The 57,671-nt window shown below is 55.1% G+C and carries 54 protein-coding genes and 1 pseudogene (2 of these 55 cut by a window edge); 29 read left to right on the top strand and 26 right to left on the bottom strand.

What is annotated here, in order from left to right; translation table 11 throughout:
- From tcyL to LLF79_RS03110, 12 genes are all read right to left on the bottom strand, one after another.
- Positions 1–639, bottom strand: the 5' portion of a protein-coding gene (gene tcyL, locus LLF79_RS03165; RefSeq protein WP_227879089.1) for a cystine ABC transporter permease. It extends 30 nt beyond the left edge of the window; only the first 639 of its 669 coding nucleotides appear in the window; it begins with the start codon at positions 637–639; its stop codon lies beyond the left edge, outside the window.
- 21 nt (positions 640–660) lie between these two features.
- Complete coding sequence (dcyD, locus tag LLF79_RS03160; RefSeq protein ID WP_227879088.1) at positions 661–1,647, bottom strand: D-cysteine desulfhydrase; 987 nt, start codon at positions 1,645–1,647, stop codon at positions 661–663.
- 106 nt (positions 1,648–1,753) lie between these two features.
- Complete coding sequence (gene tcyJ, locus LLF79_RS03155; protein WP_021240470.1) at positions 1,754–2,554, bottom strand: cystine ABC transporter substrate-binding protein; 801 nt, start codon at positions 2,552–2,554, stop codon at positions 1,754–1,756.
- An 86-nt stretch (positions 2,555–2,640) separates the two neighbouring features.
- Positions 2,641–3,192, bottom strand: a complete 552-nt coding sequence (fliZ, locus tag LLF79_RS03150; RefSeq protein WP_008500339.1) for a flagella biosynthesis regulatory protein FliZ — start codon at positions 3,190–3,192, stop codon at positions 2,641–2,643.
- Between the two features lie 54 nt (positions 3,193–3,246).
- Entirely contained in the window at positions 3,247–3,966 is a 720-nt protein-coding gene (locus LLF79_RS03145; RefSeq protein ID WP_008500338.1) for an RNA polymerase sigma factor FliA, read from the bottom strand.
- A gap of 101 nt (positions 3,967–4,067) precedes the next feature.
- Positions 4,068–5,192, bottom strand: coding sequence for an FkbM family methyltransferase (locus LLF79_RS03140; RefSeq protein ID WP_047074070.1), 1,125 nt, complete (start codon positions 5,190–5,192; stop codon positions 4,068–4,070).
- A gap of 22 nt (positions 5,193–5,214) precedes the next feature.
- Positions 5,215–6,330 carry a Gfo/Idh/MocA family protein gene (locus tag LLF79_RS03135; protein ID WP_032652538.1) on the bottom strand — a complete coding sequence of 372 codons (1,116 nt, stop codon included), beginning with the start codon at positions 6,328–6,330 and terminating at the stop codon, positions 5,215–5,217.
- 10 nt (positions 6,331–6,340) lie between these two features.
- On the bottom strand, positions 6,341–7,507 hold the full coding sequence (locus tag LLF79_RS03130; protein ID WP_046092827.1) for an acetyl-CoA carboxylase biotin carboxylase subunit family protein: 1,167 nt from the start codon (positions 7,505–7,507) through the stop codon (positions 6,341–6,343).
- Entirely contained in the window at positions 7,504–8,664 is a 1,161-nt protein-coding gene (locus LLF79_RS03125; RefSeq protein WP_046092828.1) for a DegT/DnrJ/EryC1/StrS aminotransferase family protein, read from the bottom strand. Before LLF79_RS03125 ends, LLF79_RS03130 begins: the two co-directional genes overlap by 4 nt.
- A gap of 65 nt (positions 8,665–8,729) precedes the next feature.
- Entirely contained in the window at positions 8,730–12,071 is a 3,342-nt protein-coding gene (locus LLF79_RS03120) for a bifunctional class I SAM-dependent methyltransferase/glycosyltransferase (RefSeq protein ID WP_227879267.1), read from the bottom strand.
- A gap of 45 nt (positions 12,072–12,116) precedes the next feature.
- Positions 12,117–13,511 (bottom strand): hypothetical protein, encoded by a 1,395-nt coding sequence (locus tag LLF79_RS03115; RefSeq protein ID WP_227879087.1) that lies wholly within the window; start codon positions 13,509–13,511, stop codon positions 12,117–12,119.
- Between the two features lie 203 nt (positions 13,512–13,714).
- Positions 13,715–14,551: a flagellin gene (locus tag LLF79_RS03110; protein WP_023618406.1), complete on the bottom strand. Its 837-nt coding sequence runs from the start codon at positions 14,549–14,551 to the stop codon at positions 13,715–13,717.
- Positions 14,552–14,903: 352 nt separating this feature from the next.
- On the opposite strand from LLF79_RS03110, the gene fliD reads away from it, so the two are divergent.
- From fliD to amyA, 4 genes are all read left to right on the top strand, one after another.
- On the top strand, positions 14,904–16,322 hold the full coding sequence (fliD, locus tag LLF79_RS03105) for a flagellar filament capping protein FliD (protein ID WP_023325564.1): 1,419 nt from the start codon (positions 14,904–14,906) through the stop codon (positions 16,320–16,322).
- 13 nt (positions 16,323–16,335) lie between these two features.
- Positions 16,336–16,740: a flagellar export chaperone FliS gene (gene fliS, locus LLF79_RS03100; protein ID WP_023325565.1), complete on the top strand. Its 405-nt coding sequence runs from the start codon at positions 16,336–16,338 to the stop codon at positions 16,738–16,740.
- Positions 16,741–16,745: 5 nt separating this feature from the next.
- A complete protein-coding gene (gene fliT / locus LLF79_RS03095; protein WP_023325566.1) occupies positions 16,746–17,108 on the top strand; it encodes a flagella biosynthesis regulatory protein FliT in 363 nt (120 codons plus the stop codon).
- Between the two features lie 63 nt (positions 17,109–17,171).
- A complete protein-coding gene (gene amyA / locus LLF79_RS03090; RefSeq protein ID WP_227879266.1) occupies positions 17,172–18,659 on the top strand; it encodes an alpha-amylase in 1,488 nt (495 codons plus the stop codon).
- 93 nt (positions 18,660–18,752) lie between these two features.
- Here amyA and yedD read toward each other — a convergent pair whose 3' ends face one another.
- Together yedD and fliE are read right to left on the bottom strand one after the other, a co-directional pair.
- A complete protein-coding gene (yedD, locus tag LLF79_RS03085) occupies positions 18,753–19,166 on the bottom strand; it encodes a lipoprotein YedD (RefSeq protein ID WP_023293875.1) in 414 nt (137 codons plus the stop codon).
- Between the two features lie 74 nt (positions 19,167–19,240).
- Positions 19,241–19,555, bottom strand: coding sequence for a flagellar hook-basal body complex protein FliE (fliE, locus tag LLF79_RS03080; protein ID WP_008500329.1), 315 nt, complete (start codon positions 19,553–19,555; stop codon positions 19,241–19,243).
- Between the two features lie 228 nt (positions 19,556–19,783).
- Here fliE and fliF point away from each other — a divergent pair, with 228 nt between their 5' ends.
- The 14 genes and pseudogenes from fliF to rcsA all read left to right on the top strand — a co-directional run bounded on the left by fliF (position 19,784) and on the right by rcsA (position 31,318).
- A complete protein-coding gene (fliF, locus tag LLF79_RS03075; protein WP_227879086.1) occupies positions 19,784–21,463 on the top strand; it encodes a flagellar basal-body MS-ring/collar protein FliF in 1,680 nt (559 codons plus the stop codon).
- Positions 21,456–22,454 (top strand): flagellar motor switch protein FliG, encoded by a 999-nt coding sequence (gene fliG, locus LLF79_RS03070; protein WP_008500327.1) that lies wholly within the window; start codon positions 21,456–21,458, stop codon positions 22,452–22,454. The genes fliF and fliG overlap by 8 nt, the downstream gene beginning before the upstream one ends.
- A complete protein-coding gene (fliH, locus tag LLF79_RS03065) occupies positions 22,447–23,154 on the top strand; it encodes a flagellar assembly protein FliH (RefSeq protein WP_008500326.1) in 708 nt (235 codons plus the stop codon). Before fliG ends, fliH begins: the two co-directional genes overlap by 8 nt.
- Positions 23,154–24,524: a flagellar protein export ATPase FliI gene (gene fliI, locus LLF79_RS03060; protein ID WP_008500325.1), complete on the top strand. Its 1,371-nt coding sequence runs from the start codon at positions 23,154–23,156 to the stop codon at positions 24,522–24,524. The genes fliH and fliI overlap by 1 nt, the downstream gene beginning before the upstream one ends.
- A 21-nt stretch (positions 24,525–24,545) precedes the next feature.
- Positions 24,546–24,989 carry a flagellar export protein FliJ gene (gene fliJ / locus LLF79_RS03055; protein ID WP_021241386.1) on the top strand — a complete coding sequence of 148 codons (444 nt, stop codon included), beginning with the start codon at positions 24,546–24,548 and terminating at the stop codon, positions 24,987–24,989.
- Positions 24,986–26,218 carry a flagellar hook length control protein FliK gene (gene fliK / locus LLF79_RS03050; protein WP_227879085.1) on the top strand — a complete coding sequence of 411 codons (1,233 nt, stop codon included), beginning with the start codon at positions 24,986–24,988 and terminating at the stop codon, positions 26,216–26,218. The genes fliJ and fliK overlap by 4 nt, the downstream gene beginning before the upstream one ends.
- 106 nt (positions 26,219–26,324) lie before the next feature.
- A complete protein-coding gene (gene fliL / locus LLF79_RS03045) occupies positions 26,325–26,795 on the top strand; it encodes a flagellar basal body-associated protein FliL (protein ID WP_021241388.1) in 471 nt (156 codons plus the stop codon).
- 4 nt (positions 26,796–26,799) lie between these two features.
- Positions 26,800–27,804 carry a flagellar motor switch protein FliM gene (gene fliM, locus LLF79_RS03040; protein ID WP_008500320.1) on the top strand — a complete coding sequence of 335 codons (1,005 nt, stop codon included), beginning with the start codon at positions 26,800–26,802 and terminating at the stop codon, positions 27,802–27,804.
- On the top strand, positions 27,801–28,214 hold the full coding sequence (gene fliN / locus LLF79_RS03035) for a flagellar motor switch protein FliN (RefSeq protein ID WP_008500318.1): 414 nt from the start codon (positions 27,801–27,803) through the stop codon (positions 28,212–28,214). The genes fliM and fliN overlap by 4 nt, the downstream gene beginning before the upstream one ends.
- Positions 28,215–28,216: 2 nt before the next feature.
- The gene (fliO, locus tag LLF79_RS03030; protein WP_227879084.1) at positions 28,217–28,591 is read left to right on the top strand and encodes a flagellar biosynthetic protein FliO; all 375 of its coding nucleotides are present in this window, start codon (positions 28,217–28,219) and stop codon (positions 28,589–28,591) included.
- Entirely contained in the window at positions 28,591–29,328 is a 738-nt protein-coding gene (fliP, locus tag LLF79_RS03025) for a flagellar type III secretion system pore protein FliP (RefSeq protein ID WP_008500316.1), read from the top strand. The genes fliO and fliP overlap by 1 nt, the downstream gene beginning before the upstream one ends.
- Before the next feature lie 9 nt (positions 29,329–29,337).
- Positions 29,338–29,607: a flagellar biosynthesis protein FliQ gene (gene fliQ, locus LLF79_RS03020; protein WP_008500315.1), complete on the top strand. Its 270-nt coding sequence runs from the start codon at positions 29,338–29,340 to the stop codon at positions 29,605–29,607.
- A gap of 7 nt (positions 29,608–29,614) precedes the next feature.
- Positions 29,615–30,407: pseudogene (gene fliR, locus LLF79_RS03015) on the top strand (flagellar biosynthetic protein FliR); the annotation flags it as partial.
- Positions 30,408–30,694: 287 nt separating this feature from the next.
- The gene (rcsA, locus tag LLF79_RS03010) at positions 30,695–31,318 is read left to right on the top strand and encodes a transcriptional regulator RcsA (protein ID WP_227879083.1); all 624 of its coding nucleotides are present in this window, start codon (positions 30,695–30,697) and stop codon (positions 31,316–31,318) included.
- Between the two features lie 107 nt (positions 31,319–31,425).
- Here rcsA and dsrB read toward each other — a convergent pair whose 3' ends face one another.
- On the bottom strand, positions 31,426–31,614 hold the full coding sequence (dsrB, locus tag LLF79_RS03005) for a protein DsrB (RefSeq protein ID WP_008500312.1): 189 nt from the start codon (positions 31,612–31,614) through the stop codon (positions 31,426–31,428).
- Between the two features lie 136 nt (positions 31,615–31,750).
- Here dsrB and yodD point away from each other — a divergent pair, with 136 nt between their 5' ends.
- Together yodD and LLF79_RS02995 are read left to right on the top strand one after the other, a co-directional pair.
- Positions 31,751–31,978 (top strand): YodD family peroxide/acid resistance protein, encoded by a 228-nt coding sequence (yodD, locus tag LLF79_RS03000; protein ID WP_008500310.1) that lies wholly within the window; start codon positions 31,751–31,753, stop codon positions 31,976–31,978.
- Between the two features lie 301 nt (positions 31,979–32,279).
- Positions 32,280–33,080, top strand: coding sequence for a mannosyl-3-phosphoglycerate phosphatase-related protein (locus LLF79_RS02995; protein WP_032652560.1), 801 nt, complete (start codon positions 32,280–32,282; stop codon positions 33,078–33,080).
- Here the strand turns inward: LLF79_RS02995 and dgcQ are convergent.
- The 3 genes from dgcQ to LLF79_RS02980 all read right to left on the bottom strand — a co-directional run bounded on the left by dgcQ (position 33,065) and on the right by LLF79_RS02980 (position 36,011).
- Positions 33,065–34,765: a cellulose biosynthesis regulator diguanylate cyclase DgcQ gene (gene dgcQ, locus LLF79_RS02990; protein WP_021241391.1), complete on the bottom strand. Its 1,701-nt coding sequence runs from the start codon at positions 34,763–34,765 to the stop codon at positions 33,065–33,067. The genes LLF79_RS02995 and dgcQ overlap by 16 nt on opposite strands.
- 73 nt (positions 34,766–34,838) lie before the next feature.
- Positions 34,839–35,021: a YodC family protein gene (locus LLF79_RS02985; protein ID WP_008500307.1), complete on the bottom strand. Its 183-nt coding sequence runs from the start codon at positions 35,019–35,021 to the stop codon at positions 34,839–34,841.
- A gap of 78 nt (positions 35,022–35,099) precedes the next feature.
- Positions 35,100–36,011, bottom strand: coding sequence for a DUF808 domain-containing protein (locus tag LLF79_RS02980; protein WP_008500306.1), 912 nt, complete (start codon positions 36,009–36,011; stop codon positions 35,100–35,102).
- Between the two features lie 178 nt (positions 36,012–36,189).
- On the opposite strand from LLF79_RS02980, the gene yedA reads away from it, so the two are divergent.
- Positions 36,190–37,104, top strand: a complete 915-nt coding sequence (gene yedA, locus LLF79_RS02975) for a drug/metabolite exporter YedA (RefSeq protein WP_021241392.1) — start codon at positions 36,190–36,192, stop codon at positions 37,102–37,104.
- Here the strand turns inward: yedA and LLF79_RS02970 are convergent.
- From LLF79_RS02970 to LLF79_RS02960, 3 genes are all read right to left on the bottom strand, one after another.
- Positions 37,076–37,567, bottom strand: coding sequence for a very short patch repair endonuclease (locus LLF79_RS02970; RefSeq protein WP_008500303.1), 492 nt, complete (start codon positions 37,565–37,567; stop codon positions 37,076–37,078). The genes yedA and LLF79_RS02970 overlap by 29 nt on opposite strands.
- On the bottom strand, positions 37,548–38,963 hold the full coding sequence (locus LLF79_RS02965) for a DNA cytosine methyltransferase (RefSeq protein ID WP_039266684.1): 1,416 nt from the start codon (positions 38,961–38,963) through the stop codon (positions 37,548–37,550). Before LLF79_RS02965 ends, LLF79_RS02970 begins: the two co-directional genes overlap by 20 nt.
- 61 nt (positions 38,964–39,024) lie before the next feature.
- The gene (locus LLF79_RS02960) at positions 39,025–39,726 is read right to left on the bottom strand and encodes a phosphohydrolase (RefSeq protein ID WP_059360966.1); all 702 of its coding nucleotides are present in this window, start codon (positions 39,724–39,726) and stop codon (positions 39,025–39,027) included.
- Between the two features lie 284 nt (positions 39,727–40,010).
- On the opposite strand from LLF79_RS02960, the gene ompC reads away from it, so the two are divergent.
- Positions 40,011–41,174 (top strand): porin OmpC, encoded by a 1,164-nt coding sequence (gene ompC, locus LLF79_RS02955; RefSeq protein ID WP_227879082.1) that lies wholly within the window; start codon positions 40,011–40,013, stop codon positions 41,172–41,174.
- A gap of 56 nt (positions 41,175–41,230) precedes the next feature.
- Here the strand turns inward: ompC and LLF79_RS02950 are convergent, their stop codons facing one another.
- On the bottom strand, positions 41,231–42,094 hold the full coding sequence (locus LLF79_RS02950) for an N-acetylmuramic acid 6-phosphate etherase (RefSeq protein WP_023293868.1): 864 nt from the start codon (positions 42,092–42,094) through the stop codon (positions 41,231–41,233).
- Between the two features lie 165 nt (positions 42,095–42,259).
- On the opposite strand from LLF79_RS02950, the gene LLF79_RS02945 reads away from it, so the two are divergent.
- Together LLF79_RS02945 and dcuR are read left to right on the top strand one after the other, a co-directional pair.
- Positions 42,260–43,876 (top strand): sensor histidine kinase, encoded by a 1,617-nt coding sequence (locus LLF79_RS02945; RefSeq protein WP_227879081.1) that lies wholly within the window; start codon positions 42,260–42,262, stop codon positions 43,874–43,876.
- The gene (dcuR, locus tag LLF79_RS02940) at positions 43,873–44,592 is read left to right on the top strand and encodes a two-component system response regulator DcuR (protein ID WP_008500296.1); all 720 of its coding nucleotides are present in this window, start codon (positions 43,873–43,875) and stop codon (positions 44,590–44,592) included. The genes LLF79_RS02945 and dcuR overlap by 4 nt, the downstream gene beginning before the upstream one ends.
- Here the strand turns inward: dcuR and LLF79_RS02935 are convergent.
- Positions 44,573–45,535 (bottom strand): FAD:protein FMN transferase, encoded by a 963-nt coding sequence (locus tag LLF79_RS02935; RefSeq protein WP_227879080.1) that lies wholly within the window; start codon positions 45,533–45,535, stop codon positions 44,573–44,575. The two genes, dcuR and LLF79_RS02935, sit on opposite strands and share 20 nt — an antisense overlap.
- 94 nt (positions 45,536–45,629) lie before the next feature.
- Positions 45,630–48,410: a flavocytochrome c gene (locus tag LLF79_RS02930; RefSeq protein ID WP_227879079.1), complete on the bottom strand. Its 2,781-nt coding sequence runs from the start codon at positions 48,408–48,410 to the stop codon at positions 45,630–45,632.
- Between the two features lie 609 nt (positions 48,411–49,019).
- Between LLF79_RS02930 and LLF79_RS02925 the strand changes: the two genes are divergently transcribed.
- Both LLF79_RS02925 and fumA read left to right on the top strand, forming a co-directional pair.
- Positions 49,020–50,528, top strand: a complete 1,509-nt coding sequence (locus LLF79_RS02925) for an anion permease (RefSeq protein WP_008500292.1) — start codon at positions 49,020–49,022, stop codon at positions 50,526–50,528.
- A gap of 52 nt (positions 50,529–50,580) precedes the next feature.
- Positions 50,581–52,230, top strand: coding sequence for a class I fumarate hydratase FumA (fumA, locus tag LLF79_RS02920; RefSeq protein ID WP_227879078.1), 1,650 nt, complete (start codon positions 50,581–50,583; stop codon positions 52,228–52,230).
- Here the strand turns inward: fumA and LLF79_RS02915 are convergent.
- Positions 52,219–53,112 carry a LysR family transcriptional regulator gene (locus tag LLF79_RS02915; protein ID WP_045418745.1) on the bottom strand — a complete coding sequence of 298 codons (894 nt, stop codon included), beginning with the start codon at positions 53,110–53,112 and terminating at the stop codon, positions 52,219–52,221. The two genes, fumA and LLF79_RS02915, sit on opposite strands and share 12 nt — an antisense overlap.
- Positions 53,113–53,218: 106 nt before the next feature.
- Here LLF79_RS02915 and LLF79_RS02910 point away from each other — a divergent pair, with 106 nt between their 5' ends.
- The 3 genes from LLF79_RS02910 to LLF79_RS02900 all read left to right on the top strand — a co-directional run bounded on the left by LLF79_RS02910 (position 53,219) and on the right by LLF79_RS02900 (position 56,896).
- Complete coding sequence (locus LLF79_RS02910; protein ID WP_227879077.1) at positions 53,219–54,517, top strand: serine hydrolase; 1,299 nt, start codon at positions 53,219–53,221, stop codon at positions 54,515–54,517.
- Between the two features lie 280 nt (positions 54,518–54,797).
- On the top strand, positions 54,798–56,111 hold the full coding sequence (locus LLF79_RS02905; RefSeq protein ID WP_023293862.1) for an MFS transporter: 1,314 nt from the start codon (positions 54,798–54,800) through the stop codon (positions 56,109–56,111).
- Positions 56,108–56,896, top strand: a complete 789-nt coding sequence (locus tag LLF79_RS02900; protein WP_023344462.1) for a substrate-binding domain-containing protein — start codon at positions 56,108–56,110, stop codon at positions 56,894–56,896. Before LLF79_RS02905 ends, LLF79_RS02900 begins: the two co-directional genes overlap by 4 nt.
- On the opposite strand, the gene LLF79_RS02895 is transcribed toward LLF79_RS02900, so the two are convergent.
- Positions 56,871–57,671 carry the 3' portion of a LysR family transcriptional regulator gene (locus LLF79_RS02895; protein WP_023293860.1) on the bottom strand. The gene runs 99 nt beyond the window's last position, so 801 of the gene's 900 nt are visible here — the last part of the coding sequence; the start codon falls outside the window, past its right edge; it ends in the stop codon at positions 56,871–56,873. The two genes, LLF79_RS02900 and LLF79_RS02895, sit on opposite strands and share 26 nt — an antisense overlap.

Raw genomic sequence — 57,671 nt, 5'->3', positions numbered from 1 at the left:
CTGGTTTTCGGAGTAGTTTTGCAGAGCAGACAGCACCGTCGCCATCACCCAGTAAATCAGCGAGGCGGCCAGATACATGGTAAAGACCTCAAGCGTACGGGAGGTAATGAGCTGTGCCTGACGGAAAAGCTCCGGAACCTGAATCGTTGCCGCCAGGGAGGTATCTTTCACCAGGCTGATAAAGCTGTTGCTGAGCGGCGGAAGCGCCACGCGTGCCGCCTGAGGCAGGATGGCCCGGCGCAGCGTCTGCCAGGGCGTCATCCCGATACTGGCCGCCGCTTCCCACTGCCCTTTGTCAATGGAGGAGATGGCCGCACGCAGGGTTTCGGAGGTGTACGCCGCGGTATTGAGCGACAGGCCAATCATCGCCGCCGGGATCGGATCCAGCTCGATTCCGAACTGCGGTAAGCCGTAGTAGATCATAAAGAGCTGGGCGATAAGCGGCGTACCGCGAAACACGGAGATATAAAAGCGCGCCAGCCAGCGCACCGGCAGGACAGGCGACAAGCGCATTAAGGCCAGTATAAATCCCAGTACCAGCCCAAAGAACATCCCGCCGATACTGAGCTGCAACGTAAATACCGCACCTTTCAGCAGGTACGGCAGAGAATCAATAACCAGTTGAATACTTTCTTGCATTATTATTTTTCGACCTGATTTTTAGACATGAGGATGATAGGCAAACAGCGCAGGCGCTCCGCCGGTATGGACAAATAAAATCGGCCCTTCATCCTTAAAGCGTTTTTGCGCAATGCCGTCGATCAGTCCGGCCATCGCTTTGCCGGTATAGACCGGATCGAGCAGTATGCCCTCGAGGCGCGCCAGCAGTTTCACCGCTTCCATTCCCTCTTCGTTCGGCGTGCCGTAACCCGGCGCAAAATAGTCATCCCAGAGCAGAATATCGGCCTTCGCCTTCAGCTCCAGCTGCTCTGCAACCGCCTGCTGTAGCGTAACCACTTTCGGCTTCTGATCCGCCACGCTGCGGGACACCGTCACGCCAATCAGTTCGACCTCCGGAAGCAGTTGCTCCAGCCCCACCGCCAGCCCGGCATGGGTGCCCGCACTGCCGGACGCGACCACGACGGAGGAGAGACTCACCGCACCCTCGCACTGCTGCGCGATTTCCAGCGCACTTTCCACGTACCCCAGCGCGCCCAGCGCATTCGAACCGCCGACGGGAATAACGTAGGGGCGAAAACCCTGCGCTTCCAGACGCGTCGCCAGCTTATCGAGCTGGGCGGTCGGGTCGGTCAGCGCGTCAACCATCTCAACCTGCACGTTAAACAGGTCTAACAGCAGGCGGTTACCGTTGGTGAGATAGTTTTCAGCCCGCGTGCCAATCGGGTTTTCCAGCAACGCCACGCAGTGGAGCCCAAGCTTCGCCGCCACGGCCGCCGTCTGGCGAACGTGGTTGGACTGGATGGCCCCGGCAGTGATGAGCGTATCCGCACCTTCGCGCAGGGCGTCCGCCGCCAGAAACTCCAGCTTGCGCAGCTTGTTGCCCCCCATCGCCATGGGCGTCACGTCATCACGCTTAATAAAAATATCGCGCCCTAAATAATCAGAAAATCGCGGGAGATACTCCAGCGGCGTCGGTGCGCCGATGAACTCCAGGCGGGGAAAGCGCGTTAAATTCTGTAGTGACATGGATGCTCCGGTAACTCAGACAAAATGTGATATTTTTCATTATGCACGCAGACGCGTAAGAAATAAAAAAGGCGCTTTTAAAAGCGCCTTTTTTTACGTCAGAAACTTATTTCGTGACGTCTGCCCCGAACCACTTCTCGGAAAGCGCCTTCAGGCTACCGTCTTTTTGCATGTCAGCAATCGCGGAATCAATCGCTTTCACCAGGTCTTCGTTACCTTTACGAACGGCCACGCCGGATTCCTGACGAGAGAACGCATCACCCGCTACCGCCAGGGTGTTGTTGGTTTTCTTCACCAGATCCAGTGCTGCCAGGCGATCAACCAGAATGGCGTCGGTACGGCCCACGCGCAGATCCTGGTATTTCGTCGGGTCATCATCGTAGGTGCGGATATCCACGCCCTGAACGTTCTGGCGCAGCCACTCTTCGTAGTTGGTTCCCAGACCGACACCGACTTTCTTCCCTTTCAGGTCCGCAGCCGTTTTGATGGTGCCTTCGTTGCCTTTCTTCACCAGTGCCTGAATACCGGACACGGTATACGGGGTGGAGAAGTCATACTTCTTCTTACGCTCGTCAGAGATGGTGACCTGGTTGATGACCACGTCAATGCGTTTCGAATCCAGCGACGCCAGCATACCGTCCCATTTGGTCGGTTTCAGGGACGCTTTCACGCCGAGGTGTTTTGCCAGCTCTTCAGCAAACTCCACTTCAAAACCGGTCAGCTTGCCGTCATCGCCCTGGAAGCTGAACGGAGGATAGGTTCCTTCCAGCCCGACCAGCAGCGTACCGCGCTCTTTTACTTTATTCAGCAGGTTTTCTGCGGCGAACGTTTTCACGCTCATGCCCGCAACCAGCGCAACGGCCATAACACCCATCAGCGCCTGACGACCCAGAAGTGCAAATTTCATAAATACCCCGATATAGTGGAATTTTTACGTAGTGTAGAGAAATCGCCTGCAACGTCAAAGGCGACTGCGCTACATCTTATTCTTTTTTAATATATATCAGAAGTTGTTCCGGCGTGGGCTTTCTGCTTTATGGCACCCGGCATTTGTACCTTATATTGTGCGTACTTGCGCAGCGCAATCCGGTAGTTGTTGGTGCTGGTCGCAGGCAGCCACGGCTCCAGGTTCTCGTCGAGATAACCGGTTTTGAGCAGATCGCGGGAAATGTTGTTCACGGTCAGATGTTGCCCGAGGCGGCGCAGGCGAACCACGTATTCGCGAACGGTGCCGTGGCTCATCTCCGTTTGTTCAAACAGGAACTGCTTGAAGCCGATAATGTCGAAGAAGTCGCTTTGCTCTTTGCAATGGAGATCGCCACAGAAACGGCAAAGCGCCACCCACTCTTTTTGCTCTTCGAGCCATGCTGCTTCGTCCATCAACGTGTCGAGGCGAGAAATCGCGATCTTATTGACGATTTCGCCGCGGCGAACCAGCGTGATACGATCGAGTAGCTTGTTACAGTGGGCGCAATGCGTCTGGCTGTGTTTAAAGTCTTTCAGGTAGCGGCTTAAAGGCCGTCTTTTAGATTGCTGCACCGTCATGATAACTCCTGGTTGTCAATACGTTGTGCGGCATTTTTAAGGTGAATCAATCACCTATAACTTACCCAGCTTGGTTCGTAAGCGTTTAATGGCCTGGCTGTGCAGCTGGCTCACCCGCGACTCTCCCACCTCCAGAACAGCGCCAATCTCTTTGAGGTTAAGCTCTTCCTGGTAATAAAGGGTCAATACCAGCTGTTCGCGTTCAGGCAGAGCTTCAATAGCTTCCATGACGCGCTGGCGTAAATTCCCTTCCATTAAATGGTGTAACGGGTTTTCTTGCTGGTGCTCATCCGTCACCAGCTCGATGCTATCGCCATGCTCTTCTCGCCACTCGTCATAAGAGAAGAGTTGGCTATTATTGGTATCGAGCAACATCTGACGATACTCTTCAACAGCAATGCCAAGACGATCCGCCACTTCGGTTTCCGTTGCGTTGCGTCCCAGTTCCTGTTCCAGCTGCCCCATCGCATGCGCCACTTCGCGTGCGTTGCGGCGAACACTGCGCGGTACCCAGTCACGGCTGCGCAGCTCGTCCAGCATCGCACCACGAATACGCTGAACTGCGTAAGTCGTAAATGCCGTTCCTTGCAGAGCGTCGTATCGGTCAACTGCATTCAATAACCCGATACCGCCCGCCTGTAGCAGATCGTCAAGTTCCACGCTCGCCGGCAAGCGCACCTGGAGGCGCAATGCTTCGTGACGCACCAGCGGGACATAACGCTGCCACAGCGAGTGTTTATCCATTACACCTTCAGCGGTATAGAGTGAATTCACGATAAACAGCCCTGCGTTAGTTGAGTTATCGGCATGATTATCCGATTCTGGAGGGCAATCAATTGGATGAATAATGGGTAAAATGGGCGGTTATTTGCCTATTACTGTAATAACCTCGATTTCGGCACAGCATATAGAACGAGCTCAAAAGCCAGTTCCGGATGGTGGCCACGAAGATAAAAATGGTAATCAGCGCTGAGTGATTGAATATATTGTGGAATAGTCAGAAGATCTTCCGGCTTATGATAAAGACTAATCGCTAATAGTGGATGCCAGGCGCGAATGGTGCCAGCGGCGCCCTGGAGTGCTTTGAGCTCTGCACCTTCAACATCCATTTTTATGAAAGTGGCTTTACCGCCCTGCAAGATATTATCAATGCTATCGAGCTCAATTGTAACCGTATCGCTGCTTTGCTCCACAAGCCGAGAAGAGAGCGCATTTCCAGATTGAAAAGAGAGTACGGTTTTATTCTCCCATACCCCTTTTTGCACTGGCTGGCAGAATGGCCATTGTCGGGTATTGTCACAAAGCTGAGAAAAATTACCGGCATCTGGTTCGAAACCGACAATTTTCTCCGGCATCTCAACGCCTTGATTGACAACTTCCTGCATAAACGCGCCGATGCTATCACCATTGTAGGCACCGCAATCAATAAACACTTCGTTATTTTGAAGGCGGAGAATATCGGCAGGAAAATAGTGGGCTGGCTCGTATACTGCCTGATAGTAGCCGCGGGTTGCGCTGAGACGCTGTTTAAGGAACGCGACCAGCGTTTCTCTTGAACGTTCGTCCGCGAGGCCGGCATAGACAGCTTCAAGGGTATCGCTATGCTCGTCACAAAACGACTGCGTATACCACAGCGTGGTGCTGACTCCGATAAAGGCAGGATCGTAAACCAGCACGTTTGCGCCGCCGCGGCGTAATTCCTGTTGCAATGCATCATGGACGTATTGCAGCGCAACGATACAGTTAAATTTACCGGGTTGTTCGATAAGGTCTTCAATTGCCACCACCGGCAGACCATGGAAGGTCATGCCTTCAGTGATGTAATGTCGGTTTAACGCTATCTTATCGAGAGGCAAATTTTCCCGAAACATAAATTCCGCGGTCATCTGCCCAAGGCAACCGGCTCCATAGAGAACCAGCGGAAGTCCGTTGGCATGCATGTCGCGGATGCCCTTGAAGAAATGATTATCGTAGCCCTGTATCTGTTCCAGTAATGTCATGTAGTCCTCAGCTCAACCTTTATTAACGATGTAAATCGACTTTGGCAGACGTCACGGCGCTCTGCTGCGCTTTTTCGAGAAACTCGAGACCGCGAACGGCCGTATCACAACTGAAGCTATATCCCGTGGCATCACCGCGTAAACTGGCAGCGATGTCGGCGTAATAGTTAGCGAATGCCTCTATGAATCCGGCAGGATGCCCTGCTTTAAAACGACAATAGCGAGGCTGATTAGCCACAGTGTTATCTCCTGCCGTTCGATCAAGCAGACGCACGTTGCCATGCCGATCGGCGAGTCGGAGATATTCTGGCTCCATTTGCAGCCACTCTGCGCTGCCTTCTGACCCATATATACGGATTCGCAAACCATTGCGGTAACCGAGCGCCGCCTTGCCGTACCAGTAGTTACAGACCATGTCGTCGCTATAGCGGGAGATTAGGTTAACCGTATCGATAACGTCCGAAACACGGGCAAAGGTGCTGTTGATCGCATAGACATCTTCTGCTTGCTTATCCGTCAGAAACTCCACCAACTGGTGCACATGGACACCCAGGTCGAGCGAAACAGTAGGAATATCCCCATCAACTCGTCGCCATTCCTGAGGCTGAGGAACGCTGCCATCCTCGCGGCTGCGAATAAACCCTTCCTGGGGCATTTCAACCATAACATGCTGAATTTTCCCCAACTCGCCGCTAAGCAGACGCTTACGCAATTCGCGAACCATGGGATAACCGGTGTAGTTATAGGTGACGTACAGTTGTCCTTTCATCTCGAAGACTCGCCGGGCGATATCCCTCGCGTCGCCTACACTTGCAACCATCGCTTTTTCACTGATCACCGGCAGGCCATACTCCAGACAGGCCAGGATAATTTCACGGTGGGAGGGTGTTGGCGTCAGTATGACGACAGCATCCATCTGCGCATGTTGTTCTTCAAGTAACGTGACTGCGCTGGAGTAAATAGCCTCGTCTTTAACCCCCCAAGCTCGACCCGTCTGCTGGTTCAGCGACGTATCGCGGCTAAAGCAGCCCGTCGTAAGCTGAAAATGCCCGTCCATTTGACTAGCGATGTTGTGAGTAAGACCGATGGCAGAATTGATCCCACCGCCGATAAACCCGAGAGACAGAGGCCTGTGCATAATCCGGTCCTTACAATGAATTAAATGAGAAATAGTTTTTTAGCTGCGGCGTGTGGCGTGCCATGGCATTGAGTTCGGTAAACTCAGCAAAAACCAGTCCGGCGCGATCTTCAGGTGCTGGTGCGAGTTCATCGCCCGGCTGTTTCAGCGGGATAGTCTGAATGATCGTGGCTGGTAGCGGAGCGTAGCTGAAGCCAAAAAATCGGCTCTGACGTTCGCAAGAGACCGTATGGCGCGCAACGTATCGCTGGCGCGCCGGTCGCCGATTCGGGAACGCACTCTCCCCACCAATAAAGGGCAACACAAATTCACGGCAATAATCTACGCCCGTTGAGAGTTCAATTAATTTCGAGTAGAGATCGCCAGGGCATCGGCGGGTGACTTCAATCAACCAAAAATCCTGTTCGTCAGCGATGAGTTGCGTGTGCAACAAACCATCCACCAGAGCTAAGTCGCTGACAATGGCCTGCATACACTCGCTGATGCGGTCGCGCATCGGCTCGCTGAGATTGACGCTCAAGCAACTGCTATTTACCTGCCACGGATAGACCGTGCAAAACTCATCAACAAAAAATTCGCAGACAATTTGCCCATTGCGAATAAAAGCGGAATGGCTATATAGGGCCCCCTGGCAGAATGTTTCAATGACACACTGCCCTCCCGGCGATGCAGAGCAGGCGATATTTACCGCCTCATCCAGCTCTGACGGCTGATGAATAAGTGAAATCCCCATACCACTGTAAGCATCAACGGGTTTAACCAGCAGCGGGAAGGTTAGCGCGTGCGCGTCCTGTGGACTTCTCACAGCCCGCGGTATAGGGTAGCCTTGGCCGCTGGCCCATTTTCTGAAGCGATCTTTCAAAAAGAGAAGATCGCTGACCTCGGGTGAGTCGAAGCCTGGAAGGCCAAGCTCATCCGCCACACGGCAACCTGAGAGATAGGACACATCGGTTACGCCGGGGGATAGCGCAGTAATTTTTTCATTACGGGCAATCGCCAGTACGGCTTTGCTATCGGCATAATTTTGCACGCAGGTCGCGTCGGCATATTTCATACCTGCATCCTGAGCTTTGCCGCTACAGGCGAGCGTACGAAAACCCGCCGCTTTTATGGCCTGTTGTAACGGCAGTGAGGCAAAACCCGCATCCAGGATCATTGCAGTGCGCATCACGGTCATACTACGAGCCCCGAGTATATTGCCGACTCGTCAGACGGTACCTCACCAGACAGAGATGCGCGTCTAAGAGCATTCACTACGCGGTCTTGATCTTCTGGCGTTAATCCGGGATAAATTGGAAGGCACAGCACCTTGTCGGCGATATCATTGGCAACAGGCAGATGCTCTTCAGCAGAAGAAGGGAACCCCCTGTACATCGCAAAAGAACTGATTAACGGATAGAAATAGCGGCGAGTCAGAATGCCGTCAGCTTTAAATAATGTATAAACATCATCGCGACTCATGCCAAATTTCGGTTCAATGAGCACCGGGAAATACGCATGGTTCCAGCTCACATCGTCTGGCACGTCGACAAACGTTAATCCTTCAAGCCCTTTTAACAGCTCGCGATAGCGATGATGAATCGCTTTGCGTTCTTCTAGAGCTTTATCAATATGCTTAAGTTGCAGAAGACCAAATGCCGCTTCCACTTCATTCATTTTGGCGTTTATGCCTGGTGCCACGATGCGGGTCTCACCGGCAAAACCAAAGTTCTTGAGATAGTCGATGCGCTGTTTAGTTTTAAGATCCTGGGAAATGATCGCCCCGCCTTCAAAGGTATTAAAAACTTTAGTGGCATGGAAGCTGAGTACCGACAAATCACCATGATTTAGAATACTGATATTATTTTTTCGAACGTTAAACGCATGTGCGGCATCATATATTACCCGTAAGCCATAGACGTCAGCAATTTTCTGTATTTTGTCGATATCGCAAGGGATGCCATAACAATGCACAGGTAAAATTGCCGTAGTATTTGGCGTAATTAATTCTTCGATGCAATCCGGATTAATATTATAGGTTCGTGGATCAATATCAGCGAAGACAGGCGTTAAGCCATTCCACAGCAAACTGTGTGAGGTCGCCACAAAGGAATACGGCGTAGTGATTACCTCTCCGCTCAGACGCAACGCCTGAAATGCTGTCAGCAGCGCCAACGTACCGTTAGCGAATAGAGACAGGTGCTTAACGCCAAGGTATTGCGCCAGAGCCTCTTCCAGCTGTTGGTGGAAAGGCCCGCCATTTGTCAGCGTCTTGTTTTGCCAGATTTTCTCCAGATAAGGAATAAATTCCTCCAAAGGGGGCAAAAATGGACTGGTTACGTAAATTTCATTCATAGCGTACCTCGGTATTGATACCGTTAAATTTTGCCCAAACTGCCAGCCTGATTATCGATTGCCATTCACGAACGCTCCTCGGCAATAAGAAACGGACGCGGCTTTTCTCCCCGACAATAGATTTTCCATGCTTCACGCAGCGCCCGCTCAAAATTCTCGGCAATATTAAAATCTGGCAAGGGATTAACCGGGATCCTATCACGCATCCCCAGACGTATTTCAGCTAACTCTGGAATATGTTGACGCCAGTCTATTGCCTTATAAATATAATCATCCTCATCATCAGCGATAAACTGTTCCAGCCCGTAAGAACGCATAATATCTACGCCCTGCTGGCAGGGTATGGTCGGGCCATTCATGGTAATTGTCGGAACGCCCATCCAGGCTCCATGATGCGTCGTCGTTCCGCCGCTGTAGGGGAAGGCATCCAGTAAAATATCGATTTCATGGTGCAGAGCAAGGTATTCGTCCAGTTCAACCAGTCCACGGAAAAGTAATCTGTTTTGCGAAACTCCGCGCTGTTTAAAGCGCTTCGTCATGGCAGAGATCATTTCAGCATCGGTCATATTACCGATTAAGAGACGACTCTCAGGGTAGCCCTGCAAAATTGCAGCCCAAGTATCCAGAACCTGGTCATTTATTTTTTTTGACCGGTTGAAGCTACCAAACGTGATAAAGCCATTGTGCAGGGCAGGTAAGGAGTTAATATCCGGGCTTCGCGGGTGAGGTTCGAAACTCTTACGCGTCGCCACGAACATCGCATTTTCCACCAGCTGTTTTTCAAGGGCCGGAGACTGTGCCAGGCTCGCCGAAAGCAAAATATAATCCATCTCTTTCATCCCGGTGGTGCCTGGGTAGCCTATCCATGTGATCTGGATCGGTGCCGGGCGCAGAGCGAAGACCGGTAGCCGGTTGTAAGCGGTATGGCCCGATAAATCGAACAGAATATCAATCCCATCTTCTGCGATCAGTTTCGCCAGCTCAATATCGCTGATAGCATCAACCTGGCGCCAAAGGGTAGCGCTCTGACGCAGGTGGCGATAAACGTCATCCTCTTCCAGGAAAAGCGTGTTATAGGCAACTAAATCATATTTTTCGCGATTGATGGCGTCCCAGTATGGCAGCAGGAAATTTGCCACCGGATGCTTACGCAAATCTCCGGAAACAAAACCGAGCCGAAGTTTGCGCTGAGGTTCCAGGGAATTAGTTAGCGCCAGCGTTACCCCGCTCTCTTCAGCCCAGGATGCCGTACGGCGGCCAAACTCGATATGCTTTTCCAGCAGCTCTTCAGCCTTCACGCTAGCGTCATGACTCATCACGAAAAGTAAATTGCTGAAGTAACCAAAATTGTAATTACTGAGCTCAACAGCTTTTTCCATAAAATAGCGCGCTTCTGCCATTTTATGGTTGTCACTCAGGACGATGCCGGTGAGTCCAAGCGAACTGGGACCAGGATGCTGAAAACGCATAATTTCCCTACAGCATTTTTCAGCCAACGACATATCGCCGTAAGCATGGTGCAGCGATGCCATACTGAGCCAGTAATCAATATTTTTTTTATTCAGGCGCAGTAAAGTACGGACAATGAGCCGCGAACCGTAAAACTCACGCTTGCGCTGAAGTACCGTGGCGAGATCATAGTAGATATCAAGGCTGGAAAAATAATATCCCATTAGCGTGCAAAGCGATGCCAGAGCATCATCCCAGGCAGAGGTTAAGACGCACGTTTTTGAGTAGCAGCGAAGCACATGAATATTGTCGGGTTTTTTCTCCATCAATGCGCGGGCGTACTCCCGGGCTTCTTTAGAGCGCCCTTGTTGAATGAGACTGTTCGCTCGTGCATAAATGGCATCGACATCAGGATCGGCTAATTCGGATTCGGCGTTGCCCTTCAGCAACAATCCACCCTGTACCCTGTCGACGCTCAATAATAACAGCAGCGAAAGCTGCGATTTGAGTACGTCGAGCCTGCCCGCACGCAGAAAACACTGCAGATGTTTTTTCCACGCCTCCGGAGAGCCCGTCAGCAACCCTTTAATTTTCAGCGACGAGTAGTGTTGCCAGTTTGCCTGTCCTGCTTTGTTCATGTCGTACTGAAGATAACGCCACTCGTCGGGCGTTAAGGAGACCCACTCTCCCCACAAATTCATGACCCGCATGGCATCCACCGGACGTTCGGAAGGCAGCCCCCCCACCGGTGCCAGCTCATCGTTTTGCGCAGCGTTATACGGGCCAGGAGCCGCACTCCAAAAGAGACCGTCCGCGCCTGTCATAAACAGCGTTGTGAGGGCATCCAGGACCGTATCCTGATAATCCTCCTGCGTTTCAGGGGCGCGACAGTTGAGCAGTAGCTGCTCGAAACTTAAGGACATCGGCCAGACATTACCTAGCAATTCCATGATGCGGATAATGACGGCATTGTCGGTGCGAATGATTCGACCGTTGCTGTTCCTGAATTCATGCGGTGCTTTTGCGGGATCCATTTCGACCGGCACAAAGCTTCCGGCCCAGTGCAGGTTTCTAAGCTGATTAAGATCCGGCTTATTGGGAGGCTGGTGACTGTTCAGGTGACAAAGCAAAGTAAAGCGTTCTGAGCGCTGCACGGCATAGTCAAGATACTGCTGTGCCATTGTTCTGCTGGCTCCGGCACTGACGGCCTCGAGCAGTTCTTCAATTGTCGGATTATAATAGCTTCCTAGCTCTGACTGCGGAAGGATATCGCCTAGATACTGCAGACCCACCTGTTCCGCCTGTGAACAGAAGGCAGCCAAAGTACATGCCCCGTCAGTCGGGGTTAAGAAGGCGAGAATCAGTGTGTTGTCGTCCATTTTTTCTGCACGTAGGACTTCGTTCTTGAGCGCACCTTCTTCCAGAGTTAATAGCATAAAACTCAACATGGCACGGGCAGAAGCCAGCAGATCGCTGCCCGCTTCTGCCCGTTCAAGATGAAAGCGTAGCGCTTCACCCAACGCGAGACGCGCTGAACTTCCCGGCAGTACAGACCACTTTATGGCGATAACACCATTGACGGATAAATGCGCGTGACACCACTGCAAGAGTGCTTCCCGCTCGCTTTTGCCCAGAAAAGCAAAACTCTGGTGGATAATGATGTAATCAAACTCACCGGGATCGACCGCAAGCAAATCCCCTAACCCTGCCTCAAACAGTTCAACGTTCTGGCATCCCAACCCTGCAACCAACTGTTTCCCCTTCAGGATCGCCTGTCCATCAATATCCACACCAATAGCTATACTCTCCGGGTTAGCCCAGGCGCGCATAATGAGGCTCGTTGCCGATCCACAGCCAATCTCCATGACACGAGCAAATGCAGGAACCGGCGTGGCCAGGAGATTAAGTGCCGCAGCAGCATAAAGGGCCTCAGTGCTGACCCGTTGGTTGGGATACATTGTCGTCACGTTTATTCCAGATTCTCGTTATTGCAGGGCCAATGTTTAGCGTTGGTATTTACCGATAAGCGTCGATTTAAACTCCTGACAGGGGCCCTCTGCTTTCATTGCTACCCAGCAAAACGCCTCATCCGCAGCGTGGCTATCCACTACTGTGGAACGCTCAGCACGGGTAATCGAATGCTGGTCTTGTGGCGAAAGGCTATCCAGGCACGCAAAGAGTGCGACCTGTTCAAGGCCCGGCGCACAGTTGCCGCTGGTGAGGTTAACGTCGATAAAGTGTGCGACCCGATCGAGATAGCGTTGTGCGATGCCGCAAGGCCTGGCGTAGATAAAACCGGCAAAGACTTCTTCCCAGAACGGCGAGTTTTCGGTTTGTAACAACATCAGCGACGCGTCGGGCTCGGCCCAGGGTTTACGCGCAAGAACATTTGAATTAATAGCAATAATAGGTGTATTAAAAGTGCTCAGAGCATGGCGGAGGAAAACAATGCGACGCGCAGCGCTGATCACTGCGGTGTCAGTATTGCTGGCGATCGTCTCATGGCTGGCAGAGAGATTGAGCTCGGGAAACTGTTCCCGAAGCGCCAGCAGACTTTCTTTTATCTCATTGCTGCCATTGAACACGTGAACGTGAACATCCAGGACGTCGCGATTGGTTTCATAGAGGGAGTAAAGCGTCGGTACGGCGTGTTCGAAATATTCCTCGCGAGTACAGGTTAGCAACACCGTCGTTTTGGTACCTGAGGTTTTTACAATCCAGTTTTCCCAGGCACTCTTCGCCGCGATGTACTCGCTCGCGTTAAGCGATCTAAAATCAATGTAAGAATCCGGAATGCCTCCAAGCCGGTAGATCCCACAGGTAATCATTAGCAGGGCCATAGGATCTTCACCAATAAGTAACGCATCGGCGGTCAATACCTGAATCACGACCATCGCCTGATTAAAGTCGTTTTCCATTAAACAGATCAGCAGCAGAATTTTCAGAACCGGAGCCAAGCTGCTTACCTGCGAAAGATTGTTGTTTATTAGGAATAGCGCTGAGCTGATTTCATTTACGCGAAACAGTAGCTGAATGGCGGCGACAAGATAATGAATATTACTGTCGGCGTTTAATGCCGAGACAACATATTCGGTCAGCTGCGCACATTGGGATGAAGATAATATCTGTTTATCGCCAGTACGGGACTCATCAAGCGCACTGTTGGCCAGCACGATTGCGCACAACATGTTTTTTAAGGCAGAATCTTTGTTCGCCTCCAGCCCCGTTTCTGCCGCACGTATCATGGGTTCGAGGGTGGTAATATTGGCGCTCTTAAAGCTGAAGATTTCCGCCACGATGTTAGCGGGCATAACATCTGCTTCGGGGAGATCAATGAATCGGGTAAAGACATTCCGATAAAACTGACGCATGGCCCGGCTACGTGCGAATTCACTCATCTTATAACTCATCGATAAACCGTCGTCAGACGACCGGAAAAGGACATTTTAGGCAGAATAGCACTGCGTTACGGCGGGTGATGGCAGGAAAACGCTGCTAAATGCAGCCTTATTTTGAAGATTAAAGGTGGGTTTATTTCAGGATAAAAAGTGAAAAAAAAGGCTGCTGTTTCCAGCAACCTTTTTTAAATATTTGGCGTCTATTAACGCAGCAGGGACAGCATAGCCTGTGGAACCTGGTTTGCCTGAGACAGCACAGAAGTACCAGCCTGCTGCAGGATCTGCGCGCGAGACATGTTAGAAACTTCAGTTGCGTAGTCAGCGTCCTGGATACGGGACTGAGCAGCAGACAGGTTAGTGATAGAGTTGTTCAGGTTGTTGATGGTAGATTCGAAACGGTTCTGAATCGCACCCATGTTAGAACGCGCGGTATCAATTTTGGAGATAGCGTTGTCTGCAGCAGTGATGAACGCTTTTGCAGTGCTGTTATCAGTGATAGTACCGGTCAGTCCAGAGTCGAGGCTGGTTGCTTTTGCGTTGATCAGTGCGCCAGTGGTGATAGCGATGCTATCAGTTGCGCCAGTACCTGCGCCAACCTGGATGTTCAGGGAAGCTGTCTGGCTACCGTCCAGCAGTTTTTTGCCGTTGAAGTTAGCAGCGCCAGCGATACGATCGATTTCACCCAAGCGCTGAGTGATTTCAGTGCTGATTGAGGTGTAGTCAGTAGTACCGTTAGTGTCGTTCGCAGCCTGAACAGCCAGCTCACGGATACGCTGTAAGTTGGAGTTGATCTCGTTCAGGTTACCTTCAGCGGTCTGAACCAGAGAGATACCGTCGTTAGCGTTACGTGCAGCCTGAGTCATCCCTTTGATCTGAGAGTTCATGCGGTTTGCAATTGCCTGACCAGCAGCGTCATCTTTAGAGCTGTTGATACGCAGACCGGAAGACAGACGCTCGATAGCGGTGCCCAGAGAAGACTGAGATTTGTTCAGGTTGTTCTGAGTGGTCAGGGACAACAGGTTAGTATTGATAACTGCCATAATTTTAATTCCTTCAAAAATGGTTTCTAGGGTCGGTGCCTAACACTCACGGCGTCTCTCACCGTCAACAAGGTTATCGACGCCCTTGCAGCAGACTTTAGAAAATATCGAAGAAAAAAATTAACCATTTGTTTTATATATATTTATTTAGCGAAATGGCACAAGGAATACCCAAGAGTTGTAAAATTATAAGGCTAATTGCTTCTTTTTTACCCTCCTCAATAACGTCATGTCAGACGTTAAAAGCGAGAAAATGAACGCTTATTACGCGATTATTTTTTAAAACTCGCCGTAAACTTTTTGCAAGATGGGCCGATAAACGACTGAAACATCCATTGAAAAGGAACATTACATGGCGACTATCAGTAATCTCGGGGTGGGCGTGCCCGGCCTGTCGGATCTGTACGATAAGCTGCAGGCAGCAGAAGAGACTAAATTAACAGCGATTGCCAAACAAAAGACCACTTACGACGCGCAAATCACCGGTTACGGAAAATTACAAAGCGCCCTGACTACCCTGCAAACCGCAGCAGCAAAGCTGGCAAAGACGGATACCTGGAACTCTACGTCCGTTTCAAGCACCAACACAGCATTCTCCGCTATCAGTACCTCCAGCGCTAACGTTGGCGACGTTACTATTAATGTCAGTAAGATCGCGAAAGGCCAGGTTCTGACGACAGCTCCCGGTACAATTGACAGCAATACAAAGCAGTTAGGCGGGACAACGGGCTCCAATAGCCGAACCATTACCATCACCCAGGCAGGAGCCGACAGCAAACCGCTGACGGTAACGCTCGCCGATGGCGATACTTCACTGAACGGGATTGCTAAAGCTATCAATGCGGCCAACGGCAACGTATCAGCAAGCGTGGTGAAAGCCGATAACGGCGACTACCGTCTGATGCTGACCTCAAAAACCACGGGTACCGATTCCGATATGACGGTGACGGTGGCGGGAGACGATACGCTAAACGCCGTTATCGGAAGCGCCGCGCTAAATGTGCAGGTTAAGTCGCAAAATGCCGTCATTAACGTGAACGGTATTCAAATAGTTCGTCAGAGCAATACCATCACTGACGCGCTGCCTGGCGTAACATTAACCCTGAAAGCCCCGAGCACAGCAGATGAAACGCTGACGATAGCCCGCTCAACCGACGATAACAAAAAAGCCATTACGGAATGGGTCAATGCCTATAACTCTCTGCAGTCTACCATTGCTGCGCTGACCAAATACGAGCCGCCAGCAGTGGGTGCAACCGCCCAGTCCTCGAACAACGGCGTGTTAATGGGTGACAGTACTATCCGTGGAGTACAATCCGATCTTCGTGCTTTATTGACCAATGTACAGAGTGGCTCCTATGCCATTATGGCTCAACTTGGCATCACCCAGGACCCGGTCAAAGGCGCAGACGGCGCGATTGGCAACCTAAAAATTGATGATAAAAAATTAACCAAGATTCTCACCGACGATCCGGCTGGCGTTCAGGCCTATTTTGTGGGTGACGGAAAAAAAACCGGTTTCGCCACACAGATGAATAACACCTTGACCGATATGCTGAGCACCTCTATCGGTAAAGAAGGTGTGATTCAGAATGCGAAGGACGGTATTAACGCCACGCTCAAATCCATCGGCAAACGTTACGACGCGATGGAGTTGACCATTGAAGCCACGATGGCGCGTTATAAAAAGCAATTTAACGATTTGGATAAGCTGGTCACTAAATTCAATGGTACGGCCACTTATTTGACCCAACAGTTCAGCAGTAAGTAAGAAAGGAACCGATATGTATAGCAAATCTGGTGTACAAGCCTATCAGCAGGTAGGTCTTGAATCTGCTGTCTTGAGTGCCAGCCCGCACCAGTTGGTTGTCATGTTGTTCGACGGTATCCATAGCGCGCTTATTAGGGCGCGCCTTTTCCTTGAGCAAGGGGACATCCCGGCAAAAGGAGAGGCCCTGTCTAAGGCCATTAATATTATCGAAAATGGCCTTAAGGCTGGTTTAAATATGGATGTGGGAGGAGAACTCCCCCGCAATCTTTCTGCACTTTACGACTATATGGTACGCCGTTTGTTACATGCCAACCTGCGCAATGACATCGAGGCCATTACCGAAGTCGAGGCTCTGCTGCTCAATATTTCCGACGCCTGGAAGCAAATCGGCCCGGGTTATTCTCCCAAGCAGGATTAACTGTAATGAACGACTTCAGCTTATCCCTAAAAAAGTGGCATGCCCTTAATGCGCTTAGCAATACCATGCTAGGCCTTGCTCAATCCGGGAAATGGGATGAGCTAATTGACCAGGAGGTGGCATACGTTTCGCTGGTAGAAGAGATCAGCACGACGCCTTTTCCGCCCAACAGTAAGTCTGTTCAGGACCAGGCAATGGTGATACTGAATCAGGTGCTTCAGAATGAAATCATTCTTAAAGAGTTGCTACAGGAAAGGATGAGTGAGCTGAGCGGCCTTATTGCGCAAACCAACAAGCAAAAAAACGTAAACGTCACCTACGGTAGGCTTTCTGGCAACATTTTATTTCCCGGAGAGATGAATCAATAATACACATTAGCGATTCATCAACCATACTCCAGAAGTCTGCCAATGGCTTCTGGAGCACGGATGATGAAAAACCCCACCCTGTTACAATGTTTTCACTGGTACTACCCTGCTGGCGGTGAATTGTGGCGAGAGGTCACGGCGTTAGCCCCCAATCTTAACGAAATCGGCATTAACATGATCTGGCTCCCGCCCGCCTATAAAGGTGCATCCGGCGGGTATTCTGTCGGCTATGACTCTTATGACCTGTTCGATCTGGGCGAGTTTGACCAGAAAGGCAGTATCGCCACGAAATACGGTGACAAAGCGCAGCTGCTGGAAGCCATCGACGCCCTCAAGCGCAACGACATTGCCGTACTGCTGGACGTGGTGGTGAACCACAAAATGGGTGCCGATGAAAAAGAGCCCGTCCGCGTTCAGCGCGTGAACGAGCAGGATCGCACGCAGATCGACGATGAGGTCATCGAGTGTGAAGCCTGGACCCGCTATACCTTCCCTGCCCGCGCCGGCCAATATTCGCAGTTTATCTGGGACTACAAATGCTTCAGCGGCGTCGACCACATTGAAAACCCCGATGAAGACGGCATTTTTAAAATCGTCAACGACTACACCGGCGAAGGCTGGAACGATCAGGTTGATGATGAGATGGGTAACTTCGATTATCTGATGGGCGAAAATATCGACTTTCGCAATCACGCCGTCACCGAGGAGATCAAATACTGGGCCCGCTGGGTCATGGAACAGACGCGCTGCGACGGTTTTCGTCTGGACGCCGTCAAGCATATTCCCGCCTGGTTTTACAAAGAGTGGATTGAGCACGTCCAGGAGGTCGCCGACCAGCCGCTTTTTATCGTGGCGGAATACTGGTCCCATGAGGTGGATAAACTTCAGGCCTATATCGACCAGGTCGAAGGCAAAACCATGCTGTTTGATGCCCCCCTGCAGATGAAATTCCACGAGGCGTCACGTCAGGGACGGGATTACGACATGAGCCAAATCTTTACCGGCACGCTGGTGGAAGCCGATCCGTTTCATGCGGTCACCCTCGTCGCAAACCATGACACCCAGCCTTTGCAGGCGCTGGAAGCCCCGGTCGAAGCCTGGTTTAAACCGCTGGCGTATGCGCTGATCCTGCTGCGGGAAAATGGCGTGCCGAGCGTCTTTTATCCGGACCTCTTTGGCGCCAGCTATGACGATACGGGTGGAGACGGTGAAACGTACCATATTGATATGCCTGTGATTGAGCAGCTCCACGAGCTGATCCTCGCACGCCAGCGTTTTGCCCACGGCGTGCAGACGCTCTTTTTTGACCATCCTAACTGCATCGCCTTCAGCCGCAGCGGCACGGAAGACGATCCCGGCTGCGTGGTGGTGATGTCAAACGGGGACGACGGCGAGAAGGTAATTTGTCTTGGGGAAAACTACGGCAACAAAACGTGGCGGGATTTTCTCGGCAATCGCGAAGAAACGGTCACCACGGCGGCGGATGGCGAAGGGACTTTTACCTGCAAAGGCGGAAGCGTGAGCGTGTGGGTAATTGAGGATGGGCTGTAGAAACAATGCCGGGTGGCGGCTTCGCCTTACCCGGCCTACGCGAAGGCACTTTTGTAGGCCGGGTAAGCGTCAGCGCCACCCGGCAACAAACGGCTAAGGTAGTTTACTCTCCAGCGGATGCTTGCTCAGGTAATCGGCACACTCAACCGTTGGGCGATCGACCTTCTGCAGCTCCAGCCCGTCGTACTCAAGCGTCGAGCCATCGCGCTCCAGCGGATAGATATCCAGCTTGCGCGTCACGTTGTAATAACTGTCTGAACGCAGCATGATTTTACCCGGCACGGCAATCACGCGCTGCCACTGACGGCAGTCCAGCGTATCGCCCTCTTCCGTCACCACCAGCGTGGCAATCGCTTCAGGGCTGACCATTTTGCTCTGCGGCCCTTTTGACTGCCAGTATCCCGCCAGATGCGCCGGGACAGGATGCTTGATCACCTCTTTATAATTATCGACCTGAACGCACCCGGTCAGTGCCAGCAGCGCGCCAGCAATTGCTATTTTTTTCATCATCTTTCCTGCATTCGAAGAAAAAAATATTGTGGCATTAAAGCGCTGTGGCTGCCAGCGAAGATCGACAGGTCTTAGACCTGCATCCCCATCACTTCCTGATAAGCCGACACCAGCTTGTTACGCACCTGGATCCCCATCTGCAGGGAAACCGAGGCTTTTTGCAAATCGGTCATCACATCATTCAGCGCCACGCCCGGCTCGCCGAGGGTGAACTTCTCTGCCTGCGTGCGCGCTGCGGTCTGGGTATCACTGATACGGTCAAGAGCGGCATGCAGTTGCCCTGCAAAGCTGATGCTCGGCTGCTGATCTGCCACATTCTGATTACGGGCCGTCATCGCCGTTGCCTGCAGCTGACTGATTACCCCTTCAATGCCCTGTATAGCCATGACTCTCCCCTGGATGGTTTTTTACGCGGTCAAGACTAACAGCTTGTCAATAAGATAATGGCGGTAAATAGCATGAAAAAACCAGGTTATTTGACGCATAGAAAATCACGAATCATCAAATAATGGCAGGGCCATCAATATGGAACTTTTGTCGTGTTTGCCGACCCGGGAGTCAGTTTTGTTTCTCTACACGAATAACGTAAACCACCAGGATTTAAGAGGTGCGCAATGAGTGCAACAGCATCGACAGCGCCGCAGAATAAATCACTCGAGTGGATGAACCGCCTTCGCGCGAATCCTAAAATCCCGTTGATCGTGGCAGGCGCTGCCGCAATTGCGATCCTTGTAGCGATGGTCCTGTGGGCGAAAAGCCCTGATTACCGGACGCTCTACAGTAACCTTTCCGATCAGGATGGCGGCGCCATCGTCACCCAGCTGACCCAGATGAACATCCCTTATCGCTTTGCCGATAATGGCGGTGCGCTGGAGGTCCCGGCAGATAAGGTGCACGAACTGCGTCTGCGCCTGGCCCAGCAGGGGCTGCCGAAGGGCGGCGCGGTAGGCTTTGAGCTGCTGGATCAGGAAAAATTCGGTATCAGCCAGTTCAGCGAGCAGGTGAACTACCAGCGTGCGCTGGAAGGTGAGCTGGCCCGCACCATTGAAACATTAGGCCCGGTGAAGAGCGCCCGCGTGCACCTGGCGATGCCTAAACCTTCCTTATTTGTCCGCGAACAGAAATCACCTTCGGCTTCCGTGACCGTGAACCTCGAGCCTGGCCGCGCGCTGGACGAAGGACAAATCAGCACGGTGACGCATCTCGTCTCCAGCGCCGTGGCCGGTCTGCCGCCGGGTAACGTGACGCTGGTTGACCAGAGCGGTCACCTGCTGACGCAATCCAATACCGCCGGTCGCGATCTGAATGACGCGCAGCTGAAATATGCCGCTGATGTGGAAAGCCGTCTCCAGCGCCGTATCGAAGCGATCCTGGGTCCGGTGGTGGGCAACAGCAACGTGCACGCGCAGGTCACCGCGCAGATCGACTTCTCGAATAAAGAACAAACCGAAGAGCAGTACAGCCCGAACGGCGATGCGGCGCAGGCGGTTATGCGTTCGCGCCAGATCAACACCAGCGAGCAGATTGGCGGCGCAAACCCAGGCGGCGTGCCGGGCGCGCTGTCTAACCAGCCTGCCCCGGCTAACGCGGCGCCGATCTCTACGCCACCGGCCAATCAGCAGAACGGCCAGCAGAATAACCAGCAGACCACCTCAACGGCGACGAACAGCGGTCCACGAAACAGCAGCCGTAACGAAACCACGAACTACGAAGTGGATAGGACGATTCGCCACACTAAACTGAACGTGGGCGATATTCAGCGTCTCTCCGTTGCGGTAGTGGTGAACTACAAAACGCTGGCGGATGGCAAACCGTTGCCGTTGACCGCCGAGCAGATGAAGCAGATTGAAAACCTGACCCGTGAAGCGATGGGTTACTCCGAGAAGCGCGGCGATACCCTCAACGTGGTGAACTCACCGTTCAACTCGGTGGAAGAGACCGGCGGTGAACTGCCGTTCTGGCAACAGCAGGCGTTTATCGACCAGCTGATGTCCGCAGGACGCTGGCTGCTGGTGCTGATTGTCGCGTGGCTGCTGTGGCGCAAGGGCGTTCGTCCTCAGCTCCAGCGCCGTGCTGAAGCCGAAAAAGCGGCTCGCGAGCAGATGAATGCGCGTCAGGAAACGGAAGAAGCGGTTGAAGTGCGCCTCAGCAAAGATGAACAGATGCAGCAGCGCCGCGCTAACCAGCGCATGGGTGCCGAGGTGATGAGCCAGCGCATTCGCGAAATGTCAGATAACGATCCGCGCGTCGTGGCGCTGGTCATCCGTCAGTGGATGGGTAACGAACATGAGTAATACGCTTACGGGCACCGATAAAAGCGTCATCCTGCTGATGACCATTGGCGAAGATCGCGCGGCAGAGGTGTTTAAACACCTCTCCCAGCGGGAAGTGCAAATTCTCAGTGCGGCGATGGCCAACGTGCGTCAAATCTCCAACAAGCAGCTGACCGAAGTGCTGTCGGAGTTTGAGCAGGAAGCCGAACAGTTTGCCGCGCTGAACGTCAACGCCAACGACTACCTGCGTTCCGTGCTGGTCAAGGCGCTGGGCGAAGAGCGTGCCGCCAGCCTGCTGGAAGACATTCTGGAAACGCGCGATACCGCCAGCGGTATCGAAACGCTTAACTTTATGGAACCGCAGAGTGCCGCCGACCTTATTCGCGACGAGCACCCGCAGATTATCGCCACCATCCTTGTCCACCTCAAACGCGGTCAGGCGGCCGATATTCTGGCGCTGTTCGAAGAGCGTCTGCGTCACGATGTGATGCTGCGTATCGCCACCTTCGGCGGCGTTCAGCCTGCCGCGCTGGCGGAGCTGACCGAGGTGCTGAACAACCTGCTCGACGGCCAGAACCTCAAGCGCAGCAAAATGGGCGGCGTGAGAACGGCGGCAGAAATCATCAACCTGATGAAAACGCAGCAGGAAGAGGCCGTCATTACGGCGGTTCGCGAATTCGACGGCGAGCTGGCACAGAAAATCATCGACGAGATGTTCCTGTTCGAAAACCTCGTCGAAGTGGACGACCGCAGCATCCAGCGCCTGCTCCAGGAAGTGGATTCCGAGTCGCTGCTTATCGCCCTCAAAGGCGCCGAGCAGCCGCTGCGCGAGAAGTTCCTGCGCAACATGTCTCAACGTGCGGCCGATATCCTGCGCGACGACCTTGCCAACCGTGGTCCGGTTCGTCTGTCTCAGGTGGAAAACGAACAGAAAGCCATTCTGCTTATCGTTCGTCGTCTGGCGGAAACCGGCGAGATGGTGATTGGCAGCGGAGACGACACCTATGTCTAATGAGCTGCCGTGGAAGCGCTGGACGCCGGACGATCTGGCCCCTCCCCTCTCCGAGTTCACGCCAGCCGCGATCCCGACCGAGGCGCTTGACCCGGACGTCGAGCAGCCCGAGCTGAGCGAAGAGGAGCAGCAGGCGCAAATGCTGGCTCAGCTGCAAATGCAGGCGCACGAGCAGGGCTACAATGCCGGTCTGAACGAAGGCCGGCAGAAAGGCCACGAGCTGGGGTATCAGGAAGGCCTGGCGAAAGGGTTAGAGCACGGTATCGATCAGGCGCGCCAGCAGCAGGCGCCGATCCATGCCCGCATGCAGCAGCTGGTCAGCGAGTTTCAGCACACGCTGGACGCGCTGGACAGCGTGATCGCCTCGCGACTGATGCAGATGGCGCTGGAAGCCGCGCGTCAGGTGATCGGCCAGACGCCCGTGGTGGATAACACTGCGCTAATCAAACAAATTCAGGGTCTGCTGCAGCAGGAGCCGCTGTTCAGCGGTAAGCCGCAGCTGCGCGTCCACCCGGACGACCTGCAGCGCGTGGAAGAGAGCCTGGGCGCAACGCTAAACCTGCACGGCTGGCGGCTGCGCGGCGATCCGTCGTTACATCACGGCGGCTGCAAAGTTTCTGCCGATGAAGGCGATCTGGATGCCAGCGTCGCCACCCGCTGGCAGGAACTGTGTCGCCTGGCGGCACCGGGAGTCGTCTGATGACCGCACGCCTCACCCGCTGGCTCACCACGCTCGACAACTTTGAGACGAAGATGGCGCAACTGCCCTCTGTTCGTCGTTATGGGCGGCTGACGCGCGCCACCGGTCTGGTCCTGGAGGCCACCGGCCTGCAGCTTCCGCTGGGCGCGACCTGCGTGATTGAGCGTCAGGACGGTCTTGAAACGCGTGAAGTAGAAAGCGAAGTGGTCGGGTTCAACGGCCAGCGCCTGTTCCTGATGCCGCTTGAAGAGGTGGAAGGTATTTTGCCCGGCGCGCGCGTGTATGCCAAAAACACGTCCGGCGATGGGCTGCAAAGCGGGAAACAGCTGCCGCTTGGTCCTGCCCTGCTGGGTCGCGTGCTGGACGGCAGCGGGAAGCCGCTCGACGGGCTGCCCTCCCCGGACACCACCGAAACCGGCGCATTAATTACCCAGCCGTTTAACCCCCTGCAGCGAACCCCTATCGAGCATGTGCTCGACACCGGCGTGCGCCCGATCAACGCCCTGCTGACCGTGGGACGCGGGCAACGTATGGGCCTCTTCGCCGGGTCAGGCGTGGGTAAATCCGTCCTGCTTGGCATGATGGCGCGCTATACGCAGGCCGATGTGATCGTCGTGGGCCTGATCGGCGAGCGCGGTCGTGAAGTAAAAGACTTTATTGAAAACATTCTGGGTGCGGAAGGCCGTGCCCGCTCGGTGGTCATTGCCGCACCGGCGGACGTGTCGCCGTTACTGCGTATGCAGGGGGCAGCCTATGCCACCCGCATCGCCGAAGATTTTCGTGACCGCGGCAAGCACGTGCTGCTGATCATGGATTCGCTGACCCGCTACGCGATGGCGCAGCGTGAAATCGCGCTGGCTATCGGTGAGCCACCGGCGACCAAAGGCTACCCGCCTTCGGTCTTCGCCAAACTCCCTGCCCTGGTGGAACGTGCGGGGAACGGCATCAGCGGCGGCGGCTCCATCACCGCGTTCTATACGGTGCTGACCGAAGGCGATGACCAGCAGGATCCGATTGCCGACTCCGCGCGCGCGATCCTTGACGGCCATATCGTGCTGTCGCGTCGTCTGGCCGAAGCCGGACACTATCCGGCGATAGATATTGAAGCCTCTATCAGCCGCGCGATGACGGCGCTGATAACCGAGAAACACTACGCCCGCGTGCGTAACTTTAAACAACTCCTCTCCAGCTTCCAGCGCAACCGCGATCTGGTGAGCGTGGGGGCGTATGCCAAAGGCAGCGACCCGATGCTCGACAAAGCGATTACCCTGTGGCCGCAGCTGGAGGCATTTTTGCAACAAGGCATTTTTGAACGTGCCGACTGGGAAGATTCAATTCAGGCTCTGGAGCTGATTTTCCCGCAGGTGTAACACAGGTGGAGGGCGAAGGTCATGGCGCAAAACAGCGCGTTATCAACGCTGAAAGATCTGGCTGAAAAAGAAGTTGATGATGCCGCATTGCAGCTTGGCGCAATGCGACGCGGGTGCCAGCAGGCTGAAGAACAGTTGAAGATGTTAATCGACTATCAGCATGAATATCGCACCAACCTCAATACCGATATGACACAGGGCATTGGAAGCCAGCGCTGGATTAACTATCAGCAGTTTATCCAGACGCTGGAGAAGGCGATAGATCAGCATCGCCAGCAGCTTCACCAGTGGACCCAGAAAGTCGATACCGCGCTGAATTTCTGGCGCGAGAAGAAGCAGCGACTGCAGGCCTGGCAGACCTTACAGGACCGACAGATTGCGGCAACGACCCTGGCGGAAAACCGCCTGGATCAGAAAAAAATGGATGAGTTTGCCCAGCGCGCATCAATGAGGAAACCGGAATGATCACACTGCAACAACTGCTGATGAGCGACAGCGACCTGTCAGGCGGTACGCAGACAGGAAAAGGCACCGACGGTGCACAGGACTTTCTCGCGCTGCTTGCGGGCGCCCTGTCGGACGCGACGGGCAAGGGCAACGATGCGCCCCTGACGCTGGCTGACCTGAAAGCCGCCGGCAGCAAGCTGTCCCACGTTGCTCAGGACGCCAAAGGGGATCCCACCCTGCAGGCCAAAATTGCCGACCTGCTCTCGCGTCAAACTGCGCTGAATGGCGATGAAACGTCGCCCGTCACGTCGCTTGATACGCTGGTAACCGGGCTGGTGCCGCTGTCAAAGGGTGATGCCCTGAAAACGCTTAATGCGGTCAACAGCAAAGATGACGGCAAAAGCGAGCTGAGCGAAGAGGAGCTGGCCGGGTTAAGCGCGCTGATGGCCATGCTGCCGCACCAGCAGACCAGCACCTCACGTGCGGCAGGCAGTGACGGTGTGCCCGCCACCGCAACGCTGAGTTCAGCGGCGCTGACGCAAAACGGCGCGGGCCAACCGTCCCTGAACGCGCTTCCGGGAAGCCATGATAAAGCCCAGAGTGCTGCGCCTTATCAGAGCCAGGCGAAAAACAGCGACCCGGCCCTGTCGGGTAACGCGCCGGCCACGCCGGCCGTGGCCGCAACGGCAGAGAAGCAGGAGCTTGCCAGTTCCTCCTCCTCAGCCTCACCGACGGCGACCCTGGCACCGATTATGTCCAGCCATGCGACCAGTCAGACGGCCGCCACCGTCGCCACCGCGCCGGTGTTAAGCCAGCCTCTGGGTACGCATGAATGGCAGCAGTCCCTGAGCCAGCACATCACCCTGTTCACTAAACAGGGCCAGCAGACAGCCGAGCTGCGTCTGCACCCGGAAGATCTGGGTCAGGTGCAAATTTCGCTTAAGCTGGATGATAACCAGGCGCAGCTGCAGATGGTTTCTGCGCACAGCCATGTCCGTGCGGCGCTGGAAGCCGCGCTGCCGGTCCTGCGAACCTCACTGGCGGAGAACGGCATTCAGCTTGCGCAAAGCAGCGTCAGCAGCGAGAGCTTTGCCGGGCAGCAGCAGTCCTCATCCCAGCAGCAGCACCAGGCTTCGCGTTCCGGCAACACCGGCGGCTTTAATGACGAGAGCGATGAGTTACTGCCTGTCCCTGCCGCTCTGCAATCCGCCGCGCGCGGTAACAGTGCCGTAGATATCTTCGCCTAAACGCCAGAGGTAGCGTGATTATCCCCGTCTTTTCCACGCTTTGACGACAGCAGGACACGGGATAATCACCTTATTAAGCTGTACCGAAACAGGAAGCTCGTATCAGATGACTGACTCCGCTATCACCAAAAAAAGTAAGCGTTCCATCTGGATCCCGCTGCTGGTGTTGATCACGCTCGCCGCCTGCGCTACCGCGGGCTATAGTTACTGGCGTATGCAGCAGGAACCTTCGACCGCTGCGGCCAAAGCCGAACCTGCACCACCGCCGGCGCCGGTATTTTTCCCTCTGGACACCTTCACCGTGAACCTCGGTGACGCGGATCGTGTGCTGTATGTCGGTATTACGCTGCGCCTGAAGGATGAAGCCACGCGCGCGCGTCTGAATGATTATCTTCCGGAGGTGCGTAGCCGCCTTCTGCTGCTGTTCTCTCGTCAGGACGCTTCGGCGCTGGCCACCGATGTGGGTAAGCAAAAGCTGGTCGACGCCATTAAACAAACGCTGGCGACCCCGCTGGTAAACGGCCAACCTAAGCAGGAAGTCACTGACGTTCTGTATACAGCCTTCATTCTGCGGTAACGACATGGGCGACAGTATTCTTTCTCAGGCAGAAATCGATGCGCTGCTCAACGGCGACAGCGATAAAAGTGATGATCCGCAACCGGGTATTGGCGGCGATAGCGATATTCGTCCCTATGACCCGAATACCCAGCGTCGCGTGGTACGTGAACGTCTGCAGGCGCTGGAGATCATTAACGAACGTTTTGCACGTCAGTTCCGTATGGGGCTGTTTAACCTGCTGCGTCGTAGCCCGGATATCACAGTCGGTGCGATCCGCATTCAGCCGTATCACGAGTTTGCCCGCAACCTGCCGGTGCCAACCAACCTTAACCTGATTCATCTGAAGCCGCTGCGCGGCACCGGTCTGGTGGTGTTTTCCCCAAGCCTGGTGTTCATTGCGGTGGATAACCTGTTCGGCGGCGACGGGCGTTTCCCGACCAAAGTAGAAGGTCGCGAATTCACCCACACCGAACAGCGCGTCATTAACCGCATGCTGAAGCTGGCGCTGGAGTCCTACAGCGACGCGTGGAAAGCGATTAACCCGCTGGAAGTGGAGTACGTCCGTTCTGAGATGCAGGTGAAATTTACCAATATCACCACCTCCCCGAACGATATCGTCGTGAATACGCCGTTCCACGTGGAGATCGGTAACCTGACCGGCGAGTTCAACATCTGCCTGCCGTTCAGCATGATCGAACCGCTGCGTGAGCTGCTGGTTAACCCGCCGCTGGAGAACTCCCGCAACGAAGACCAGAACTGGCGTGAAAACCTGGTCCGCCAGGTCCAGCATTCGCAGCTTGAGCTGGTGGCGAGCTTCGCCGATATCCCGCTGCGGTTATCTCAGATCCTGAAATTACAACCCGGTGATGTTTTGCCGATAGAAAAACCCGACCGCATTATTGCCCATGTGGATGGTGTCCCCGTGCTGACAAGCCAGTACGGCACGATTAACGGTCAGTATGCGTTACGCGTTGAGCACTTGATCAACCCGATTTTGAATTCGCTGAATGAGGAACAGCCCAAATGAGTGACATGAACAATCCGTCCGATGAAAACAGCGGAGCACTGGACGATCTGTGGGCTGACGCGTTAAACGAGCAAAAAGCGACCCCGGCCAAAAGCGCAGCGGATGCCGTATTCCAGCAGCTTGGCGGCGGTGACGTCAGCGGCACGCTGCAGGATATCGACCTGATTATGGATATCCCGGTTAAGCTGACCGTTGAGCTGGGACGCACCCGCATGACCATTAAAGAGCTGCTGCGCCTGACGCAGGGCTCCGTAGTAGCCCTTGACGGTCTGGCCGGCGAGCCGCTGGATATCCTGATCAACGGCTATCTGATTGCTCAGGGTGAAGTGGTGGTGGTGGCCGATAAATACGGCGTACGCATCACCGACATCATTACCCCGTCTGAACGTATGCGTCGTCTGAGCCGTTAAGCATGAAAACCCAGGCAACAGTATCGCAACCTTCTGCCGTTCCCGGCTCGCCTCTGCTCCAGGTGAGCGGGGCGTTGTTCGGTATTATTGCCTTTATTCTTATCGCCGCCTGGCTGGCGAAGCGCTTTGGCCTGGCGGGGAAAACCGCCGGTGCCCGCGGGCTGAAGGTCAGCGCCAGCACCACGCTGGGGCCGCGTGAACGCGTGGTCATCCTCGAGGTGGACGATGCGCGCCTGGTTCTGGGCGTCGCGGCGTCAAACATCAGCGTGTTACATAAACTGCCGCCCGCCCCTGCTGTGGTGGACGAGCGTGCAGAGGCCCCTGCGGATTTCCAGTCCGTGATGAAGAGTTTGCTTAAGCGTTCCGGGAGATCCTGATGCGCCGTTTGTTATCCCTGACGCTTGCGGGCGTTGGCCTGTTTGCTCCCGCGGTCTATGCGCAACTGCCCGGTCTGGTTTCTACCCCGCTCGCGGGCGGCGGCCAAAGCTGGTCGCTTCCGGTTCAGACGCTGGTGTTCATCACCTCGCTGACGTTTATTCCGGCCATCCTGCTGATGATGACCAGCTTCACCCGCATCATCATCGTTTTTGGTCTGCTGCGAAACGCGCTCGGCACCCCTTCCGCTCCGCCAAACCAGGTTCTGCTCGGGCTGGCGCTGTTTTTGACCTTTTTCATTATGTCGCCGGTGATCGATAAGATTTACACCGACGCCTACCAGCCGTTCAGCGAAGATAAAATCTCCATGCAGGAAGCGCTGGATAAAGGCGCGCAGCCGCTGCGGGAATTTATGCTGCGCCAGACGCGTGAAGCGGATCTGGCCCTCTTTGCCCGCCTGTCCAACACCGGCGAGCTGCAGGGACCGGAAGCGGTACCCATGCGTATTCTGCTGCCCGCCTATGTGACCAGCGAGCTGAAAACCGCATTCCAGATTGGCTTTACCATCTTTATTCCGTTCCTGATTATCGACCTGGTGATCGCCAGCGTCCTGATGGCGCTCGGGATGATGATGGTGCCGCCCGCGACCATCGCCCTGCCCTTTAAGATCATGCTCTTTGTGCTGGTCGACGGCTGGCAGCTGCTGGTCAGCTCGCTGGCGCAGAGTTTCTACAGTTAAGGAACGGCAATGACACCCGAATCGGTCATGATGATGGGCACGGAGGCGATGAAAATCGCGATTGCCGTTGCCGCGCCGCTGCTGCTTGTCGCGCTGGTTACCGGTCTGATTATCAGTATTCTCCAGGCCGCCACGCAGATTAACGAAATGACGCTGTCATTCATCCCGAAAATTATCGCCGTGTTCGTGGCGATTATCGTGGCCGGGCCGTGGATGCTCAACCTGCTGCTGGACTATATGCGCAACCTGTTTACCAACCTGCCGTACATCATCGGCTGACCTGACGATGCTGCACTTCACCAGCGACCAGTGGGTTCAGTGGCTCGGCGTCTATTTCTGGCCGATGCTGCGCATCATGGCGCTGATCTCTACCGCCCCCATTCTCAGCGAGAAATCGATCCCCAAGCGTGTCAAAGTGGGGCTGGGCATCATCATCTCCATTATCGTCGCACCGTCTCTTCCGCCGGTGGATATTCCGATCTTCTCGGCCAATGCGGTATGGGTGGCCCTGCAGCAGGTGATGATTGGCGTCGCCGTTGGCTTTACCATGCAGCTCGCCTTTGCCGCGGTGCGTACCGCGGGGGAACTGATTGGCCTGCAGATGGGGCTATCGTTCGCCACGTTTGTTGACCCTGGCAGTCATCTCAACATGCCCGTGCTGGCGCGCATTATCGATCTGCTCGCCATGCTGCTGTTCCTGTCGTTCAACGGCCATCTGTGGCTTATCTCCATGCTGGTGGACACGTTCCATACGCTGCCGATTGGCGAAAATCCGGTGAACAGCAATGCGTTTCTGGCCCTCACCCGCGCGGCGGGGCTGATCTTCCTCAACGGGCTGATGCTGGCGCTGCCGATCATCACCCTGCTGCTGACCGTCAACCTGGCGTTAGGTTTACTCAACCGAATGGCACCGCAGCTTTCGGTGTTTGTCATTGGTTTTCCGCTGACGCTGACGGTCGGAATTTTATTAATGTCATTACTGATGCCACTTATCGCTCCCTTCTGTGAACATTTATTCGGCGAGATATTCAACCTGTTAGCGGATATTGTTAGCGAACTGCCACGTAAATAATAGCCCGCACTGTTGTTACTGTCTTTCTGAGGATATTCCTAAAATAAAACGCGAAAAACATCTTCCAGGATATATCTGACGCGGTTTAATTGTTTCTAACCACCTCACAATACTTAATATTTACTTTACTTTAAGAAGATTCCTGGCAAATTATACGTAACTTTACGGGATAGTGAGTCCGCCTGAAAGTCTTTGTCATGCTCACAGGTTTATTATTTTTTTCCATCCCGTATGGCTGTTTTGAGCTCTCAGGCAGATGGTGAATTATCGTTACGCATTGAGTGAGGGTATGCCATGTCAACGATCATTATGGATTTATGCAGCTACACCCGGCTAGGGTTAACCGGGTACCTGGCAAGCAGAGGGGTAAGAAAGAGAGACATCAACGATGCACACATCGTTGACGAACTCGCAGCCGCTTGTGACGAACTTAAACCAGGCGTGGTGTTTATTAATGAGGACTGTTTCATTCACGATCCAGCCAACAGTCAGCACATTAAGCAAATCATTAATCAGCATCCAAAAACCCTGTTTATTGTTTTTATGGCCATCGCGAATATCCATTTCGATGAGTATTTGTTGGTCCGTAAAAATTTATTGATCAGTTCTAAATCGATTAAACCCGAGTCGCTGGATGACATTTTGGGTGATTATTTGAATAAAGAAGTTAAAAATGTAGGAGCGGTTAACTTACCCACCCTATCATTAAGCAGGACTGAATCAAGTATGCTGCGAATGTGGATGGCGGGACAAGGAACTATTCAGATCTCCGACCAGATGAATATTAAAGCGAAAACCGTTTCATCACACAAAGGAAATATTAAACGGAAAATTAAAACGCATAATAAGCAAGTGATCTACCACGTGGTACGCCTGACCGATAATGTGACGAACGGGATTTTCGTCAACATGCGTTAGTCGCTTAAGAAAAGTCCCTGTGCACCCTACCTTTGATCTCTGGCCTGGCCAGAGATTTTTGCTTTTACAGCGGGTGTCGGGCACGCAATGTGCTACCCGACGCCGTGCTAGTCTGCTTTCTCAACAAAAATACCGTCCGGATGCCCCAGTTCGTTAAAAAACCAAATGCCGAGCGGGTAGTCTTCCAGTGATACCAGGTACATTGTACCTTCGCTAAACTCTTCAATTGCCAGCACCACACCCGGGCGGCGCGGCCCACCGTCCGTTTTAACGGTTACCCGATCGTTGACCTTCATACATTCCTCCTCTGGTTTTGAGCCAGTGTAGAACAAAACGCAAAAACGCACATCGCCGCCCGGCGTGAATGGCGTTTTTATGCACAGGCTATACTTAACCCTGGACACGTTTGCAGGTTGAAAGAGGAGTCCCGCAATGAAGACCGATAAAGAGTACAGCGATACCATCAAGCGCGAAGTCGAAGTGGATGTCGATGCCCTGCTGGCCGCCATCAATGAGATCAGCGAGTCAGAAGTCCGCCGCTCGGACGACAATTCGGACCGCGTCATTGTCAACGGAAGGGATTATCACACCTATCGCGAGCTGGCCGAGGCCTTCGAGCTCGATATTCACGACTTTAGCGTGTCGGAAGCCAATCGTTAGGGCGAAAAAAATCCCGGTCATGGGGATGACCGGGATCAAAACTTGCTTATGCAAGAAGCACTTGAAAATTCGTTACACCAGGAAATCTGATGTACATGCCACACTATCCCCAACGAATTTGTCTGACAAGCATATATTCTTAGGATGAATATAATATTTTTAACATAATGCTTTTGGTTATGAGCAATAACATACGCCGAATGCGGGTTTGCCAGGGAATAATCTCATTTCTCCGGTTAACAATTCGGATATTTTTTAGGAATTTTCTTAGAGAGAAACGCATCCGTCACCGGGAGTCACTATGCCTTCACTGCGGGATACCTTGCTGATTTTTTCCGACCTGGATGGCTCGTTGCTGGATATTCATACCTATGACTGGCAACCCGCCATGCCCTGGCTGGACAGGCTGCAGGATAACCAGATTCCGATCATTCTCTGCAGCAGCAAAACCGCGGCAGAGATGCTGGATATTCAGCAGGATCTGGGGCTGGAAGGCCTGCCGTTTATTGCCGAGAACGGCGCGGTGATTCAGCCTGACGTGCGCTGGGACAATATCCAGCGTCAGATTAGAGGGATGACGCACCGGGATATTCGTCCGCGGATCGAGCAGATTCGCCTGCAGACGGGCTTTAAATTCACCACCTTTGACGATGTGGATGAGCACGTTATTAGCGAGTGGACCGGACTGACGCGCTACCGTTCGACGCTTGCCCGCAAGCACGAAGCCTCCGTCACGCTGATCTGGCGCGATACCGACGAGAACTTGCTTCAGTTTGAAGAGGAACTGGCGCACAGCGGCCTGCAATGCCTGCAGGGGGCGCGCTTCTGGCATATTCTGGACGCCCGCTGCGGTAAAGACGTGGCGGTTAACTGGCTGATTGAACGGTATCGCGAGCAGGAAGACATTGAACCCACCACGCTAGGGCTCGGCGACGGTCCCAACGATGCGCCGCTGCTCGACAGCATGGACTTCGCGGTGGTGATCAAGGGGATTAACCGCCAGGGCATCACGCTACGGGACGATAATCCCGCGCGGGTCTATCACACCCAACAGCCCGGGCCTGCGGGCTGGCAGGAGGGGCTGGATCATTTCCTGTCCTGATCCCGCCACACGACCCGGTTACGCCCGCTCTGCTTGGCCTGATACAGCCGGGCGTCCGCCACGGACTGCAGCTGTTCAAAATCGTAATTGCCCGTTTCATCCGCGCTGCTGACGCCCAGTGACGCGCTGATGCGCAGGGTTGTGCTCTTCTTCACCAGGATCTCCTTACTGTTGATTCGGCAACGAATGCGTTCGGCGACGCCTCTCGCCTCCTCCAGACCAAGACCGGGAAGGACAACACAAAACTCTTCGCCACCGACGCGTCCGGCCACGTCATTCTTGCGTAACGCGCTGGCAATCACGCCTGCCGTATGGGAAAGCACCTTATCACCGGCCTGATGGCCGAAACGGTCGTTGATGTTTTTAAAATAGTCGAGATCGATCTGAATCACCGAGAACGGCAGCGACTGCTGACGACAGGTTTCCGCCAGCAATTTTGCGCGGTCGAACAGCGCGCCGCGATTATTCAATCGGGTCAGCGGATCGTGCCAGGCCTGCCACTGGAGCGAGTGCTGAAGCGTATACATGTTACTCACCATCCGACGGATCACCAGCCACGAGATCAACAGCATGGCGGTAAAGAGCGCCCACAGCAGCGCCAGCACAATGCTGATACTGCCGAAGTCGTCCTGTACCCCTTCGTGCAGGGTGTGGATCCGCAGGACGACGCCATCGAAGTGATCGAGCCGCTCCCAGGTGATAAACCGGCTCCCGAGGCGGATACCGCCGCCGGTATCATGCTCAATCGCCTGGGCAATCTGCGCCGTTTCGCGTTCGTCAAACTGGTTAACCGGGCTTCCCGCGTGGGCTGAGGTAGCAATCATATTAAGCCGGGTATCGTACAGCTGATACTCCCCCTCCGTCCGGTCTTCCGTCGCGTCGGTCAGCAAACGCTGCATCGTGTCTAATGTAAAATCCATCGCCACGACGCCGTACCAGTAATGATCGAAATAGATGGGGACGCTGGCGGTGATCGTGCGTTCATCCCCGGTCCAGGATGAAGGCGTGGAGATAAACCAGCGCACGGCGCGGGCGCGGTTGTTACGCTCTGACTGCTGGGTAAACCAGGACTGCGTGACCAGATTATAATAGCGGGCGGTAATATCACCCGCCCGATCCGGCGTATCCGTGGAAAGGAAAAAACCGGCGCGGGAGACGTAGATCACCCGCGCTTCCGTTTGCGCTCTCGATGACGCCAGCCTGAGCAGATACCCCACTTCGAGCGCGGCAGAAATTTCATGACTGATGCGCTCAGCGTCCCGGTTCAGAAGCGTGGTTTTATCCACGAACGCATCCGAGACCCCGTTGATGGGAAGGGTGCGCTTTTTATCAACGGCGAGCTGCCAGGTGGGGAGCATGCGGACGGTGTTAAAGCGTGACACCGCATCCTGTAGGACATCAAAGGCCAGCGGCGTCTCGATTGCATCATGCATACCCTGGCGAAATAACAGCATCCTGTCGACGCTGTTCTGTAACTGCCTGTCCAGCGAACTGGCCACCGTATCCAGATGATTGCGCTGGCTGGAGATGTACGCCTCTTCCAGCACCACCACCTCACGCCAGGTCAGGAGCGTGGAAAACACCAGAACGATCAGAAAACAGAGATTAACAATCCGCCCCGGATTGCTACGCTTATGCAGCCATTGCAAAAAAGTTTGTCTTACAACAAAGGTATCGCGCTGCACACACACTCCCTGATTACTGCTCTATACCCGAAACCTGAGATAAAAACGCCCGGCAAAGCCGGGCGTTATGTGATTAAGCCTTGTCCCGTTTGTGCTGCCCGTCCCCCGGCTGAAGCTCATCTTCACGGAATGCTTCCCGCTTGATGCTATAGCCATCGTGCCACCGGCATTCCACCATTCCGCTGGAATACCCGGTGACGATCATACGTGGGCCGCCCTTTTTAGGCTTAACTTCATCACTGACCAAAAAGACCATACCTGCCTCCTGTATCAGGGTGAAACTGTTTCAATTTAGACGAGGAATGGTCTTTTTGCATCCTGCCGACGGTAACAATTAGTGCGACGTACCGCGAATTTTCTCAACCAGCTTCACCGCCGCAACGACGATAGCGCCAATGATAAAGCCCAGCACCAGGTTCAGCAGCGTGGGCAGAATCGCCGCGATAACGGCCCCCTGCGTGGAGGAGAAATGTTCGATGGCATGGTGCAGCGGCGCAATGCCGTGAACCACAATTCCGCCGCCTACGAGGAACATCGCCAGCGTGCCCACCACCGACAAGCTCTTCATCAGCCAGGGCGCCAGCACCAGCAGGCTTTTGCCGATGCCTCTTGCCACCGCGCTCGACTTTTCTTCCAGCCAGTAGCCAATATCGTCCAGCTTGACGATCAGTCCCACCAGACCGTACACACCCACGGTGACCAGAATCGCGATGCCGGAGAGGATCAGGACCTGGTTCAGAAGCGGCGCGTCAGAGACAATGCCCAGCGTAATCGCGACGATTTCTGCAGACAGAATAAAGTCGGTACGAATGGCGCCTTTGACCTTATCGCGCTCGAAGGTTTTCGGATCCTGCGCGGCCAGCGCTTCAAGACGCTGCTGGCGCACCTCCGGCGTATCGCTCTGCTTGCGCGCGCTAAAGGAGTGCAGCACCTTCTCCACGCCCTCGAAGCAGAGAAATGCCCCACCGATCATCAGTAACGGCGTGATGGCCCAGGGGATAAAGGCGCTGATCAGCAGCGCCAGCGGCACCAGGATCACCTTATTCAGGAAGGAACCTTTCGCCACGCCCCACACCACCGGCAGTTCACGGTTTGCCCTCACCCCACTCACCTGCTGCGCGTTAAGCGATAAATCATCGCCCAGCACGCCTGCGGTTTTCTTCGCCGCCAGTTTCCCCATCACGGAAATGTCGTCCAGTAGGGTGGCTATATCATCCAGCAATGTTAATAAGCTACTTCCTGCCAAAATCTTAATCCTTCATTTTTTGGTAATTAAGTGAATAGTATGGAGCAAAAGCGCAAACCCGGAAACAGGCACCTTACGTCAACAAAAAATTCACATCAGCTACACAATTAAAGGGCTCGCCAGCGCGATAGTTTTCGCGTTTACTATCAGCGACCTTTTTATTTCGACGTGAGGGATTATGCGTTTCCGGCAATTGCTACCGCTCATCGGGGCACTCTTTTCGCTGTACATCATCTGGGGCTCAACCTACTTTGTCATTCGCATCGGCGTGGAAAGCTGGCCGCCGCTGATGATGGCGGGCATCCGCTTCCTTTCGGCGGGTATCCTGCTGCTGGCCTTCCTGATGCTGCGCGGGCATAAGCTTCCCCCGCTGCGCCCGATGCTGAATGCCGCCCTGATCGGCCTGCTGCTGCTGGCAGTGGGGAACGGGTTTGTGACGATTGCCGAGCACCAGAACGTCCCGTCCGGGATCGCCGCCGTGGTCGTTGCCACCGTACCGCTGTTTACCCTCTGCTTCAGCCGTCTTTTCGGCATCCGCACCCGCAAGCTGGAATGGCTGGGGATTGGGATTGGGCTGGCCGGCATTGTTCTGCTCAACAGCGGCGGCAACCTGAGCGGGAATCCGTGGGGCGCGGTGATTATCCTGATCGGCTCGATGAGCTGGGCGTTCGGCTCCGTCTACGGGTCGCGTATCGAACTGCCGACCGGCATGATGGCCGGTGCGATTGAGATGCTCGCCGCGGGGATTGTCCTGCTGCTGGCCTCCACCCTGACGGGAGAAAAGCTGACCGCGCTGCCGGACCTGTCGGGCTTTCTCGCGGTGGGCTACCTGGCGCTGTTTGGCTCTATCATCGCCATTAACGCCTATATGTTCCTGATCCGCAACGTCTCCCCGGCGGTCGCCACCAGCTACGCCTACGTTAACCCGGTCGTGGCCGTGCTGCTCGGGACAGGACTGGGAGGAGAAACGCTCTCTCCTGTGGAATGGATTGCTTTAGGGATCATCGTGTTTGCCGTCGTGCTGGTCACGCTGGGCAAATATTTGCTGCCGGCAAAACCGGTGGTCACGCCTTGTGAGGTGGAGAAACCGTAAGCAGGTGAATACCCTGCGTGTCGATCTGCGCGGTCTGACCGCCGCCGCAGATCCACTCTTCCAGCCGTTCGCGCAGATCGGTATCGTTCAGCTTTAGTCTGCCTCTCAGCGCACACTCCCAGACGATCAGCACCCGCCAGCCCTGCGCAATAAGCATTGAGAGATCCCGTTTGTCACGCTCGACGTTCTTGCCAATCTTATCCAGCCAGAAATCGGTGCGCGTCGCGGGGACTTTAAACAGGTAGCAGTCGTGATGGTGCCAGAAGCAGCCGTGAGTAAAGATGATGCACTGCCAGGCGTCGAGGACGAAATCGGGACGCCCCGCCAGGGCGGGATCCTGCACGCGAAAGTCAAAGCCCGCCTGCGTCAGCAGCGCGGCCAGGCGCTTTTCAATGGCGGTGTCACGCGTGCCGATGGCACGCATGTTTTTACTGCGCGTGGCCTTATCGTGAACGTCCGTCATTGACGGCCTCACTCTGGCGTAGCGCCACCGCCTGTCTGATGCGCGGAGCCAGCAGTTTTGCGACAGCCGCAAACGCGGGAACGACGACCGAGTTACCAAACTGGCGGTACGCCTGGGTGTCTGAAACCGGAATGCGGAAACCGTAGCCTTGCGGCGTTTCAAAGCCCATCAACCGGGCGCATTCCCGCGGCGTTAAGCGCCGTGGGCGATGACGCTGATTGTGCGGATCGTCGAAATCTTTTTCACCCAGCGCTTTGTCCCAGCCTCTGTCGATCAGGATTTCCGCACCGTCTTTATAGTAGCGAGCAGACAGCGTGCGGGTGACGCTGTGCGGATCGTTCGGGTTGACCATCCCAAAACCGAAGCCGTTGCCTTTCGCCTGATGCTTCTTGGCATAGCGGTAGAGGTATTTCCACAGCACCGGGGTCAGGATAAATTTCGCGTCGACGGCCGGTTCCAGCAGGTCGGCCACGGTAGGACGGCGCTCGGGATACAGAGAAGGAATATCCCGCAGGGTGAAATCCCCTTTCAGATTGAGATCGCGGCGGAAGCCCACCAGCACGATACGTTCGCGATGCTGGGGCAGGAAATGTTTCCCATCAATGATTTTAGGATCGTCCGCGCCCATGTCCTCTGAATCGGCCACGTCATAACCCAGCTCATCCAGCGTTTGCATGATAATGCGGAAGGTTTTCCCGCCGTCGTGGCTTTTTAAGTTTTTGACGTTTTCCAGTACGAAAATGGCTGGACGACGGGCGTCAATAATGCGCGCCACGTCAAAAAACAGCGTTCCCTGCGTATCGCAGGCGAAACCGTGGGCGCGTCCGAGGGCATTCTTCTTGGAGACGCCGGCCAGCGAAAAAGGCTGGCACGGGAAGCCGGCCAGCAGCACGTCATGCGCGGGGATCGTCTGACGAATATGCTCGGCGGCCTGCTCATCGCTCACGCCGCTTTTATGGCTCAGGGTGACATCGCGAATATCGGCGTTGAAATGATGCTCGTGCGGGTCGCAGTACCAGTTGGCCTTATAGGTCCGCACGGCGTGCTTGTTCCACTCGCTGGTAAATACGCACTGTCCGCCGATAGCTTCAAAACCGTGCCGAATACCGCCGATACCGGCAAACAGATCGATAAACCGGAAGGCATAGTTCGGGTGAGCGGCAGAAGGTCGCGGAAGCAGGTTTTGCAGATAACGAAACTCGCCTTCACTCAGGCGACGCCCTGCTCGCTCGCTGGTCAGCAGACGTTTAAGGATCGCCGGGCTCCAGTGGCTTTCGCCGTGCGCCACCAGCAGACTGGCCAGCGTTTTAGCATCATAGATATCCAACAGCTGGCGCAGTAAGGCCTGCACCGTTGCCGTTGATTTCTCAGCCTGCGCGGGCGCGGGCTCTTTCACTGCTCGATTTTCCTGCATTCTTTTAACCGGAGAGTAAAGACTGGGAACAGATTACCACAGTTCAGTTGCGCAAACTGCGACGGAAGCGGCTCAGCACCTGGCTATCCAGCCCGAGGCAGTCGCCGTGTAATTCGGCGCTGAGTTTCGCCATAAACTGGATCAGGAAATCGGCATTGTGACGTGCCAGTTCGCGGCCCATTTCCGTCTGCATTGTATCAGGCAAACGCAGCAGCTTGGTCTGAAAATGGTCGAGGGCAAATGCCCTATCGTCGAGGGATCGCGCATCGGCAAAGGGATCGTCCGCGTCAAATAGCGGCACGCCCAGCGCGCCCGAGACGGCAAAAACGCGCGCCAGGCCGATAGCACCTAACGCTTCCAGCCGGTCAGCGTCCTGCACTATTTTGGCTTCCATACTCTGCGGCGCGATTTCGGCGCTAAAGCTGTGCGCCTCAATCGCGTGCGCGACGGCGGCAATATGCTCTGGCGGAAAGTCCGGAAAGTCGCGGCGCAGAATGTCGCTCGTCTTACGCGCGGCGAGCCTTGACGACTGCCTGCGTTCGGGATGATTTTTCGGCAGGCTGACAATATCGTGAAAATAGCATGCGGCCAGAATCACCCGCGGCTCGACCGCGTGGTGAACCATGATTTTTTGCGCCGTCATCCAGACCCGTCGAAAATGCGAAATATCATGTGCGGTATCGTCGTTCTGATGATTTTCCTTGAGCCAGCGCTCAAAGCCATGCTGCCACCGGGCCAGTTCCATCGTCATGTCCTGTTGTTAAAAAGAGGATGAATTATAACATAGCCAAATTAAATAAATTAAAAAATAGAAATGCGAAATATTTAATAATAATTACCCCTTATAAATTCAATTAATTAATTCACTGGAAAAATAAAGAGATTTATAGAAATAATTTGAAATATTTCATCGAATTTTATTACATTTATTTTTGAAACTAAATCACATCTCCTGGAATAGTATCAACCCTGTAATTACGGAGGGTAATTACATATATTCATATAAATTATCTTTAAAGGGAATATATAATGAAAAGAAAAGTTCTGGCAATACTTGTACCCGCGTTATTAATGGCAGGCGCAGCAAATGCGGCTGAAATGTACAACAAAGACGGCAATAAAGTTGACCTGTACGGTAAGGTCGACGCGCGTCATACCTTCTCTGACAACCCTGGCGACGACGGCGATGAAACCTATGTACAGATTGGTTTCAAAGGCGAAACCCAGATCACTAACGACCTGACCGGTTACGGCCAGTGGGAATATAAAACCTACGCTAACGATACCGAAGGCGCGGGTGATAAATCCTTTAACCGTCTGGCATACGCTGGCCTGAAATTTGGCGAATACGGTTCATTTGATTATGGCCGTAATTACGGCGTCGTGTACGACGTTGAAGCGTGGACCGATATGCTGCCTGTATTTGGCGGTGATTCCTACACCTGGACTGATAACTTTATGGTTGGCCGTGCTAACGGTCTGGCTACCTACCGTAATAGTGATTTCTTCGGTCTGGTTGAGGGTCTGAATATCGCGCTGCAGTATCAGGGCGCAAATGAAGATCAGTTTGCTCAAGAAGACCAGGAAGGCACGAAAAATGGTCATAAAGATGTACGCTTCCAGAACGGTGACGGCTTCGGTATGTCTACCTCCTATGACTTCTCTGGCGATCTCTCCGGTCTGAGCCTGGGGGCGGCGTATTCCTCTTCTGACCGTACTAACAAACAGGAAGCGGCAGGCCAATACAGCGCGCATTATGCGAGCGGTAAAACAGCTGAAGCGTGGACTCTCGGCGCGAAATACGACGCCAATAACGTCTATCTGGCGATGATGTACGCTGAAACCCGCAACATGACGCCTTATGGTGATTATGGTATCGCGGATCAGACTCAGAACTTCGAAGCGGTTGCACAGTACCAGTTCGACTTCGGCCTGCGTCCATCCCTGGCATGGGTTTACTCTAAGGGCAACGACATGACCTATCCAGGCAACGCCAGTAACCCTCAGGGTCAGCATGGAGACATGGACCTGGTTAACTACATCGACCTGGGTATGACCTACAGCTTCAATAAGAACTTCTCTACCTATGTTGACTACAAAATCAACATGCTGGACAACGATGAAAGCTTCTACGAAGCCAACGGTATTTCCACCGACGACATCGTTGGTGTGGGTATGACCTACCAGTTCTAACCTCTAAAATATCAAAGGCCGCATCTGCGGCCTTTTTTATTTCTTAACGGTACATATTACGGCGCTTCCTGCAGCGCCACGCGGATAAACCCGTTATTCTGCGCCAGCAGCTCATGAGCTTTCCACGCATCCAGCCCTGTCAGCACCATCAATACCGCTGTTTTACAGTGATGGTTACAGCTCTCCAGCGCCGCTTTTGCCTCCGCCCGGGAGCATCCCCCCGCTTCCATTACAATGGCGATTTGACGTTCGGCCCATTTGGTGTTGCTTGCCTCAAGATCCACCCGCAGGTTGCTGTATACGCGCCCGGTTCGAACGGCCAGCCCGGTAGCGATCATCGAGAGGATCATTTTTTGCGCGATCCCCGCTTTGGTGTTGAGATAGCCGGCCACCACATCGGCACCCAGTTCGGGGGCTATAACCATACTCGCCAGCTGCGCGGCTTCACTTTGCGCATCACCGGTAATCACGGCGACCGGCGAACCCAGCGACCATGCATGCCGCATCGCTCCCCAGACCCACGGCGTTTTTCCGCTGACGGTCACGGCCAGCATCATATCGTGTTCACCAAATTTAATGGCCTGCAGGTCGGAAACGCCGCGCTCGTAGCTCCCTTCCCCCTCTTGTGCCGTTACGGCCATCACAGGGGTTTTGCCCGGCGCATACTCATCGGCAACCTGTTGCGCGACACGACCAGACGGCCCCGCCCCGACAATGACCAGGCGACCACCGTGATTGAGGGTCGCGGCAGCGTTATCCACCGCACGGGCAATCGTCTGTAAACAAGGGGTGATAGCAGCAGAAATGAGTGCATCATCCTGGTGAATGACTTTCAGCATGTCCAGCGTGGACAATCTATCGATATTCATCGTGCTGGCGTGCCGTCTTTCCTTGACCGAACCGGTAAGCATAATGCTCATAAACAGCCTCCTTATTATGAGTACCCACACACTATAAAGTGTTTTATATAGATGACCTGCGAGGAGGGTCACGAAAAGAGGACCAAATCCACGCTTTTACATGGCTTTAAGAAAAGCGCGTCATCGGCGATAATTACCCTCTTACTTAATCATCGCGGAGTGTTGATGAGCGATTTGCAGCCTTTCCTTCCGACGCGCAAGCGCCCCATGAAACTCAATACGCTGGTCACGCTGATGGTGTGCGCGATTATCGGTTCAGTTCTGCTGGTGGTTTTTGCGCTCTATTCGGTGCAGATCACCCGCGCAACGCGCGATGATGTCAAAGACACCGCGCTCGGCATTGCCCGCACCCTCGCCGACAGCCCCGAGATCCAGCGCGGCCTGATGCAGGCACCGCAGGAGAACATTATTCAGCCCATCGCCCAGGCGGTGACGAAGCGAAACGATCTGCTGTTCACCGTGGTCACTGATATGCGCGGGATCCGCTACTCTCATCCGAATGAGGCGCTGCTCGGGCTGCATTTTATCGGTGACGATTTAACCCCCGCGCTGGAAGGCAAAGAGAACGTTTCGGTTAACCGGGGCGCGCTCGCCGAAGCGCTGCGCGTTTTTACGCCCGTCTACGACGCCCAGCACGAGCAGATTGGCGTGGTGGTCGTCGGAATCTCCCTGAATAAGGTTGAAGAGCAGATCGCCCGCGGGCGGCTAAACGCCGTCTGGACCATTTTGTTCAGTATTTTTATGAGTTCTATGGCGATTTGGGGTCTGGTGCGGGTTCTGAAGCGCATTCTGTTCGGGCTCGAACCCTACGAAATCTCCGCCCTGTTCGAACAGCGCCAGGCGATGCTGCAGTCGCTCCGCGAGGGTGTTCTGGCCGTTGATATACACGGGCGCGTGACGATGATTAATCAGACCGCCAGAGAAATATTGCTTCTCCCCGCCGGCAAGCAGACCGAAAACACCAGCGCGCCCCTGCTGGCTAGCCTGCGTGACGTCTCGAAGACGGGCGTCGCACGCCAGGATCAGGAGATCAGCTGCAACGGTCGGCTATTGCTGTGCAACATGGTCCCCGTGAAAAGTCAGGATCGGGTGATCGGCGCCATCACCACCTTCCGTGATAAAACGGAAGTCAGCCAGTTGATGCAGCGTCTGGACGGCATGGTTAACTACGTTGATGCCCTGCGCGCCCACACCCACGAGTTTATGAATAAACTGCATGTGATACTCGGCCTGCTGAATATTAAGCGCTACGACAAGCTGGAAGAGTACATTCTCCAGACGGCACATCATTACCAGACGGATATCGGTACGATACAGAGCAAGGTAAAATCCCCGGTGGTTGCCGGGTTCCTGCTGGGTAAAATCAACCGGGCGAAAGAAGCGGGCGTCACCCTGACGCTGGCGGATGAAAGCCAGATACCGGATACCGCAAGTGAAGAGCAGGTCGCGGTGCTGATCACCGCGCTGGGCAACCTCATTGAAAACGCGCTCGACGCGATGGAAGGACAGCAGGAGGGCGAGATCGGCCTGCTGCTGCATTATCAGAATGGCTGGCTCAGCAGTGAAGTCAGCGACGATGGCCCCGGCATTGATCCCACTCAGCTGGAGTCTATTTTTACAAAGGGCTTCTCAACAAAAGGTGAAAACCGCGGCGTTGGGCTGTTCCTTGCTCGCCAGCAGATTCAGAACCTTGGCGGCGATATCTCCGTCGAGTCTGAGCCCGGCGTATTTACCCAATTTTTTGTTCACATCCCCTGGGATAGCGAGAGGAAAATCGCGTGATAAATGTGTTAATTGTCGATGATGACGCCATGGTAGCCGACCTCAACCGTCTGTATGTCAACCGTGTTGAAGGCTTTAGCTGCTGCGGCGTCGCCTCCACGCTAAGCCAGGCCGAGGCCATCATTAATAACCCCAGCCAGCCCGTCGATCTGGTGCTGCTGGATGTCTATATGCAGCAGGATAACGGGCTGGATCTGCTGCCCGTGATTCGCGCATCCGGCCGCCCAATCGACGTGATCATGATCTCCTCGGCCGCCGACGCCGCGACGATCCAGACCTCCATTCACTACGGCGTGGTGGATTATCTGATAAAGCCGTTCCAGTTCCCGCGCTTTGAAGAGGCGCTGAACGGCTGGAAGGCAAAGCACAGCCTGATGGGGTCGCACCAGTATTACGAGCAGGCGGACGTCGACCGGCTGATCCACGGCGGGGCGCCGGAACTGGCGGACAGCAAAAAGCTGCCGAAAGGGTTAACGCCGCAAACGCTGCGCACGATTTGCCAGTGGATTGACGCTCACCCGGAGACGGAGTTTTCCACCGACGATCTGGCAAACGCGGTCAATATTTCTCGCGTGTCCTGCCGCAAATACCTGATCTGGCTGGCGCAAATCAATATTCTGTTCACCAGCATTCACTACGGCGCCACCGGGCGTCCTGTGTATCGCTACCGTCTCCAGCCGGAGCAAACGGGCCTGCTCAAGCAATACTGTCAGTAACGCGGTAGGTATCATCCAGCAGGGTAAAGCGGAAGTGGTGTGCTGAAGAGAACACCACTTCTTTTGTTTTGGTCACAAAGATGGCCTCAATGTCGGGGCGCGCACGCAGCGCGGCACAGCCCTTCTCTACGCCCATGCCGTACATCAGCGTGGTCCAGATATCGCCGTCGATAGAATCTTTGGAAATGATGGTGACGCTGTCCAGTTCGTTATCGAGCGGGTAACCGGTGCGCGGATCAAGAATGTGGTGATAGCGTTTGCCGTCTTGTTCAAAATAGCGCTCGTACGTTCCCGACGTGACGACGGAGACGTTCTCAACGATCATCGTGCCGATCAGCGCATCTCCGGCGAACGGTTTTTTCAGCCCGACGCTCCAGCCCCCTTCCGGCGAGCCTAACGTCTGAATGTTGCCGCCGAGGTTAATCAGCCCCAGCTCCGCGCCCTCTTTATGCAGGTAATCCCGCACCCGGTCGGCGATATAGCCTTTGGCAATCGCTCCCAGATCGATCTCCATCCCCGCTCTGGTCAGAAACACGCTGCTGCTGGCCTCATCAAGGAGAACATCCTCGGGCCGGGTTATCGCCAGCAGCGACGCGATTTCATCGGCAGGCGTAACGCTGTCCCCCTGAAAGCCAATCTTCCAGCGCTTCACCAGCGGACCGATCGCCAGATTAAAGGCGCTGTCCTTGAGCAAGCTTGCCGCTTTTGCACAGCGGATCAGATCAAACACCGGCCGACTGACGGTGACCGGATGCTGGCCCGCCGCATGGTTAATGTCCATCACCTGCGAGTGCGCGCGGTTAACGGTGAGCAGATCTTCGTACTGTTTGATCAGACGAAACACGCGGGACGCGAGGGCTTCGTCATGGGAGAAGAGTTTCAGGAGGATGGGCGAGCCCATCAGAACGGCGGAGTAGCTGTAAACGCGATGGCTATCAGGCATGGCAGGAGTCCTCAGAAGTAGCCCCGGCAAGCTCCGCGCCGCCGGGGAAAATGCCGGATATCGCTGCGCGTATCCGGCCTGGGAAGCAGGTGCCTTACATCTTTTTCGAACGCAGAGCCGCCTGATGTCCTGCAAGGGTACCAAAAATGATGATATCTGCCACTGCGTTACCGCCGATACGGTTGCCGCCGTGGATCCCGCCGACCACTTCACCGGCCGCAAACGCGCCTGGCAGCACGTTGTGGTTGCTGTCCAGCACGCAGGTTTCGGTGTTGATGGTCACGCCGCCCATGGTGTGGTGCACGCCCGGTGCAATCTGAATGGCGTAGAATGGCCCTTCATTGATTGGCGCACGCAGCGCGGTGGTACGTCCAAAGTCGTCATCGTGCTGTTTTTCAACGAAACCGTTGTAACGTTCCAGGGTCGCCAGGAAAGCGTGGTAATCCATGCCGAGCGCTTCCGCCAGCGCTTTTGGCGAGCTGGCGCTGGTCACGAAGCCTTTAGCGATGTACTCATCCGCGGCTTTGTTTTTGGCGCGAACATGCTCGTCAAAGACGATGTATGCGTATTTCTCCGGCAGGGCGATGATTGACGCCGAGACTTTATCGCGGGTCGACATTTCGTTGTAGAAGCGTTCCCCTTTCTGATTGACCAGAATCGCCCCGCCGCCGCGGATGGATTCGGAAATCAGGTACGAGGTTTTCTGCTCAACGGTTGGGTGGATCTGGATCTCGCCCATATCAACCGTACCTGCCCCGATACGTTCCAGCAGCGCGATGCCGCCGCCGGTCGCCCCTTTGTGGTTGGTGGTAACGAACCCTTCCAGGTCAGGGCGGTATTTCACCACCATCTGGCTGTTAGCGCTGAAGCCGCCGGTAGCGACAATCACGCTTTTCGCTGCCACGGTGAGGGTTTCGTTCTCTTCGGTGGTCAGGCGCACGCCGGTCACTTCGCCGTTTTCGAAGAGGATGTCGCTGACGGAGGTATCCAGCATCACCTCAATGTTGCGTTTGTTGACGTTACGCACCAGGCCGCTGATCAGGTAGCCGCCGACCGCTGAGCCGTCTTTTGGACGGTGGGTACGGTCAATGCTCATCCCGCCGGTGGTGGTGATGTCGTTCAGCATGATGCCGCGGGTTGCCAGCCATTCAATCGCCTGCGGCGCGTTCTCAACGAAGCGGTGCAGCAGTTCCGGGTTGTTCTTGTTGCCGCCACCTTTCAGGCTTTCCTGGTAGAACAGCTCTTTGCTGTCCTGAATGCCCTTCACGCGCTGGAAGCGGGTTTCTGCGGCGTTCATCCCGGCAGAGGCTTTAATGGTGTTGCCACCGATGGTTGGCATTTTCTCAACTATCAGCACGCTCGCGCCTTCGTCGTACGCCTGAATCGCCGCCGCCAGACCGGCGCCGCCGCTGCCGACAACCACCACGTCCACGCTGCGGGTTTCGTTCGGGTCAACGCCCTCTTCCGCGGCCAGCGCTTTGCTGGATTTCAGCATCGCTTTAGAGACCGCTTTCTTCACCGCCTCGCTCTGGCTGGTTGCGCCGGTGATGGCATCCACGTGCGGGGTGTTGGCATCCAGAATGCGGGTGCGGATCTCTTCAAAGCTGGTGACAAACTCAACGTCTTCGCTCGGGCCAGAGGCCAGCTCGATGTCTGCAATGCGGTCCGTTTCCAGACTGACGTTAATCACCAGCTCGTTCGCGTCGTCCTGCACCTTCTCAGTAAACATGCCCGGTTTGAATTTCGATTCGCCCATGCTCATGTCGCGGATCATCGCTTCCACCAGCGAGAAGCGCCACAGCGGCTCAGGAATGTTCAGCGCCTCGCGCTGGGTGCTGTCCATAAACAGCTCCAGGTTTTCCCCGGCCGCGATGCGGTCGGTCCAGTCCGGGTAAGCGATGGTGGCACGGCCAACGGCAATCAGGTCGTAACCGTGGTCCAGCGCTCCATTGGCATCGGCGGCATTCACCACGCCGCCCACGCCCATCACCGGTACCTGAGCCAGCGTTTCAGAACGCATCGCGCAGTATTTTTCGATCAGCGGCGTCGGGTCCTGGGTGTCAACAATGGAAGGACGCAGGGTCGCGCCGACGGAGAAGTGGAGGTAGTCCACGCCGCGAGCCGCCAGTTTTTCCAGCAGGTACATGGTGTCTTCAAAGCGGATGCCCGGCACTTCAAGCTCTTCAGGAGAGAAGCGGTAGCCAATAATAAAGGCGTCGTCCGCGTACTGGCGCACCATTTTGTGGGTGATATCCAGTACTGCCAGCGGGAACTTCGCGCGGTTGTCGCGGCTGCCGCCCCACTCGTCATCGCGCTGGTTAGAGTTTGGCGAATAGAACTGCTGAATCAGATAGGTGTTTGCCCCGTGGATTTCCACGCCGTCGAACCCGGCCTGGATGGCGCGGCGCACCGCTTCACCAAACTTGCCGATCATGCCTTCCACTTCTTCGCCAGTCAGTGCCACTGGCGTTGCAGCGCCCTCACGCGGCGCGGCAACAGCGCTTGGGCCAACCGGCGTACGGCCACCGATCAGTTTCGGGTCGACCATGCGGCCGCCGTGGTAGATCTGCAGCAGGGCTTTAGATCCTTTGGATTTGATCGCCTCCGCGATTTTCGCCAGCCCGGCAATTTTCTCGTCATTATCAATCCCGATCGCGCCCGGGAAGGCGAGACCGAGATCGTCGACGAAGCAGCACTCCACAATGATGGTGCCGATGCTTCCGGAACGGGCACGATAGTACTCCACCAGTTCGCTGGTGACGGTGCCGTCGTAATAGCCGGTGCAGGTGGTCATAGGGGCCATTAACAAACGGTTTTTCAGTTCAGTGCCATTCGGTAATGTGAAGGGGCTAAGAATACGTTCGTTAGTGCTCATAATTGAAACTCCAAACTTTTTAAAATTAAGAATTCGTTATCGGATTAATTTTTTAGTTCGTCGTTATTTGCCGATGTCATGATATTAATATAATGATTTCTTTAGTTTCTAAAGTTATTACGTTAGTTAAAAAACTATTTAATCCCTGCAATAACACAATTAACACATTGGTGTTAGCGAATGTCATTTAGCCATTCACAATAATTTAAAATTCGTTAAATAATGATTGGTAAAACCACTTCTCCACATCACTAAAAACAACAAATAAAGCAAACACTTATAAAATAACATAAAATAAAAATGTTACAAAAATGATAAAATAAACCAATAAAAAAGAGAATACCCACTTACGCCAGAGTGGTTATTAATAAAAGCATAAAAATAACGCTGCAATTCTATTTTTTTGATCGCGATCAATAGTTATGGCATCCAAAAGCGCAATATAAAAACATCATCAATTTTTAATTTAGCGCCTCCACAAAAGCGTTAAATTGCTATTACTGAAAATACAAAATCGCACCTTTAATAACTAAAAAAAGCAAAGAAACTTAAGAAAGTGATTTTGTTTTTCAGTACGACCGAATCTTTGACAACTTAAGACGTGAAACTATGAATACAAAAACTGCTGTAACGCCCCCTGTGGCGAACCAGGCATCAAATGGAAACGCAAAACGTCTGCTGATGATGGCACTGCCCGTCATCGTCGCCGTACTGCTGCTGTTTGTTCCGGTACCGGAAGGCCTGCCTCCTTACGCGTGGCACTATTTCGCTATCTTCGTTGGCGTGATCGTCGGTTTGATCTTCGAACCGCTGCCGGGCGCGGTGATCGGCCTCACCGGCGTGGTCGCCATTGCGCTGTGCAGCCAGTGGGTGCTGTTCAGCCCGGAACAGCTGGCTGATCCGAAATTCAAGCTGGCGGGCGCCTCCTTTAAATGGGCGGTGAGCGGGTTTGGTAACTCTACCGTCTGGCTGATTTTCGGTGCCTTTATGTTCGCCGCAGGCTATGACAAAACCCGCTTCGGCCGCCGTCTGGCGCTGATTCTGGTGAAATACCTCGGCCGTCGCAGCCTGACGCTCGGTTACGCGATTACGTTTGCTGACCTGCTGCTGGCACCGTTCACCCCGTCCAACACCGCGCGCAGCGGCGGGACCATCTACCCGATCATCGCTAACCTGCCGCCGCTGTACGGTTCAAAACCGAACGACCCAAGCGCGCGTAAGATTGGTTCGTATCTGATGTGGGTGGCGATCACCGCGGCCTGTATCACCAGCTCAATGTTCCTCTCCGCACTTGCGCCGAACCTGCTGGCCCTGGCGCTGGTGAAAAGTACGGTTGGAATCGATATCTCCTGGGGGACCTGGTTCCTCGCCTTCCTGCCGCTGGGTATCCTGCTGATTCTGGCCATGCCGCTGCTGGCCTACTGGTTCTACCCGCCTGAAGTGAAGGTAAACAACGAAGTGCCGCTGTGGGCGACCCGTGAACTGGAAAAACTGGGCAAACTGTCCCGCAATGAAATCCTGCTGCTGGTGTTCGTGTGCTGTGCGCTGCTGATGTGGATCTTTGCCGCCGCGTGGATTGAACCGGCTATGGCTGCCCTGCTTATCGTCGGCCTGATGCTGTGGACCGGCGTGCTGGAGTGGAACGACATCACCGGTAATAAAGCCGCGTGGAACACCTTCGTCTGGTTCGCCACCCTGGTGGCGCTGGCGGATGGCCTCTCCTCTACCGGCTTTATCAGCTGGTTAGGTAAAGAAGGCGGTCTGCTGATGAGCGGTATCTCTCCGGGCGTAGCGACCATCGTGCTGCTGCTGGCGTTCTACCTGCTGCACTACCTGTTTGCCAGCACCACCGCGCACACCACGGCGCTGCTGCCAGCGATGCTGACCATCGCCTCCACCATCCCGGGCATGAATATGGAAGTGTTCGTTCTGCTGATGGTGACCTCGCTGGGCGTGATGGGGATCATCACCCCGTACGGCACTGGCCCAAGCCCGATCTACTACGGTAGCGGCTACCTGCCAACCAAAGACTACTGGCGCCTCGGCACCATCTTCGGTGCCATCTTCCTGGCGGCCCTGCTGCTGATTGGCTATCCGTGGATGTCCATGATGTTCTGATTCCTGACCGCCGGACTTCTCCTCCGGCGGTTTTATTTTTTTGGAGCAAGCTATGTCAAACAAACCGTTTTTTTATCAAAACCCCTTCCCACTGGCGCACGACGACACCGAATACTATCTGCTGACCAAAGAGCACGTTTCCGTTGCCGAGTTCGAAGGCCAGGAAGTCCTGAAAGTCGAGCCAGAGGCGCTGACGCTGCTGGCGCAGCAGGCGTTCCACGACGCCGCATTTATGCTGCGTCCTTCCCACCAGCAGCAGGTCGCCGCCATTCTTAACGATCCGGAAGCCAGCCAGAACGATAAGTACGTTGCCCTGCAGTTCCTGCGTAACTCTGAAATCGCCGCTAAAGGCGTGCTGCCAACCTGCCAGGATACCGGCACGGCGATCATCATGGGTAAAAAAGGCCAGCGCGTCTGGACCGGCGGCGGTGACGAAGCGGCCCTGAGTCAGGGGGTGTACAACACCTACATTGAAGACAACCTGCGCTACTCCCAGAATGCGGCGCTGGATATGTATAAAGAGGTGAACACCGGCACCAACCTGCCGGCGCAGATTGACCTCTACAGCGCTGACGGCGATGAGTACAAATTCCTGTGCATGGCAAAAGGCGGCGGTTCTGCCAACAAAACCTATCTCTACCAGGAAACCAAAGCGCTGATCACCCCGGCGAAGCTGAAAAACTATCTGGTTGAGAAGATGCGCACTCTCGGTACCGCGGCCTGCCCGCCGTACCATATCGCGTTCGTGATCGGCGGCACCTCGGCGGAAGCCACGCTGAAAACCGTGAAGCTGGCCTCCACGCGCTACTACGACGCGCTGCCAACGGAAGGTAACGAACACGGCCAGGCGTTCCGCGACGTTCAGCTCGAACAGGAGCTGCTCCAGGAAGCCCAGAACCTCGGCCTCGGCGCGCAGTTTGGCGGGAAATACTTCGCCCACGACATCCGCGTGATCCGCCTGCCGCGCCACGGCGCCTCCTGCCCTATCGGCATGGGGGTCTCCTGCTCCGCGGACCGCAACATCAAAGCGAAAATCAACCGCGACGGGATCTGGATTGAGAAGCTGGAGCACAACCCGGGCCAGTACATTCCTGAATCACTGCGCCAGCAGGGTGAAGGCGACGTGGTTAGCATCGATCTGAACAAGCCGATGAATGAGATCCTGGCGCAGCTTTCCGCGCACCCGGTCTCTACCCGCCTGTCGCTGAACGGGACCATCATCGTGGCGCGCGACATCGCCCACGCGAAGCTGAAAGAGCTAATCGACAACGGTGAGGAACTGCCGCAGTACGTCAAAGATCACCCGATCTACTACGCGGGCCCGGCCAAAACGCCGGAAGGCTACGCGTCTGGCTCCCTCGGCCCAACCACGGCAGGGCGCATGGATTCGTACGTAGACCTACTGCAGTCCCACGGCGCGAGCATGATCATGCTGGCGAAAGGCAACCGCAGCCAGCAGGTGACGGACGCCTGCCATAAGCACGGCGGCTTCTACCTGGGCAGCATCGGCGGCCCGGCGGCGGTGCTGGCGCAAAACAGCATCAAGAGCCTGGAGTGCATGGCGTATCCTGAGCTGGGCATGGAAGCTATCTGGAAGATCGAGGTCGAGAACTTCCCGGCGTTTATCCTGGTGGATGACAAAGGCAACGATTTCTTCCAGCAGATCCAGAACCAGCAGTGTAAAGGCTGTTCACAGCGCTGATTGCTTCCATACGTCCGGCAAGAGCGACAGCGTTTCAGCGATTGTGCTGCGCTTGTCGCTCCCCGGCTTCCAGATGGTGACCATCGTCTGACCAATCCCCTGGCTGCCCACTTCGGTGTGCAGCCTTTTTACGTTTTGCCACTGCCCGGCGTGAAAATGCGTCGGTAAGAATCCCCAGCCGCAGCCGCGCTCCAGCAGACCGCGCAGCATCTCCGGCTCATTGGTAAAGAGGGTATGCCCGGAAATCTGCAGGCGGCGCGCCACCGGCTCGTCCGAGGCGGGGTGCATGACGAGCTGAGGTACCAGGGAGAGATCGAGCAGCGACAGAGGGGAAGCACTGTCCGCAAACAGCCCGCTGGCGGCATAAAAATCCATCTCGATGGCCCCCAGGGCACGCCACTCCATGTCGTTGCCCACGCTGCGGTTGCGCGCCTGGCAGATGGCCAGATCCGCGTCGTTATTCGCCAGCAGCCGTTCCGATTCATCCCGCGAGGCGCAGATAAGGCTCAGGCGGATTTTTCGCACCGCCATGTCAGCAATCACCCCGTGCAGAAAGGCTCTGGGCGTAAAAGGATCGTAGACCAGCGTCAGGTCCTGCGTGGCACCGTGCGGCACCTCTCTGGCAAACGCCTCAAAGGCTTTTACCTGCCGCATCAGGAGGTGCGCCTGGCGCTGAAGCTGTTCCCCTTCGGGCGTGAGCCGCAGGGTGCGGCCGTCGCGAATAAACAGCGCGTAGCCCAACCCATCCTCAAGAAAATCAACCAGATCGCGAAGCGTCGTGCGGTCCTTCTTCAGCGCCACCGCGGCTTTACTGAGGCTCCCATTCTCGGCCACGGCGGTAAATGCCTCGAGCTGTGCAAAAGAGTAAATCAGTCCCGCCACGCTACGCTCCCTCTGTTTTTTAGGGGGATTTTCCCCCACTACGCGTTTTTTATTATAGCCCCTGGGTTTTTAAACTGAAGCCGTTCTTAACCTGTAAGAGACGGATATGAAAAACAGAAAAGTTAACCATGCCCTGCTGGCGGGCCTTGTCTTCAGCACCCTGATCTCCCCTGCGGCAGTGGCGGCCTGTAAAGGCACCGACCTCAGCGCCTGCCCTGCCCCCTTCGACACCACGCTGCCTGACACCCATAAGATGCTCACCTGGAGTCAGGCCGATCGCGTGGTGGGCTTTCGCAATGACTACCGCAACTACACCGGGGATGTTTTCCACCACGGTAACGCTGTGCCGCTGGAAATGTCGGACAAGCCGCTCACGGACGCACACTATCAGGTCAACGGCAGGCGCTTCGGCCTTAAGGACTACCTCCAGCGGCAGAACGTCAGCGGTATGCTGGTGCTGAAGGACGGCAAAATCGCCTGGAAGTATCTTGGAGAGGGCAATACCGACTCGACGCTCTGGACCTCGCGATCGGTTGGGAAATCGGTGGTATCGGCGCTGGTGGGCGTGGCCCTCAAAGAGGGAAAAATTCACTCGCTCGACGATCGGGTCACGCGGTATGAACCCGACCTGAAAGGCACCGCGTGGGACGGCGTGACGCTTAAGCAGCTTATCACCCATACCTCCGGCGTGGCCTGGAACGAGGATTACACCAACCCTAAATCCGACTTTGCGCAGCTCACCGAGTGCGAGGCGAAGCCGGGTACCTATGACTGCGTTCGCAAGCTGGTGAAGGGGTTACGCAGGGCGCACCCGGCCGGAGAGAACTGGTCTTACTCTTCGGGCGGCGCCTGGCTGCTTGGTGACGTGCTGGAGCGGGCCACCGGCATGACGCTCGCAGCCTATCTGGAGAAAAGCATCTGGCAGCCTTACGGCATGGCGAGCGACGGCGTGTGGCATGCCTACAGCAAAGGCCAGCACGACGTCGGCGCGCACGGCTTTAACGCCACGCTGGAGGACTGGGGACGCTTCGGGCAATTTATCCTGAACAACGGTACGCTGCCGAACGGTAAGACCATCCTGCCGGAAAACTGGATCCGGCAGTCGTCAGGCTGGACGAAGGCCAAAGGCTCGGTCTCAGACGCCCATCCCGAGGGGCTGTACGGCTATCAGTGGTGGAACAATGAAGTGCCCGCCAACGCCGCGGGCGTAGAGCCGACGGCACAGGATTCGCTGAAAGGTTCGCTCTGGGCGCTGGGCATTTTCGGACAGATGATCGTGGTGAACCCGAAGGAAAATCTGGTCATCGTCCAGTGGTCTACCTGGCCGCAGGCGGAACCGTCCTTCAGCGCCCAGCCGCTGGAAGCCTCTCTGATGTTTAGCGCGATTGCCAGGGCGCTGCGCTAAATGGCCTCCGCCGGGTAATGACGCGGTTACCCGGCTCATTCTGAAACGCGCCTCTGCGCCACATCACAAAATCGCAATATCAGAGACTTACATAATATTGGTGAATAAAAAGCCAACATTTTGTTAAGTTATTGTTGCTATTAGTTGTATTTATTCGTCGGATTATATTCATGCAAGAAATGCATAAGTCGATGCGGCATTTGCGCTTATCTAATTCCTCATCCTGATCCAGTTTTCAGAAACAGACGCGTAAAACGTCAACAATAAACTGGAGATAACCATGTTTTCCTCAACCTCACCTGCAACCGTACGGTCGAAGGCGGGCGCGATACTTCGCGTCACGTCCGGCAACTTTCTTGAGCAATTCGATTTCTTTCTGTTCGGCTTCTATGCCACCTACATCGCCCACACGTTCTTCCCGGCGAGCAGTGAATTTGCGTCGCTGATGATGACCTTCGCCGTCTTCGGCGCGGGCTTTTTGATGCGTCCAATCGGCGCCATTGTGCTGGGGGCTTATATTGACAAGGTTGGCCGCCGCAAAGGGCTAATAGTGACGCTTTCCATTATGGCGGCAGGCACCTTCCTGATCGTGCTGATCCCGTCTTATCAAAGTATTGGGCTTTGGGCGCCGCTGCTGGTGCTGACGGGCCGTCTGCTGCAGGGTTTTTCCGCCGGCGCGGAGCTTGGGGGCGTGTCGGTCTATCTCGCGGAAATCGCCACGCCGGGCCGCAAGGGCTTTTACACCAGCTGGCAGTCCGGTAGCCAGCAGGTCGCCATTATGGTCGCCGCCGCAATGGGCTTTGCGCTGAACGCGGTGCTGGAAGAGAGCGCCATTCGCGAATGGGGCTGGCGCATCCCGTTCCTGTTCGGCTGTTTAATCGTGCCGTTTATCTTTTTCCTGCGCCGCAAGCTGGAGGAGACGGAAGAGTTCAGCGCGCGCCGCCATCACCTGGAGATGCGTCAGGTCTTTAAAACGCTGCTCGCGAACTGGCAGGTAGTGGTCGCGGGCATGCTGATGGTGGCGATGACCACCACGGCCTTTTATCTGATCACCGTTTATGCGCCCACCTTTGGTAAAAAGGTGCTGATGCTGAGCGCGTCAGACAGCCTGCTGGTCACGCTGCTGGTGGCGATCTCTAACTTCGTCTGGCTGCCGGTGGGCGGTGCCCTGTCGGACCGTTTTGGCCGCAAGCCGGTGCTGATTGCCATGACCCTGCTGGCGCTGGCGACCAGCTACCCGGCCCTGACGCTGCTGGCGAACGCGCCCAGCTTCTCGATGATGCTGAGCGTGCTGCTGTGGCTCTCTTTCCTCTACGGCCTCTATAACGGCGCGATGATCCCGGCGCTGACGGAAATTATGCCTGCTGAAGTCCGCGTAGCAGGGTTCTCTCTGGCTTACAGCCTGGCAACGGCGGTGTTCGGTGGCTTTACCCCGGTGATGTCCACCGCGCTGATTGAATACACCGGTGACAAAGCCTCGCCGGGCTACTGGATGAGCTTCGCTGCGGTATGTGCCCTGCTGGCAACGCTCTACCTCTACCGCCGTCGCGCGATGTCGCTGCAAAATACCGTCAAGTCACAGGGGGCCGCATGAAACGCACGTCTCGCTATACCGCCAGCGCGCTGGTGCTGATGTTCCTGAGCGCGAGCGCCTGCGCGCAGGACGTGAAGGTCATGATTTCCGGCGGTTTCAAAGCCGCCCTGGAAAAGCTGGCGCCGGAGTATGAACGCCAGACCGGAGATAAAATTGTGGTCATCCCCGGCCCCTCAATGGGCAATACGCCGCAGGCGATCCCAAACCGACTGGCGCGCGGCGAGAAGGCCGACGTGGTGATTATGGTGGGCGATGCGCTGGAGAAGCTCGAAAAGGCCAGCCAGACCCGGCCGGGTTCGCGAACGGAACTCGCGGACTCTCCCGTTGGCATGGTGGTAAAAAAAGGAGCGGATATACCGGATATCAGCAGCGACGCGAAACTGCGTGAAACGCTGCTGCAGGCCAGCTCCATCGCCTACTCTGACAGCGCCAGCGGCAGGTACGTCAGCCAGGGGCTGTTCAAAAAGCTGGGCATTGAAAAGGAGGTCGCCGATAAAGCGACAATGGTCGAGCGCATTCCGGTCGCCTCAGAAGTGGCAAAAGGAAAATACGCCGTCGGTTTCCAGCAGGTTAGCGAGCTGTTGCCGGTTCAGGGCGTCACCTTTGTCGGGAAAATCCCTGACAATGTGCAATACATCACGCGCTTCGCGGGTGCGGTCACTCGTCACGCTGAACACCCTGACGAGGGGAAAGCGCTGTTGACCTATCTCGCCTCACCGCCCTCACGCGCCGTCATCGAGAAGACGGGGATGATCCCCGTTACGTCCGGCGATACTGCTCGGTGATCTGCTTTTCCAGTTCAGCCGCAATGTAAGACTGGATGCGCCCCCGGCGCCGGATAAGCCCAACGGTGCGTTTCACTTCCGGCGCCACCAGCGGCAGATGCGTCAACAGCGTGTGCTCTGAGGTCGGCATTGACATGGCGGGAACGGCAGCGATGCCAATCCCCGCCTCTACCATACCGAGCATCGTGGTGACGTGACGCGTTTCGCAGACGCTGGGGCGCCCGGGAACTATATCCCCCAGCATCCGATCGAGCAGGTTACGGTTACCTGACGTTTTATCGAGGGAGATATAATCCTGCTGGTAAAACGCCTGCCACGTCAGGTGACTCTTCTGCGCCACGGGGTGATCCTTTCGGCACGCCGCGACGTAGACATCCTCCACCAGCGGCAAAAATTCGATTTCAGACGGCAGGTTTCCTGCGAAGCAGATGCCGAAATCCGCCTGGCTGCGGGCCACGGCGTCAATCACATTCCCCGCGCTGCTGTCGATGAGCTTGATGCGAACGCGCGGATAGCGAGACTGAAAACGCCGGATCACGTCAGGCATAAAGTAACAGGCCGCGGAAGGTACCGCGGCAACCGCGATCAGCCCCGTCCGCTCTTCGCTGGCCTTATCGACATCCGCGAGCATTGACTCCACGCTGTCGAGCAGCTGCGCGGAGCGCTCGGCAAAGTTTTGCCCGTAGAGCGTCAGCGCCACGCGGCGGGTGGTGCGATCGAACAGCCTGTTTCCCAGCGCGGCTTCCAGCTTTTCAATCCTGCGGCTCAGCGCCGA

Origin of the sequence: Enterobacter cloacae complex sp. 2021EL-01169 (assembly GCF_020733125.1) — a bacterium.
GTDB classification, from domain to species: Bacteria; Pseudomonadota; Gammaproteobacteria; order Enterobacterales; family Enterobacteriaceae; genus Enterobacter; species Enterobacter roggenkampii.
This window is presented reverse-complemented; position numbering and strand designations above follow the sequence as displayed.

Coding starts and splice junctions, on each gene's coding strand:
- dcyD (WP_227879088.1), bottom strand. CDS start 1,647: ATGTCACTACAGAATTTAACGCGCTTTCCCCGCCTGGAGTTCATCGGC.
- tcyJ (WP_021240470.1), bottom strand. CDS start 2,554: ATGAAATTTGCACTTCTGGGTCGTCAGGCGCTGATGGGTGTTATGGCC.
- fliZ (WP_008500339.1), bottom strand. CDS start 3,192: ATGACGGTGCAGCAATCTAAAAGACGGCCTTTAAGCCGCTACCTGAAA.
- LLF79_RS03140 (WP_047074070.1), bottom strand. CDS start 5,192: ATGACATTACTGGAACAGATACAGGGCTACGATAATCATTTCTTCAAG.
- LLF79_RS03135 (WP_032652538.1), bottom strand. CDS start 6,330: ATGCACAGGCCTCTGTCTCTCGGGTTTATCGGCGGTGGGATCAATTCT.
- LLF79_RS03130 (WP_046092827.1), bottom strand. CDS start 7,507: ATGACCGTGATGCGCACTGCAATGATCCTGGATGCGGGTTTTGCCTCA.
- LLF79_RS03125 (WP_046092828.1), bottom strand. CDS start 8,664: ATGAATGAAATTTACGTAACCAGTCCATTTTTGCCCCCTTTGGAGGAA.
- LLF79_RS03120 (WP_227879267.1), bottom strand. CDS start 12,071: ATGTATCCCAACCAACGGGTCAGCACTGAGGCCCTTTATGCTGCTGCG.
- LLF79_RS03115 (WP_227879087.1), bottom strand. CDS start 13,511: ATGAGTGAATTCGCACGTAGCCGGGCCATGCGTCAGTTTTATCGGAAT.
- LLF79_RS03110 (WP_023618406.1), bottom strand. CDS start 14,551: ATGGCAGTTATCAATACTAACCTGTTGTCCCTGACCACTCAGAACAAC.
- fliD (WP_023325564.1), top strand. CDS start 14,904: ATGGCGACTATCAGTAATCTCGGGGTGGGCGTGCCCGGCCTGTCGGAT.
- fliS (WP_023325565.1), top strand. CDS start 16,336: ATGTATAGCAAATCTGGTGTACAAGCCTATCAGCAGGTAGGTCTTGAA.
- fliT (WP_023325566.1), top strand. CDS start 16,746: ATGAACGACTTCAGCTTATCCCTAAAAAAGTGGCATGCCCTTAATGCG.
- amyA (WP_227879266.1), top strand. CDS start 17,172: ATGAAAAACCCCACCCTGTTACAATGTTTTCACTGGTACTACCCTGCT.
- yedD (WP_023293875.1), bottom strand. CDS start 19,166: ATGAAAAAAATAGCAATTGCTGGCGCGCTGCTGGCACTGACCGGGTGC.
- fliE (WP_008500329.1), bottom strand. CDS start 19,555: ATGGCTATACAGGGCATTGAAGGGGTAATCAGTCAGCTGCAGGCAACG.
- fliF (WP_227879086.1), top strand. CDS start 19,784: ATGAGTGCAACAGCATCGACAGCGCCGCAGAATAAATCACTCGAGTGG.
- fliG (WP_008500327.1), top strand. CDS start 21,456: ATGAGTAATACGCTTACGGGCACCGATAAAAGCGTCATCCTGCTGATG.
- fliH (WP_008500326.1), top strand. CDS start 22,447: ATGTCTAATGAGCTGCCGTGGAAGCGCTGGACGCCGGACGATCTGGCC.
- fliI (WP_008500325.1), top strand. CDS start 23,154: ATGACCGCACGCCTCACCCGCTGGCTCACCACGCTCGACAACTTTGAG.
- fliJ (WP_021241386.1), top strand. CDS start 24,546: ATGGCGCAAAACAGCGCGTTATCAACGCTGAAAGATCTGGCTGAAAAA.
- fliK (WP_227879085.1), top strand. CDS start 24,986: ATGATCACACTGCAACAACTGCTGATGAGCGACAGCGACCTGTCAGGC.
- fliL (WP_021241388.1), top strand. CDS start 26,325: ATGACTGACTCCGCTATCACCAAAAAAAGTAAGCGTTCCATCTGGATC.
- fliM (WP_008500320.1), top strand. CDS start 26,800: ATGGGCGACAGTATTCTTTCTCAGGCAGAAATCGATGCGCTGCTCAAC.
- fliN (WP_008500318.1), top strand. CDS start 27,801: ATGAGTGACATGAACAATCCGTCCGATGAAAACAGCGGAGCACTGGAC.
- fliO (WP_227879084.1), top strand. CDS start 28,217: ATGAAAACCCAGGCAACAGTATCGCAACCTTCTGCCGTTCCCGGCTCG.
- fliP (WP_008500316.1), top strand. CDS start 28,591: ATGCGCCGTTTGTTATCCCTGACGCTTGCGGGCGTTGGCCTGTTTGCT.
- fliQ (WP_008500315.1), top strand. CDS start 29,338: ATGACACCCGAATCGGTCATGATGATGGGCACGGAGGCGATGAAAATC.
- rcsA (WP_227879083.1), top strand. CDS start 30,695: ATGTCAACGATCATTATGGATTTATGCAGCTACACCCGGCTAGGGTTA.
- dsrB (WP_008500312.1), bottom strand. CDS start 31,614: ATGAAGGTCAACGATCGGGTAACCGTTAAAACGGACGGTGGGCCGCGC.
- yodD (WP_008500310.1), top strand. CDS start 31,751: ATGAAGACCGATAAAGAGTACAGCGATACCATCAAGCGCGAAGTCGAA.
- LLF79_RS02995 (WP_032652560.1), top strand. CDS start 32,280: ATGCCTTCACTGCGGGATACCTTGCTGATTTTTTCCGACCTGGATGGC.
- LLF79_RS02985 (WP_008500307.1), bottom strand. CDS start 35,021: ATGGTCTTTTTGGTCAGTGATGAAGTTAAGCCTAAAAAGGGCGGCCCA.
- yedA (WP_021241392.1), top strand. CDS start 36,190: ATGCGTTTCCGGCAATTGCTACCGCTCATCGGGGCACTCTTTTCGCTG.
- LLF79_RS02970 (WP_008500303.1), bottom strand. CDS start 37,567: ATGACGGACGTTCACGATAAGGCCACGCGCAGTAAAAACATGCGTGCC.
- LLF79_RS02960 (WP_059360966.1), bottom strand. CDS start 39,726: ATGGAACTGGCCCGGTGGCAGCATGGCTTTGAGCGCTGGCTCAAGGAA.
- ompC (WP_227879082.1), top strand. CDS start 40,011: ATGAAAAGAAAAGTTCTGGCAATACTTGTACCCGCGTTATTAATGGCA.
- LLF79_RS02950 (WP_023293868.1), bottom strand. CDS start 42,094: ATGAGCATTATGCTTACCGGTTCGGTCAAGGAAAGACGGCACGCCAGC.
- LLF79_RS02945 (WP_227879081.1), top strand. CDS start 42,260: ATGAGCGATTTGCAGCCTTTCCTTCCGACGCGCAAGCGCCCCATGAAA.
- LLF79_RS02935 (WP_227879080.1), bottom strand. CDS start 45,535: ATGCCTGATAGCCATCGCGTTTACAGCTACTCCGCCGTTCTGATGGGC.
- LLF79_RS02930 (WP_227879079.1), bottom strand. CDS start 48,410: ATGAGCACTAACGAACGTATTCTTAGCCCCTTCACATTACCGAATGGC.
- LLF79_RS02925 (WP_008500292.1), top strand. CDS start 49,020: ATGAATACAAAAACTGCTGTAACGCCCCCTGTGGCGAACCAGGCATCA.
- fumA (WP_227879078.1), top strand. CDS start 50,581: ATGTCAAACAAACCGTTTTTTTATCAAAACCCCTTCCCACTGGCGCAC.
- LLF79_RS02910 (WP_227879077.1), top strand. CDS start 53,219: ATGAAAAACAGAAAAGTTAACCATGCCCTGCTGGCGGGCCTTGTCTTC.
- LLF79_RS02905 (WP_023293862.1), top strand. CDS start 54,798: ATGTTTTCCTCAACCTCACCTGCAACCGTACGGTCGAAGGCGGGCGCG.
- LLF79_RS02900 (WP_023344462.1), top strand. CDS start 56,108: ATGAAACGCACGTCTCGCTATACCGCCAGCGCGCTGGTGCTGATGTTC.